Genomic DNA, 54,968 nt, shown 5'->3' on the forward strand with positions numbered 1-54,968 from the left:
ACCGCCGGCAGCGCGGTCATCTTCGCGGGTGTCACGGTCATCATCGCGCTGTGCGGCCTCGTGGTCGCGGGCATCCCGTTCCTGGCGGTGATGGGGTACGCAGCGGCCTCCGCCGTCCTGGTCGCCGTGCTCGTCGCGCTCACCGCCGTGCCGGCGCTCCTCGCGATCGCGGGTGAGCGGCTCCGGCCCAAGCCCGGGTCTCGGGCCCACCGGCGTGAGGCTGTCGCGGAGGGGCGGCCTCACGCCATCACTCTCGGGGCACGCTGGGTTCGTCTGGTGACCAGGGTGCCGGTCCTCACCGTCGTGGTCTCGCTGCTGGTGATCGCCGTCCTGGCGATCCCCGCGCGCGACCTCGCGCTGGGGCTCAACGACAACGGCAGCGCCGAGCCTGGGAGTGCTCCGCGGGAGACGTACGACCTGATCAGCCGGGACTTCGGGCCGGGCTACAACGCGCCGCTGTTCGTGACCGCGGACATCATCGACACCACCGACCCGATCGGGGTGATGGACGATCTCGGCAAGGCGCTCGGCGGCTACGACGGGGTGCAGAAGGTCGCACTGGCCACGCCGAACCGGACCGCCGACCTCGGGCTCGTGGTGATCTACCCAACCACCGAGAAGAGTGACGCCGCGACCGCGGACCTGGTCAAGGAGATCCGCGCGGACTCGGCCGACCTGGAGAAGCGGTTCGGGATCGAGGACGTCATGGTCACCGGTCAGACCGCGGTCGCCATCGATGTGAGCGCCCGCCTGTCCGGTGCGATCCTGCCGTTCGGGGCCGTCGTCGTCGGGCTTTCGCTGATCCTGCTGACGATCGTGTTCCGCTCGATCGCGGTCCCGTTGAAGGCGACGCTGGGCTACGTGCTGTCGGTGGCGGCCTCGTTCGGGGTGGTCGCCGCGGTCTTCGAGTGGGGCTGGGGCGCCGACCTGTTCAACGTCGCCAAGGTCGGCCCGGTGATCGCGTTCTTCCCGATCATCCTGATGGGCGTGCTCTTCGGGCTCGCGATGGACTACGAGGTGTTCCTGGTCTCCCGGATGCGGGAGGACTTCGTCCACACCGGCGACGCGCGGCGCTCCGTGGACACCGGGTTCGCCGCCAGCGCCCGCGTCGTCACCGCCGCGGCGATCATCATGATCGCCGTCTTCGCGGCCTTCGTGCCCAACGGCGACCCGATCGTGAAGCCGATGGCGCTCGGCCTCACCGTCGGTGTGCTCGTGGACGCGTTCCTGGTGCGGATGACGCTGGTGCCGGCGGTGCTCGCCCTGCTCGGGCGGGGTGCCTGGTGGCTGCCGGCCTGGCTGGACCGGCGGATGCCGGTCCTCGACATCGAGGGTGAGGCGCTCATCCACCACCTCGAGCACGCCGACTACGTCGCCTCGAACGGCGAAGTCGCGGTTCGCGCGCGGCAGGTCGAGGTCTCGGGGGCGCTCGCGCCGCTCGATCTTCACCTGCGGCCGGGAGGGTTCGGGATCGTCCACGGGGCCGACCCGGTCGCGCGATCTGCTGCGCTCGCGGCGCTCACCGGGCGGCTGGGCTTCGCCGGGCAGTTGGTGGTGCTCGACCGGCTGCTGCCGGAGGAAGCGGGCGCCGTGCGTGCCCGGGCCGCTCTCGTCCACGACGTCGCGGAGGCGCTCCGGCTCGTGGGCGCCCGGCGCATGCCGGCCCTGGTCGCCATCGACAGCCCGACCTCGCTCGACAGCGGGCAGCTTGCGGCACTGTCCGCGCTGACCTCGCGGGGCACGACGGTCCTGCTCGGGATGCCGTCGTTGCCTGCGGTGCCGCAGGTCGCGGACGCGCTCGCGCATGCCGCGCCCGCACGCACCTCACCCGATCTTGAGCTCACCGACCCTGCGGCTTCGGTCGCCGACCTGGAGACAGTCCGATGAAACGTACGAAATCATGGTGGTCGGGCCGTCGCTTGGTGGCGGCCGCGATCCTGCTGCCGGTCGTCGTGGCGGCGCTCGCGATCGTCGCGCTCAGCGACCGTACCGAGAACCTCGACAAGGTGCCCGCCGCGGTGGTCAACCTCGACGAGCCTGTGACGACGGGGAGCGGGAAGGACAAGCAGACGGTCTACGCCGGCCGGGCGCTTGCCGCGGACCTCGTCTCCTCCTCGGGCTCGTCCGCGAGCCCCACGCTCGGCTGGGAGCTCACCGATGCAGCGGACGCACGGGAGGGCTACGCGGACGGGACGTACGCGGCGGTGATCACTATCCCCAAGGACCTGTCCAAGACGCTGTCGGGGGTGCAGGGGAGCGACCCGAGCGCCGGCCGGGTCAGCGTGGAGGCGTCCGACGCCTCCAGCGAGGTGACCGCCGAGATCGCCCGGCAGGTCGCGCGGCAGTCGGCGTCGACCCTGGGACGTACGGTCACGACGACCTACCTGGACGGGGTCCGGGACCAGACCGGGAAGCTCAAGACCAGCCTGGACTCGGCCGCCGACGGTGCCGACCAGCTCGCCGACGGCACCGCTGCCGCCGACACGGGTGCCGGGAAGGTGGCCGACGGCGCTCGGTCGCTGAGCTCCGGCGCGTCCGGCGCGGCCGACGGTGCCTCGCAGGTCGCGGGCGGGCTCGACCAGCTCGCCGGCGGAACCGCGCGGCTGGAGTCGGGTGCGGGATCGCTGGCAGGGGGAGCGGGCAAGGCGTCCAAGGGCGCGTCCTCGCTGGCCGCCGGAGCCGACGAGCTCAGCGGCGGGCTGAACCAGCTCGAGAGGTCGACCGCGGGGCTCCCGTCGCAGGCCTCGTCGCTCGCGACCGGCGCCTCGCAGGTGTCGGAGGGAGTGGCCGGCTACACCCAGCTCGCCAAGGGCTGGGCGCAGGCGTGCGCGAGCGACCCGTTGCTCGCAGCCTCCAAGCCGCAGCTGTGCGGAGCCACCGCCTCGGCGGTCGGCTCCGGCGGCGGGCAGGCCGACCAGCTCGCAGCAGGGGCGGCGCAGGTCGCCTCGGGAGCCTCGGCTCTGTCGCAGGCGGCTCCCGAGCTGAGCGGAGGGATCTCGTCGGCGGCGGACGGTGCCGGGAAGGTCGCGTCCGGGGCGTCGCAGGTCGCCGACGCCAACGCCCGCCTCGCCAAGGGCGCGCGTGAGCTCGAGTCCGGCCTCGGGAAGACCAACGACGGCGCCACCGAGCTGGCCTCCGGGGCCGATCAGCTCGCCTCCGGGACCAAGCAGCTCGAGAGCGGGTCGGCTTCTCTGGCCTCTGGGGCCGACGACCTCTCCTCCGGTACGTCCTCGCTGACCGAGGGCGCCGACTCGCTGGCCTCGGGTCTCGATGACGGTGCCTCGCAGATCGCGGTTCCTGGTGAAAAGCAGGCCGAGGTCGTCGCCGACCCGGTGCAGGTCTCGGTCGCTTCTGGCTCGTCCACCTCGGGGGCGACCCGGCTGGCGCCGGCGGCGATCGCGCTGGCCCTGTGGCTCGGTGCGCTCGCGATCTACCTGCTCCGCCCGGCCTTCCCCGCCGGGAGGCTTCGGGAGGCGCTCACGGCGCGGCGGCTCACCTTCGCCGGTCTGTGGCCGGCGGCCCTCGTCGGGTTGGCGCAGGCGGTGCTCCTCGTGGTCGCCGCTGCGCTTCTCGGCGCCGATCTCGCGCAGCCGATCGCCACGGTCGGGATCGCGGTGCTCGCCGCGTCGGTGTTCGTCGCCGTTCACCAGGCCGTCGTCGCGCTCGCCGGCCAGCGCCGTGGCTGGCTGATCTCGCTGGCCTTCCTCGCCCTGCAGCTGGTCTCCCTCGGCGGGCTGCTGCCGGTCGCCACGGCCTCCGCGCCGTTCGGTGCGCTCGCGGGCATCCTGCCGGTCCCGCTCGCCGCCGAGGCGCTCCGCGGGGTCGCCGTCGCGCAGAGCGGTGCCGCGGTCGGTGCGCCGGTCGGCGGCTTGGTCCTCTGGCTCCTGCTCGCAGTGGCGGTCAGCCTCTTCGCGGCGGGCCGGGCGCAGCGTACGTCTGTCGCGGAGATCCGCGGAGCGGCTGCTGCCGGCTGGCGTGCCGCCCAAGTAACACGTCGTTCGTAGGACTATCCGGTCGCCGCAATAGGGCGAGAAGTCCTACGAACGACGTGTTACAGCTCGTCGCCGCGGCTCAGAGCGCGGTGTCGTGCAGCACGATGTGCTCGTCGAGCGGGGCGCGGCCGACGTCGAGGCGGTTCACGGCGGCGTCGGGGTCGGCGGTGCCGAACGAGATGCCGTAGAGCAGCTTGCGGTCGGCGGGCAGGCCGAGGTGATCGCGGACGGTGTCGGCGAAGAGGCCGTGCATGCCCTGGGGTACGCCGTGGTAGCCGCGGGCGGTGAGGGAGAGCAGGAAGTTCTGGGCGTACATGCCGACGTCGTTGGCAGCGCGTACGACATCGCCGAGCTCCGGCACGAAGAGCAGGGCCACGTGGGGCGCACCGTAGAAGCGGAGGTTCTCGGCGACGGCCTTGGTGCGGCCGTTGGCATCCTTGCGGGCGATGCCCAGGGCGCCGTAGAGGACGGCCCCGGTCTGCTGCGACCGCTGGACGTGGACGCTGTCGTCGTCACCGTACGTCGTGGTGAAGTCGGGGCTCATCTGGCCGGCCTCGAACGCCTTGAGCATCGCCTCGCTGAGGCGCTCGCGGGCCTCACCGGAGAAGACGTGGACCTCCCACGGCTGGGTGTTGCTGTGCGACGGGGCGCGCTGGGCGTCCTCGAGCACACCGCGGATGTCGTCGGCGGGGATCGGCTCGGGCAGGAAGGCTCGCGCGGAGCGGCGCGAGCGAATCACGCCCGTGAAGGTGTCGACGGCGGTCGTGGTCACAAGAAGGTCCTCTCAGGTCTGCCGAGGCCGGTGGCCTCGATCCACTCCTGACGCAAGACGGAGGGACTCTCCGGTATTCCCGGGAACGGTGCCGAGGTGGCCCATCACACAGTCCCGGTCCTACCTGGTTCGGGTGATACCCGGGGATCGGACAGAGGCCTTTACCGAGGCGCGACGAAGACTCGAGGTCCGACCTATCCGAGGGGGAAACCCATGATCCGAAAGCTCGTCTGTGCGGTCGCGGCGGGGGTCGCCGCGGCGGCGCTCTGGTCGATGCCGGCCTCGTCTGCACCGTTGCTGCAGCTCTCCGGCGCGATCTTCACCACCGACGTAACCGGCGTGCCCGTCAACCTGAACCACTACGCCGCCAAGCAGGACGTCTATCTCAACGGCGGTCCTGGCATCAACGCGCCTGATGACGCTGCCGGCCTGCCTGCCGGGATCTACGCCTTCCAGGTGACCGATCCCTCCGGCAAGACGCTGCTCTCCACCGATCCCGTCTCCTGCCGCCTGGTCGAGGTCGACGCCAGCGGCCGCTTCGTCAGCGTCGCCCCGAGTGGTGCCTGCGCTCACGCGACCGGCACCGACGCGGAGGACGGCGGCATCACCGTGCAGCTGTTCCCCTACCTCGACACCCCGAACAACGGTGGCGAGTACAAGGTCTGGCTGACGCCGTACGACGCGCTCGACTCCACCGCTCCGGGCAACCGGCACGGTTTCGTCCCGGCCGACAGCAAGACCGACAACTTCAAGGTCAAGGCCCGGGCGATCGTCGAGATCGACACCCGGTTCTCACGTCACGGTGGACCGTTCATCGATGGTCTCGCCGCTGAGTGGACCGACACCCTGGGTGCGCACAACGTGAAGTACTCCGAGTACAACCCGGCGGTCCTCGCGTTCCATGAGGCGCACGTCGAGGCCGCTGAGACGGGTCTGCACAAGATCACCGTGACCGACCAGGTCGGCTGCGAGATCGATGACGTGCACTACGCCGGGCAGACCTTCGTCCCCGACGCGAACGGCTCGGTCACCGTCCCGGTGCAGGTCAAGAAGCACATGAGTGGGGAGCACACCTACTGGGTGGACGTGCACTGCGTGTGAGGCGCTGCGTCTGACCCTCTGATCCGGTCACCGCGATCATCAACCTAGCATTTGCTTGGTAGGCGCTCTAGACTACCGCACATGGCAGTCGAGATCGACTTCAGCGGCAAGGTGGTCGCGGTGACCGGTGGCGCGCGCGGCGTGGGTGCCGGGATCGTCGCGCGGTTCCTGGCCGCGGGAGCGGAGGTCGAGATCTGCGGCCGAAGCGGAGCCCGAGGCGATCAGGGCGGCCGGTCAGCGCCTGAGGAGCTGCCCGTCGTGGACGGTCGCAAGCCGGTGTTCTCCCAGGTGGACGTGCGAGATCCGGACCAGGTCGCGGCGTGGATCGCCGCGATCACCTCGCGGCTCGGACGGCTCGACGTGGTCGTCAACAACGCTGGTGGCGCGCCCTACGCCGACTTCGCGACCGCGTCGCCGCGGTTCCACGAGAAGATCTCGGCGCTCAACTTCCTGGCCACCGCCTACGTCAGCCAGGCGGCGTACGAGGCGTTGAAGGCCTCTCGCGGATCCATCGTCAACATCAGCTCGATCTCGGCACGGCGGCCCAGTCCCGGGACCGCGGTCTACGGGGCCGCGAAGGCGGCCGTCGAGAGCTTGACCGGGTCGATCGCGGTCGAGTGGGCCCCGGACGTACGCGTCAATGCCATCTCCTGCGGGCTCGTCGCCACGCCTGGGTCCGAGGACCACTACGGCAGCCCGGAGCAGCGCGCCGCGGTGGCCGCGACCATCCCCCGCGGCGTCTTCGCGACCCCCGAGGAGGTCGGCGACGCCTGCCTCATGCTCGCCTCCCCGCTCGCCGCGCACATCACCGGCGCCGTCCTCGCCGTCGACGGCGGCGGCGAGTGGCCCGCCTTCCTCCAGCACACCCCCAACTCCTGAGGAGAAACCGTGCCCGAAGCAGTCATCGTCTCGGCAGCCCGCTCACCCATCGGCCGCGCCTTCAAGGGATCGCTGAAGGACCTGCGTCCCGACGTGCTGGCCGAGCAGATCGTACGCAGCGCCCTCTCGTCGGTTCCGGAGCTGGACCCGGCGCAGATCGACGACCTGATGATGGGCTGTGCCCAGCCCGCGGGGGAGCAGGGCTACAACATCGGACGGGTCGTCGGCGTACGTCTGGGACTGGACGCCGTGCCCGGCACCACGGTCCACCGCTACTGCGCATCGTCGCTGCAGACCACCCGGATGGCCTTCCACGCGATCCGCGCGGGCGAGGGGGATGCGTTCGTCTCCGCCGGGGTGGAGTGTGTGTCCCGCTACGAGCGCGGCAAGGCCGACGGGATGCCGGACACCAAGGCCGAGGAGTTCCTCAAGGCAGGCGAGCGCGGTGCCGCACGGGTGGCCGCGGGCGAGGCCTGGACCGACCCTCGCGAGTCCGGCGATCTGCCCGACTACCACCTCGCGATGGGCGAGACCGCAGAGAACGTCGCCGAGATGTACGGCATCACGCGCGCGGCGCAGGACGAGTGGGGCGTACGTTCCCAGAACCGCGCCGAGGCCGCCGCCGCCCGCGGCTTCTGGGAGCGGGACATCACGCCGGTGACGCTGCCGTCCGGCGAGGTCGTCTCCACCGACGACGGGCCGCGAGCCGGGGTCACCCTCGAGAAGGTCGCCGGCCTCAAGCCGGTCTTCCGCGAGAACGGCACCATCACCGCCGGCAACTGCTGCCCGCTGAACGACGGCGCGGCCGCGCTGGTGATCATGAGCGACGTACGCGCCGAGGCTCTCGGGATCAGGCCGCTGGCCCGGATCGTGTCGACCGGAGTCTCCGGGCTCTCGCCCGAGATCATGGGCCTCGGGCCCGTCGAGGCCTCCCGCCAGGCGCTTGCTCGCGCCGGGCTCTCCGCCGCCGACATCGACCTGGTGGAGATGAACGAGGCCTTCGCCGCCCAGGTGCTCCCCAGCATCGCCCAGATCGGCCTCGACCCCGAACGGGTCAACGTCAACGGCGGCGCGATCGCCCTCGGCCACCCCTTCGGCTCCACCGGCGCCCGCCTCACGACCACGCTTCTCCACGGCCTGCAGGAGACCGGCGGCCGCTACGGTCTCGAGACCATGTGTGCCGCCGGCGGCCAGGGCATGGCCATGGTGATCGAGCGCCTGAGCTGATCCCGCCGAATCGGTAGAAATGGCGTGCCGAGAATGTAGTTGTGGGCGACGAAACTCAACTTTCGACGCCCACAACTGCGGACTCGGCGGCTAGACGCTGCGGCGACCCAGGTGGATGACGGCGACGGTGATGCGGCGCTCCTCGACCACGTAGACGATTCGGTAGCGGCCGACGCGGAGGCGGTAGCGGTCCTTGCCCCAGGCGTAGGCGCCGACGTCACGCGGGGTCTCGGTCAGGGTGTCGACGGTGTCGAAGACCTGGATCAGGCCGATGGGGTCGTCGTCGACGTACGCCTCGGCCGACTGCAACGCCTCGTCGGCCCAGACGACTTGGTAGGTCACTCGCCGGCGTGGCGGTCGATGCCGAGGGCGCGGCGGGCCTCGGCATGCGGGGTGTAGCTGACCTCGCCGAGCTCGCGGCGCAGGGAGTAGCGCGCGAGGGCGAGATCGTCCTCGAGATCCTCGATGCGGCGCTCGTGGTCGTTGAGGTAGGCGCGGATGGCCTCGCGGGCGATCTCCTGCTTGGACCGGTTCTCCGTCCTGGCACGGTCGGTCAGCAGCCGGTCGTCGGCCTCGCTGAGTCGCAGAGTCATAGCCATGGACCCACTGTAACCCGAAGTGGTATCACGCGGTATCGTACGTGTGTCCGAACCGTCGAGCTTCACCCTGGGGGACGTCCATATGTCGCTGACCGCGCTCTACCTGCTCGTCGCACTCGGAGCGGGGCTGGTCGCGATGTTCTTCAAACTCCCGCCCCTGGTCGGCTTCCTGGCCGCCGGGTTCGGGCTGCACGCCGCCGGCGTCGGTGAGATGGCAGGGCTGCACACGCTGGCCGATCTCGGCGTCACGCTGCTCCTGTTCGGGATCGGCCTCAAGCTCGACGTGAGATCGCTGCTCCGGCCCGACGTCTGGCTGAGCACCTTCGCCCACCTGGGCTTCAGCGTCATCGTCGGGGTCGGGATGCTGGCCGGCATCGCGCCGCTCGGGTTCGCGCTCCTCGCCGATGCCGACCTGGGCGAGATGGCGCTGATCGCGTTCGTGCTCTCCTTCTCCTCCACCGTCTTCGCGATCAAGGTGCTCGAGGAGCGCCACGACAACAACACCCTCTACGGCCGGATCGCGATCGGTGTGCTGGTCATGCAGGACATCGTCGCGGTGGTGTTCCTGACCATCTCCAAGGGCCACTGGCCCTCCCCTTGGGTGTTCGCGCTGGTGCTGCTCCTCCCGGGTGCCTGGCTCGCCCACCGGATCTGGGACCGGATCACCTCCGCCGAGCTGACCGCGCTCTTCGGCCTGGCGATCGCGCTCGTGCCGGGCTACTGGCTCTTCGAGGCGGTGGGGCTCAAGGGCGACCTCGGAGCGCTGGTGGTCGGCGTACTCCTCGGGTCGCATGCCAAGGCCCCGGCGCTGGCCAAGCTGCTGTTCAGCACCAAGGAGCTCCTGCTCATCGCGTTCTTCCTGAGCATCGGGCTGACCGGGGTGCCCTCGCTCGAGGACCTGGCGCTGGCCACCGTGCTGCAGCTCCTGCTGCCGCTCCAGGCTGTTGCGTACGTCGTGATCTTCGCGATCATGGGGCTGCGCTACCGCACCGCGACGCTGGCCTCGTTCACGCTGACCAACTACTCCGAGTTCGGGCTGATCGTGATCGTCATCGCCTCGGCGAGCGGGCTGGCGTCGGCCCAGTGGCAGACCGTGCTCGCGGTCGCGACCTCACTCTCGTTCCTGGTGGCCGCCGTCTTCAACGCGTACGCCGCGAAGCTCATCAACCTGCTCAACCGAGTGTTGCCGGAGCGGAGGCCCGAGCGGCTCCAGGAGGCGGACCGGCCGATCAACCTCGGTGACGCCAAGGCGCTGGTGGTCGGGATGGGCCGGGTGGGGCGTACGACCTACGAGGAACTGCGCGACGCCCAGGGTTACCACGTCCTGGCGGTCGAGCACGACTCGCTGCGGGCCGACTCGCTCAAGGAGGAGGGCTTCGACGTGGTCGAGGCCGACGCCACCGACCAGGACTTCTGGGAGCGGGTCAAGAAGGGCGCCGGCATGGAGCTGGTCGTCCTCACCATGCCCTTCCACGGCGACAACCTGCTCGCCATGGACCTGCTCCAGAAGCTCGGGTTCACCGGCACCGTCGCCGCCATCGCCCTGCGCCCCGAGGAGCGCGACGAGCTCAAGAAGCGCGGCGCCCACGCCGTCCTGAACCTGTATGCCTCCGCCGGCTCCGACCTCGCCGAGAAGGCGCTCCGGGTGAACCAGGAGCGCCGACTCTCGGCGTGAGTCAGCCCAGCAGGTTGTAGCCCGACAGTGCACCCAGATACGTGCGGGTCACGCCGGTGCCGGTGCTGTTGCGCTCCAGCGCATAGATGTAGCTGCCCGACCGCACGATCAGGTCGCCACCGGAGCCGGCCCGCAGATCGCGTACGCCGAGCACCGCGTCATAGCCGGACAGGTTGATCGACAGGGTCTGCGTGGAGACCAGGCCGCCGGGCCCGTTGCTCTCGTGGACGACGGTGCTGGTGCCGTTGACGAAGAGTACGTCGGGGGTGTTGCCGCTGTTCCAGCGCCCGACGCCGACCAGGCGGGTGCCCGAGGCCGAGGACTTCATGGTGATCGAGGCGCCGACCTTGGTCGAGCCCTTGCCCGGCCACAGCTTGATCGTGCCGTCGGAGGTGCGGCCCATCAGGTCCGGGTAGCCGTCGCCGGTGACGTCGCCGACCGCGTCGATGACGCTGACCGTGCCGAGGCCGGTCGCGATCGTGACGGGGCTGGCGAACTTGCCGGTGCCGTAGCCCCGGTAGATGCGTACGGAACCGTCGGACATCTTCGCCAGGAAGTCGCCCTTGCCGTCGCGGTTCCAGTCGCCGGCGTTCATCAGTGCGGTGGCGCTCGTCAGGGTGATGCCGCTGTCGACCGGCGCGGCCAGGCTGACCAGACCGCTGTTCGGCTTGACGTAGAGCGTCGAGCCGGACTTCATCACCAGGTCCGGGAGGCTGTTGCCGACGAGGTTGACCGCGCCGACGAGGGTGCGGTTGATGTCCGCGTACGGCCCCAACGGCTTGCCGAAGCCCGAGCCGGAGGCCGGATAGATCCAGCCGCGGTTGGACGAGTCTCGGCCGATCAGGTCGCCGCGGCCGTCGCCGGTGAAGTCGCCGTAGCCGCTGATCTGGGCCAGCGAGGACCAGGACGGGCTCTGGGTGGCGAACTTGACCGGCGAGCCGAACGCACCGCTGCCGGATCCCTTGAAGTAGTAGAGCGCCCCGGACTTTCGGCCGATCAGGTCGCGCTTGCCGTCCTTGTTGACATCGCCGGTCGCGGCGAGCTTGTCGAAGCCGCTCAGCGAGCGCGTCGTGCCCGCCCGGCTGAACCCGCCGGCGCCGTTGCCGGTGTATCGGACCAGGAAGCCCTTCGCGTTCTTGCCGACCAGGTCGTTGGCGGACGTACCGCCGATGTTGCCGGTCGCGGTGATCTTGGAGACCCCGTAGAACGTGCTCTTGCCGAGGTTCTTGAAGACCGCCGCGAAGGTGCCGTCGCCGCGTCCCTTGCGGATGCCCGCCGAGCCATCGGTGCGGACCTGGATGAGGTCGGCCTTGCCGTCGCCGGTGATGTCTGGGGTGACGACAGCCTCGCGCACGGTGCTGCCGACCGTCGTGGACGTCCTGGTCGAGTTGAACCCGGCGAACCCGCCCGTACGCAGCGTGAAGATCCGGCCGTCGGAGGCCCGTCGTGCCACGAAGTCGGAGTGGCTCGTGCCGGCGATGTGGGACTCCAGGTCGCGGCCGCTCCAGCTCTTCTGGAGGCTGGCGGCGAGCGTACGGATGGCGGGGAGCTTGGCTTGGAGGTTCGCGCCCGGGCAGATGGTGTTGCCCGCGTCGCGGTGGCCGTTGATCGCGTGCGGGAAGACCGTCTTGGTGCCGTCGGTCTTGGTCAGCGACACGTTGGTGGCGTTGGCGGTGACGCCGTGGAGCGAGAGCTTCCAGGCGTAGAGAGAGCCGTACGCCTGGATCATCGCGTCCGTGGGCTGGTTCTGCGTCGAGCCGGCGTCGTCGAGGCAGCCGGCCGCGACCGTGTCGAAGCAGCCGAGCGCCGAAGCGCCGAAGCTGTCGTAGTTGTAGCCGCTGGTGTGGGCGCCCTCGACCGGCAGCGCGACGCCGCCGTGGCGGCCCTCCCAGATGCGGCCGAACTTGTCGACGAAGAAGTTGTAGCCGACGTCGCGGTAGCCGCGGGTGGTCACGTGGAACTCGTAGATGCCCCGGATGATGCTGGGGACGTCGGTCTCGGTGTAGGCGTTGGTGCCCGCGGTGTGGTGGACGAAACCGCCGTGGATCGCGCGGTAGCTCGGGGCCGTCTGCTCGCGGAGCGTCTCGTCGGCGCCCCACTGAGCCCGGCTGTAGATCGTCGGGCTCGAGGTGTAGGTGGACGCGACCAGGTTGAGGTCGGAGTCCTTGCTGCCCTTGTGGACGCTGGTCGCCCGGGGCTTGTCCTCGTCGGTCTCGATCTCGGGGAGCTCCTCGACCGTGTCCGAAGGTTTGCCCGGCTCGATCACCGCGAGCTCGAGGTCGCCGGGGACCTCGGCGGCGTCAGGGATGATGATCCGGGCTTGCACCTGGTCGACGTGCCCGGCCAGGAACTCGTCGGTGCCTGGGCGGACACCCTTCGCCTCGGCCGTGCCAGCGTCGGGACCGTGGTCCTCGAAGTCGACCACCATCGGGCTCCACGACGACCACACGTCGTCCTTCAGGGTGCGGATCTCGGGGCGTACGTCGTCGGCGATCTCACCGGACCAGGTCACGCCGACGACACCGAAGCCGGTGACGTCCTGTGGCTCGCTCTTGATGACGTTGGTCCGGGGCTTGTCGATCTTCGTCGCGTGCTCGGTCGCCTTGCCGGTCGAGGTGGTCAGCGCGATCTCCTCGACGTGAGACTCCACCGAGCCGGCGGGAAGGGTGGACGGCTCCCTGTTCGCGGCCTCGAACGCGGCCAGCGGGCCGGACGTGGTCGGTTCGGCGGTGGCGGAGTTCAGCGTCAGGGGGATCGCCACTGCGGCCGCGCCGAGAATGAGGGTGGTGCCGGAGATGGACGCGATCTTGGCGCGTCGGGGCATCGAAGGCCTCCGTGGGGGAAGTAAAGAACGGGCTGAGGAAACCTATACCCCCGCGGGGTGGGGTGTCTCACCTATATCGAGTTGTCGCGCAGATCCGTCTTCAGGACCTTGCCGCTGGCGTTGCGCGGAAGGCTGTCGACCAGGACGTACGCCCTCGGCTGCTTGTAGTTGGCGAGGCGGTCCTTGAGCCAGGTCGCGATCGAATCGGCGGTCAGGTCGTCGCGTACGACGACGAAGGCCTTGCCCACCTGGCCGAGGCGGGCGTCGGGGACGCCGATGACCGCGGCCTCGACGATGCCGGGGTGGCCGGCGAGGGTGTTCTCGACCTCGGCCGGATAGACGTTGAAGCCACCGACGGTGAACATGTCCTTGATCCGGTCGGTGATCTTCAGGCAGCCGTGCTCGTCGAGGAAGCCGACGTCGCCGGTGTGGAGCCAGCCCTCCTCGTCGATCGCCTCGGCGGTCGCCTCGGGGTTCTCGAAGTAGCCGAGCATGACGTTGTCGCCGCGGATCCAGACCTCGCCGTCCTCGCCCGGCTCCGCGTCGTCGCCGGCCGCGGTGACGGTGCGGATCTCCAGACCCTCGACCGCCGGCCCGACCACCTTGGCCACGTGCGCGGGATCCTCGCCAGGACGGGTGGTGGTGGCGACCAAGCACTCGGTGAGGCCGTACGCGCCCTTGACCTCGTCGATCCCGAGGGTGTCGCGCATGTCGGCGAAGAGGCTCTCCGGGACGCTCGCGGCGCCGGCGATCGCGAAGCGCAGCGAGGAGAGGTCGTACGCCTTCAGGTCGGGGTGGTTGATGAGCGTGGTGAAGATCGTGGGAGCGCCGGGGAGGACCGTGATCCGCTCGTCCTGGATCAGCTGCAGCGCCTGCGTCGGGTCGTAGGTCGCGATCGGGTAGACCGTCGCGCCCGAGGTGAACGCCGCGATGAATCCCGCCTTGTAGCCGAAGCCGTGGAAGAACGGGTTGACGATGGCGTAGCGGTCCCGCGTGGTGAGCTCGGCGCCGCGCGCCCAGACGTCGGCGACCCCGATCGTCTGCCGCTGGGCGCTCATCACGCCCTTCGGCTTGCCGGTGGTGCCGGAGGTGAACAGCAGGTCGGCGAGGGTGTCGGGGGTGACCGACGCCTTCGCGTCCTCGAGACGCTGATCGGTCGTGTCCTCGCCTCTGGCGAGGAAGTCCTCCCAGTCAGTGGCCGAAGCGGAGCCCGAGGCGGTTTGTCCGGCGAGGTCGACGATGGTGAGCAGGTGCTTCGGGAGCGGGCCGGCGTCGTGGAGCATCTGGACGTAGTCGGTGCCGAGGAAGCCGTTGACGGTGACCAGCGCCGTGGCGCGGGAGCGCTCCAGGATCTCGCGCGCCTCGTGGCCCCGGTAGCGGGTGTTGAGCGGCACCACAGCCGCCCCGATCGTCTGCGCACCGAGAACCGCGACCGGGAACTCCCAGCGGTTGGGCGCCCAGATCGCGACCCGGTCGCCGCTGCGTACGCCGCTGGCCAGGAAGGCACGCGCGGTCCTGTCCGCTGCCTCGGCGAGCTCGGCGTAGGTGAGCGTCGTGGGGCCGTCGACGATCGCCGGGTGGTCGGCGTAGGTCTGCTTGGCCTTCTCGATCAGGGCGGGGATCGTGCGCGGGGTCACCCTCGCAAGCGTAGTTGAGCAACTGCTTGTTTGGTAGGCTTCGTCCATGACTGACACGGGGGTTGCGCCGAGAAGGCGGGGGACGGCGTCGGGGTCGTCGCGGCGGGCCGAGCTGCTCACGCTGGCTGCCGAGATGTTCGCGACCAAGGGCTTCGCCCAGACGACCGTACGCGACATCGCAGACGCCGCCGGGATCCTGTCCGGCTCGCTCTACCACCACTTCCGGTCCAAGGAAGCGATGTTGACCGAGCTGCTGTCGGGGTTCCTCGACGGGCTCAACGCGCGGTTCACCGAGATCGTCGAGAGCGGGGTCGACCCGCAGGCCGACCTGGACGGACTGATCACCGAGTCGTTCCGGACGATCCACAACGAGCGGCTCGCCGTCGCGCTCTACCAGAACGAGGCGTCCTTCCTGGCGACCGTCGAGGGCTTCGAGTTCGTCGCCGAGCGCTCGCGCGACAACGAGGCGCTCTGGATCCGGGTCATCGAGGCCGGTCAGGCCTCGGGAGCCTTCCACGCCTCCCTCGACCCTGCGCTGACCTACCGGTTCATCCGTGACGGCGTCTGGTCCACCGTCTCTTGGTATCGCCCCGGCGGTCGCCACACTCCTGAGACCCTCGCGGAGCAGTATCTGAAGCTGCTCCACGCCGGCATCCTCGCCTGACGCCGAGTCGGCTCGCGGGGGCTTTACGGGACCTCTTTGAAGCGGAGGCCCTTGGGGTCTTCTGCCTCGATGATCTTCATCTCGTCCGGGGTGGGCTCGCGGGTGAGGGGCGCGTCGGTGGCGTCGATCGGGAAACCGGTGGCCTCCTGAAGCTCCTCGGGCGTGACGCCGGGGTGGATCGAGTCGACCTTGATCAGGCCATTCTCGTCGTAGCCGAAGACCGCGAGGTTGGTGACGATGACGCCGAGGTCGTGGAAACGCCCGGCGGCGCCGGTGGCGCGGTCGTTGCCGACGCCGCTGGCGACGTCGACGCGGTCGACGAAGATCCGGGCGGAGTGCTTGGCGACCCAGTAGTCGACACGGTGGTTGACGGTGTTGCCGGGGGCGCCGCGTACGCCGATCAGCTGGCGTTTCGGCTGCCGCCAGTCGCCGATCGAGGAGATGTTCTGGTTGCCGTGGCGGTCGATCTGGCTGGCGCCCATCATCGAGTGCCGGCGGCCGCTGGCGACGATGTCGAAGATGCTGCGGAAAGGCACCCAGGCCTCAGGGGTGCCGCCGGCCGCCGCGGTCTTCAGCAGCGGGGGAGCCTCGGCCATCATGAACGCCTCACCGTCGCTGAGCGCGAGCTCGGGGGTGTGGGTGGCCTTGGCCAGGCGTACGCCGATGGCCGGGACGATTCCGACGGCGTGGGCGAGCACCTCGCCGGAGCCCTTGAAGGCGTCCGAGACGGCGGCTACGCAGATGTCTGCTCGGCTGATCGTTTGCAGGGTCACAGGTAACGCTCCTCGAACTCGGCCCAGTCGCTGTCGGAATCCGACTTGGCTGCGGTGACGTACGTCTTCTGGAACTCTTCGTCGCGGCCGTAGTCGGGCTCGCAGCTGGTGAAGTGGGCGCCACCGGGGGCTTCGACGACGTGGTCGACGAAGATCCGGGGGACCAGGAGCGTCTGCGGCGGGGCCTTGGCGGTCAGGTCGTCGGTGGAGACGATCTGCTCGACCGACATGATCGTGGTGTCGGCGGCCATCGCGAAGAGGTCGTCGAAGTAGGGGTCGGGGCCGAGGTACTGCCCGTTGCCGGCCGCGTCGGCGCGGTTGAGATGGATGAGTGAGACGTCGAGGCGGAGCCCGGGGACGGCGACGTACTCCTCGTCGTCGTAGGGCGACTTCACCGTCTTGAGGTCGGGGTTCATCGCCATCACGTCGCTGCCGAGGCCTGCGCGGATGGGCTGGAACGAGAGCCGGTTGGCGCCCGCCTTGAGACCGGCGACGAACATGCCCTCGTCGTACTCGCTCGTCTCCGGGATCTCGCCCCGCTCGCGGGCGCGGGTGAAGTTCGGGTCGAGCGGGATCGAGTCGAGGCTGACGAAGCCGTAGACCAGCTTGCGGATCTTGCCGGCTCGCGCCAGCAGACCCACGTCGGGGCCACCGAACGCGACCACGGTCAGGTCGGTGATGTCGCTGCGGAGGATCTCCTTGACCAGCGCCATCGGCTTGCGCCGCGAGCCCCAGCCGCCGATGCCGATGGTCATCCCGGACTCGAGCTTGCTGCTGACCTCGGTGAGGGGGAGTGTCTTGTTCACGTGTCTCCTCGGAAGAGCTGGGCGGTGGCGTGGGCGCGCTTGAAGTAGAGGTGGGCGTCGTGCTCCCAGGTGATCGCCACCCCGCCGTGGAGCTGGATCATCTCGGCCGCGACCTGCGAGAACGCATCGGAGCACCAGGTCTTGGCGGCGCGGATCAGGTGGACATCGGGAGTCGACTGAGTCAGCTCCCAGGCCGCCGCCCAGCTCATCGTCCGCGCGGTCTCGACCTGGACCAACAGGTCGGCGCACCGGTGCTTGAGCGCCTGGAACGAGCCGAGAGGACGGCCGAACTGGTGGCGCTCCTTGAGATAGGCGACCGTACGTTCCAGCGCTTCGCGCGCCGCTCCGGCCTGAAGGGCGGTCATCATGGTGGCGCCGACGGTGGTGACGTACGCCGGGTCGACCGTGCCGACGAGGACGCCTGAGGCGTCGTCGGAGGTGACCGTCGCGAACCTCCAGGTCGGGTCCAGGGCCGGGGTCGGAGTGACGGTGGCCGCCGAAGGATCCACCGCATGGAGCTGGTCGCCGCGCAGCACGAGAAGGATCTCTGCGCCGGTCGCGTCGATGACGAGATCGGACCCCGGGGCGGCCACCGCGGCCGTGGCGCCGCCGGCGATCCGCTCCAGCAGCTCACCGGCCCGTGGGACGCCGGCGGCAGTCAGCACCTGGGTCGCCAGCAGCGTGCCGACGAACGGCGACGGCGTGAGCGTGGCGCCGAGCTCCTCGAGGACGAGATGCGCCTCGATGTAGGAGCAGCCGACCCCGCCGTACGCCTCGGGGACCGCCAGCGCGGTCACCCCGATCTGCTCGGTGAGCGTCTGCCACAGGGTGGTGTCGTAGCCCTCGCGCGTGCTGATCGCGGCCCGCAGATCCATCGACGCGGCCCGCTTGGCGATCAGCGTGTGCACGGTCGCGACCAGGTCGGACTGCTCCTCGGTGAGCGCGAACCTCATCGGCTTGCCACCAGCGACTCGAGGATCCGCGCACGATGCTCGGCCGGGGTGCCCCAGGCACTGACCAGCGCGCGCACCTTCAGGATCCACAGGCTCAGGTCGAACTCGCGGGTGTAGCCGATCGCGCCGTGGACCTGGAGCGCGGTGCGCGAGGCGAGGTACGCCGCGTCCCCGGCCGCCACCTTCGCGGCCGAGACCGCCCGGGCCGCCGTGGGCGCCTCCGCGTCGAGCTCGACCGCTGCGTTGTGCACCAGCGGGGCCGCGAAGTCCAGAGCGACGCGTACGTCCGCGAGCAGGTGCTTGACCGCCTGGAACTCGCCGATCGGACGCCCGAACTGCGTCCGCTGCTTCACGTAGGCGACCGAGTCGTCGAGCAGGCGCAGCCCGGCGCCGAGGAGCTGGGCCGAGCAGGCGAGGGCGCCGAGGTCGAGCGCCGTCGCCGCGTCGACCATGGCGATCTCCTCGCCCGGGGTCACGTCGAAGAGCCGTCGGGTCGGGTCGACCGACTTCCGCTCGGCGCCGACAACCGCGTGGCAGAGGGTGGCGGACGGGACTGTGTTGGTTTCGACACCGGCTCGCTGGCGCTCGCCGGGCTCAACCAACGCGTCACTGGTCGAGCCGCCGGAGCCGCTAGGCGGAGGCGTGTCGAGGCCAACACAGTTCTTCAGCGCGTACGTCCGCTCGGCGACGTCGGCGTCGAGAGCCCGCGTAGTGGCAGCCACCGACGCGAGCGCCTCGCCGGAGGCCATCCGCGGGAGGAGGTCCGAGTCGGGAGTGCCCGCAAGGACGCGCGGCGCGACGGCGGCGGACTCGATCCATGGCCCCGGGACGCCGTGATAGCCGAGCCGCTCGAAGGCGACGGTCAGGTCGACCGGGGTGGCCCCCACGCCCCCGTGCTCCTCCGGCACCAGCAGCCCGGTGACACCGAGCTCGGCGAGCCGCTGCCACAGCTTCAGGCCGGAGGAGTGGTCTGCCGCCCAGGCACGGGCGACCGACGGCACGCCTGCGGTGCCAAGCAGATCGTCGAGTGCTTCGGAGAAGGCGTGCTGCTCCGGCGTACGTCCGAACCTCATCGGCCACCCCTCGGCAGGCCGAGCACCCGCTCGGCGACGATGTTGCGCTGGATCTGGTTGGTGCCGGCGTAGATCGGGCCGGACAGCGAGAAGAGGTAGTCGTCGAGCCAGCGTCCTTCGAGCTCGGCGTCGGCGCCGAGCAGCGAGAGTGCGGTCTCGTGCAGCGAGAGGTCGAGGTCGGACCACCACAGCTTGTTGATCGAGCCCTCGGCGCCGACGGAGCCGCCGGCCTCGACGTGGGTGACGGTGCCCCAGGTGTAGAGGCGGTAGGCCTCGGCCCCGATCCAGGCGTCGACGACCTGGTCACGCAGATGCGGCTGCGGGTCGGACGCCCACAGGTCCGTCAGCCGCTCCGCCGCGGCACAGAACCGCCCCGGCGAACGCAGCGACAGACCCCGTTCGTTGCCCGCGGTCGACATCGCGACCTTCCAGCCGTCGCCGACCCCGCCGAGGACGTCCTCATCGGGCACGAAGACGTCGTCGAAGAAGATCTCCGCGAAACCGGGAGTGCCGTCGAGCTGGTCGATCGGACGGACCGTGACGCCGTCGGCGTCGAGCGGAAAGAGGAAGTACGTCAGGCCACGGTGCCGCTCGGCGGAAGGATCCGAACGGAAGAGGCCGAAGCCGCGGTCGGCGAAGGGCGCACGGCTGCTCCAGGTCTTCTGGCCGTTGAGCCTCCAGCCGCCCTCGACCCGCGTCGCGGTCGCCCGGAGCGAGGCCAGGTCGGACCCCGCCTCCGGCTCTGACCAGGCCTGGGCCCAGACGAGCGTGCCGTCGGTCATGTCGCGCAGGTAGCGCTCCTTCTGCTCCTCGGTCCCGTGGCCGAAGATGATCGGTGCGAGCAGCGAGATGCCGTTCTGGCTGATCCTCGTCGGGGCGCCGGCGAGGTAGTACTCCTCCTCGAAGACGACCCACTCGGTCAGTGACGCGTCCCGGCCGCCGTAGATCTCCGTCCAGGCGACCACCGACCAACGACCGGAGGCGAGGGTGCGCTCCCACTCCCGGTGCGCCGCGGCGCCCTCAGCGGTGTCCATCGACGGCAGCCGGCCGGGGTTGTTGGCAGCCAGCCACTCGCGTGCCTCGAGCCGGAAGCCCTCCTCGGCCTCGGTGAACTCCAGCAAGCTCATGACTTCATCGACCTCGCGTTCATCCCGGCGAGCGAGTCCTTGCCGACCTCGGCGTTGTGGGCGTGAGCGGCGTGGTGGAGGCCGAAGACCGAGTCCATCCCGGCGCGCATCCCCATCAGGTCCTCGGCCTGGTTGACCGCCTTCTTCGCCAGCGCCAGCCCCAGGCGCGGCATCTCGGCGATCCGCCCCGCGAGGGCGAGCGTCTCGGTCTCGAGGTCGTCGCGGCGTACGACATGGTTGACCATGCCCCAGCGCTCGGCCTGCTCGGCGGAGAAGCGGTCGCCGGTGAAGAGCATCTCCTTGGCAGCGCGCGGGTTGGTGACCCATGGGTGGGCGAAGTACTCGACCCCGGGGATGCCCATCTTGACCACCGGGTCGGAGAAGAAGGCGTCGTCGGAGGCGACGATGAAGTCGCAGGACCAGGCCAGCATCAGGCCGCCGGCGATGCAGGCGCCCTGCACCATCGCGATCATCGGCTTCGGCAGCTCGCGCCAGCGGCGGCACATGCCGAGGTAGACCTCGGACTCGCGCGCGAAGCGAGAGTCGACGCCCTCCTTGCCGACGTGGTCCCACCACATCACGGCCTTGCGCTCGAAGCTCTCGTCGATGTCGCGGCCCGGCGTGCCGATGTCGTGGCCGGCGCAGAAGTGCTTGCCGTTGCCGCCGAGGACGATCACCTTGACCTCGTCATCGTTGGTCGCTCGGGTGAACGCCTCGTCGAGCGCGTAGGTCACCTTCGAGTTCTGGGCGTTGCGGTATTCGGGGCGGTTCAGCCGCACCACCGCGACGGGTCCGTGGGTCTCGTACGTCACGACACTGGTCTCGGTTGGAGTGGCGCTCATGCCGCAGACGCTACCAAACAAGTGCTTGGTTTGGTAGGTTGTCCGGTATGGACCTGACCTACTCCGCCGAGGACGAGGCGTTCCGTGCCGAGGTGCGCGAGTGGCTGGCCGACCATCTGGTCGGCGAGTGGGCCGCGCTGCGCGGCACCGGTGGGAACGGCCGCGACCACGAGTCGTACGAGGGGCGGCTGGCGTGGAACCGCTACCTGGCCGAGCACGGCTGGACCTGCCTGGGCTGGCCCGAGGAGCACGGCGGGCGCGGCCTGCCGCTGTTCCAGCAGGTGATCTTCCACGAGGAGTACGCGCGGGCCGACGCCCCGGTCCGGATCAACCATCTCGGCGAGGAGCTGCTCGGCCCCACCTTGATCGCCCACGGAACCGACGCTCAGAAGGAGCGGTTCCTGCCGAAGATCGTGGCGGTGGAGGAGCTGTGGTGCCAGGGCTACTCCGAGCCCGGCGCCGGGTCCGACCTGGCGGGGGTGCGCACGCGCGCGCGGCTGGACGGCTCCCAATGGGTGGTGGACGGGCAGAAGGTCTGGACGTCGAACGCCCACCTGTCCGACTGGTGCTTCGTGGTGTGCCGGACCGAACCGGGCTCGTCGCGGCATCACGGCCTGTCCTATCTGCTGGTGCCGATGGCGCAGCCCGGTGTCGACGTACGTCCGATCGAGCAGCTCACCGGCACCTCGGAGTTCAACGAGGTCTTCTTCGACGGCGCCGTCACCTCGGCCGACTTGGTCGTGGGCGAGCCCGGCGACGGCTGGAAGGTCGCGATGGCGACCCTCGGGTTCGAGCGCGGGGTCTCCACGATCGGTCAGCAGGTCGGGTTCGCGCGTGAGTTGGAGACGGTCGAGGACGCAGCCCGGGCCAACGGCACCATCGACGACCCCGGCATCGCCTCGCGACTCAGCCAGGCCCACGTCGGGCTGGAGGTGCTCCGGCTGCACGCGCTGCGGACCCTCTCTGCGTACGACTCCGGCTCCTCGGGCCCCGAGGCGAGCGTCTCCAAGCTGCTCTGGGCGCGGTGGCACCGCGAGCTCGGCGAGCTGGCGATGGACGTCGTCGGGCTCGCCGGGTTGACCACCGGGGAGGGCTACGCGCTCGACCGGCTGCAGTCGCTCTACCTCTTCTCCCGCGCCGACACGATCTACGGCGGTTCGGACGAGATCCAACGGAACATCATCGCCGAGCGCGTGCTCGGCCTGCCACGAGAGGCCCGTGCATGAAGGCGGAACAGCAAGCCCCCACGTACGTCCCCGGCCACGCGCTCCTGGAGGGACGGGTCGTCGTCGTGACGGCTGCCGCCGGTGCGGGGATCGGTGCGGCGGTGGTGCGGAAGGTGCTCGAGGAGGGCGCGAAGGCGGTCGTCGTCTCCGACACCCACGAGCGCCGGCTCAAGGAGTCGCGTGACGCTCTCGCCGAGGAGTTCGGGGAGGACCGGATCACGGCCGTGACCTGCGATGTCACGCAGGAGGACCAGGTCCAGGCGTTGCTCGACGCCGCGGAGCCGTACGGCGGTGTCGACGTCATGATCAACAACGCCGGCCTCGGTGGGACCGCCTCGGTGCTGGAGATGACCGACGAGCAGTGGTCTCGCGTTCTCGACATCACCCTGACCGGGACGTTCCGATGCGTCCGAGCGGTCGGGCAGCGGTTCGTGGCCGCCGGGAAGCGCGGCGTCATCGTCAACAACGCCTCCGTGATCGGCTGGCGTGCCCAGGAGGGGCAGGCGCACTACGCCGCGGCCAAGGCCGGGGTGATGGCGCTGACCCGCTCCGCCGCGGCCGACCTCGCGCCGCACGGGATCCGGGTCAACGCGGTCTCGCCGTCCCTGGCGATGCACCCGTTCCTCGAGAAGGTCACCTCGCCCGAGCTCCTGGTGGAGCTCAAGGGCCGCGAGGCGTTCGGCCGAGCCGCCGAGCCGTGGGAGGTCGCCAACGTGATGGTCTTCCTGGCCAGCGACTACTCGTCCTACATGACCGGCGAGGTCGTCTCCGTCTCCAGCCAGCACGCCTGATCGAGAGGGTCACCAGATGTCTGAGGCATTCATCATCGACGCGGTTCGTACGCCTGTCGGCAAGCGCGGGGGCGCACTGGCCGAGGTCCACCCGGCCGACCTCGGCGCCCACTCGCTCGCCGCGCTCGTCGACCGCACCGGGATCGACCCGGGAGCCGTCGACGACGTGATCATGGGCTGCTGCGACACCATCGGCGGGCAGGCCGGCGACGTCGCGCGGACCGCGTGGCTGGTGGCCGGGCTGCCCGACCACGTACCCGGCGTGACCATCGACCGGCAGTGCGGCTCCTCGCAGCAGGCGGTGCACTTCGCGGCTCAGGGCGTGATGTCGGGGACGCAGGACCTGGTCGTCGCGGGTGGGCTCCAGAACATGTCCGCGATCCCGATCTCGGCGGCGATGCTGGTGGGGCAGCAGTACGGGTTCACCACCCCGTTCGCCGAGTCGCCCGGCTGGGTGAAGCGCTACGGCGACCAGGAGGTCTCCCAGTTCCGGTCCGCCGAGATGATCGCGGAGAAGTGGGACATCTCGCGGGAGGACATGGAGGCGTACGCGCTCGCCTCGCACCAGCGCGCCAAGGCCGCGATCGCCGAGGGGCGATTCGACCGGGAGATCGTGCCGGTCGGCGACTTCGCCGTCGACCAGTGCCCGCGGGAGACCTCGCTCGAGAAGATGGCCTCCCTCGAGCCGCTCGCTCCCGGCGGACGGATCACCGCGGCTGTCGCCTCGCAGATCTGCGACGCGTCGTCGGCGCTGCTGGTGGCCTCGGCCGCGGCCGCACGCACATTCGGCCTCACCCCCCGCGCCCGGATCCACCACCTCTCGGTCCGCGGCGACGACCCGGTATGGATGCTCACCGGCCCGATCGAAGCCACCCGTCACGCCCTGGCCAAGACCGGTCTGACGGTCGACGACATCGACCTGTTCGAGTGCAACGAGGCCTTCGCGAGCGTCGTCCTGGCCTGGATGAAGGAGCTCGACGTCCCGCATTCGAAGGTGAACGTCAACGGCGGCGGCATCGCCCTCGGTCACCCCATCGGGGCCACCGGCACCCGGCTGATGACCACTCTCCTCAACGAGCTCGAGCGCACCGGCGGCCGCTACGGCCTCCAGGCCATGTGTGAGGGCGGCGGTCAGGCCAACGTCACCATCATCGAGCGGCTGTGAGCAAAGCGCGCTTCTCGTGTCGTTTCTCGGCGCGTGCGGCGGCGGGGGAGCCAGGGGTGGGGAACCAGCGGTGGATGACGGCGGCCTGGCCTGCGGTCCACAGGCCGCTGATGACCCAGTAGACCAGCAGGGCGAGGGGGACGCTGCTGCCGGCGAGGAGCATGCCGCCGGCTGAGATGACGGGCATGAGCTCCTGCATCCGCACCATCGACTCGGGCAGGTCGGCGCGCACCATGTTGGGCAGGACCCACAGCCGCTGGCTGAGGTAGCTGACCGCCGCGGCGGTCGCGGCGAGGCCGAGGGTGATGACCAGGTGGGTCGTGTCTCCGGAGAGGTAGCCATGGCCGGTGAGCGGGGTGCCCAGGAAGGTCGCCGCTCCGAGTGAGCTGACCAGCGAGTCGTTCATCGCGCCGACCGCGTTGTTCCGGCTGACGTCGGAGAGGAGGTGGTAGAGCGCCAGGAAGATCGGCAGCTGGGCGAAGGCGGCGAGCATGGCGAAGCGGGGTACGCCGTGCTCCTCGTTGATCTTGCGCCGCTCCTCCATCATCGCCATCACATCGGCCTGGCTCGGGCTCTTGGACGAGTTCTTCTTGGCGTACTTCTTGGTCAGCGCCTGCAGCTGCGGGCGGGCTCGGGCGGCGGCGTGGGAGTGGCGTACGCCGCGGATCGTGAGCGGCAGGAGGACGAGCCGGACCAGCACCACGACGGCGGCGATGGCCAGCAGCCAGCTGACGTTGGGGCCGACGAAGGAGAGGACGTGGTGGGCGCCGGCGAGGACGGCGGCGAGGGCGTGCGACAACGGGGCGAGAACGGACATGGGTGTGCTCCTGAGGTGTGTGGGTAGGCCTGACGGGCTCGCCGGTGGGCGAGCGGTCAGACCTGCTCAGGAGCGCGGGGGCGGCGCGGGGAGCACACCGGGTCGGTGACCCGGGCAGCGAGATGGTGAGGTCCGTCGGATACGTCCGGAGGGACCGTCGAACGTGCCCTGACCAGGGCGAACGCGCTGACGTTGTGGAGCGCTCCGACGGCCACGGCCGCGAGCGCGGTCGAGACGGCGATGGTGAGCAGCGCCTGCTCGGGATCGACGCTCATCAGCGCCGGGAGCATCAGCGTGAAAAGTGCGACGAGCGCGATGCGTACGCGGCTCGTCTCGTTCTTCACGACTCACACTCTACCGATCGTGGTCAACCGGGCCCTCATCTCAGGTCGCGCCGCATCAGCACGCGCGGGTGGCCGGCGAGGACCGAGGTGGTGTCGGCGGCCCAGGTGAAGCCAGCGGCCTCGAAGTTCTTGCGGATCCCGGCGTACGCCATCGTCAGGTCGACCTTGGCGCCCTGGTTGTCGAGCGGGTAGGCCTCGACGGCGGGAGCGCCGTGGTCGCGCGCGTAGTCGACGGCCCCCTCGATGAGCGTGTGCGAGATGCCCTTGCCGCGGTGGCCGGGCCGGACCCGGATGCACCACAGCGACCAGACCGGGAGGTCGTCGACGTGCGGGATCTTGCGGTTGCGGGCGAAGGAGGTGTCGGCGCGGGGTGCGATCGCGGCCCACCCGACGGGCTCGTCGCCGTCGTAGGCGAGCACGCCCAGCGGCCCCTCCTCGAGCAGAGTGCGGACATATTCGCCGCGCTCCGGGCCGTGCAGCTCGTTGTTGAGCTTCGACGGGATCCGGTAGCTCAGGCACCAGCACACGCTGGCGTCGGGCCGTTTGGGACCGACAAGAGCGCGTACGTCCTCGAAAACCGTCGCCGGGCGAACCTCGATGGCCATGCGTCCACCCTGAGGCTCAGGCGCGGGTCGCGTCCAGGTGTTTGAGGCGGTCGGCGGCCTGGGCGACGATGCGGTCGACCAGCTCCTCGCAGGTGGGGAGGTCGTCGAGGAGGCCGACGACCTGGCCGCTGGAGAGCATCCCGGCGTTCGTGTCGCCCTCGACGAGGCCGGCGCGGAGCAGCATCGGGGTGTTGGCGGCGAGTACGACCTCGGCCCAGGTGCGGTCGCCGCCGTGGACCATGCTTCGGCCGTCCTTGATGAGCGTCCGCCAGGGGAGGCCGGACATGTCCTTGAACTGCCGGGTGCGCTTGAGCGTGCGCAGCAGCTTCGCGGTCAGGCCCTCCTTCTCGAGGGTGTCGATGAACTCTGTGCGGAGCAGGCGATGCGGCATGCCGTCGGCTTTGGTGGTCACGACGGTGCCGTCGAGGCCGAAGCTCAGATAGCGGCGCCGGACGTCCTCCGGGACGGCCGAGTCGGCGGTGAGCAGGAAGCGCGTGCCCATGCCGATGCCCGCGGCGCCGTAGGCCATGGCCGCGGCGAGTCCGCGGCCGTCGAAGAAGCCGCCCGCGGCGACGACGGGGATGTCGACGGCGTCCAGGACGCTGGGAAGGAGCAGGGTGGTCGGGACCGCGCCGGTGTGGCCGCCGCCCTCGCCGCCCTGGATCATCACCATGTCGGCGCCCCAGCCCGCCACCTTCTTCGCGTGCTTGGCCGCACCGATCGAGGGCATCACGACGATGTCGTGCTCCTTGAGCTTGCTGATGAGCTCGGGTTTGGGTGCCAACGCGAAGCTGGCGACCTTGACGCCGTGGTCGATCAGGAGCCGGCAGCGGTCGGGGGCGTCCGAGGCGTCGGCGCGCAGGTTCACACCGAACGGCTTGTCGGTGCGGCCCTTGACCTCGGCGATCGCCTTCTCGAGCTCCTCGAGAGTCATCGTGGCCGAGGCCAGGATGCCGAGCGCGCCCGCGTTGGCGGTCGCGGAGACGAGGCGCGGCCCAGCCACCCAGCCCATGCCGGTCTGCACGATCGGGTGGTCGACCCCGGTGAGATCGGTCAGCGGCGTACGGAATGTCTGTGCGGTGCTCATCGTCCGTCCTTCACGAAGGCGTCGCGGCGCTCGTCGGCCACGCCGGCGAGGTTGAGCTCGTAGGTGAAGCCCTGCTCGAAGCGGTAGGAGGCGTTGACGTCGACCGGGTCGATGCCGTTGAGCGCGGCCTTGGCCGCGCGGATGACCTGCGGGTCCTTGGCGGCGATCTGTCGCGCGACCTCCAGGGCGGCGTCGTCGAGGTCCTCGCGGGGAACGACCTGGTGGACCGATCCGAGCTCATGGAGGCGCTGGGCGGTGATGGTCTGGGCGGTGAAATAGAGCGTACGCAGCATGTGCTGGGGCACGAGCCGGCTCAGATGGGTGGCGGCGCCGAGGGCTCCGCGGTCGACCTCGGGTACGCCGAAGAAGGCGTCGTCGCTGGCCACGATCGTGTCCGCGTTGCCGACCAGGCCGACGCCTCCGCCGAGGCAGAAGCCGTTGACCGCGGCGACGACCGGGACCGGGCACTCGTAGATCGCCTTGAACGCCGCGTAGCAGCCGCGGTTGGCGCCGAGGATGCCCTCGAACCCTTCGATCTGCTGCATCTCCTTGATGTCGACGCCGGCGTTGAAGCCCTTGCCCTCGGCGCGCAGGATCACGACTCGTGCGCCCTCGTCGGCGGCGGTCGTGACGGCGTCGGCGACCTCGAACCAGCCCTTCACCGGGAGCGCGTTGACCGGAGGGTGGTTCATCGTCACGACGGCGATCTGCTCGTCGGTGATCTCGGTGGAGATGCCCATGGTCCGTTCCTAACCTAGCGATTGCTTGGTACCCTAGCACTTGCTTGGTTTCTGAACGCAAGACTTGAAAGGGACGCCACCATGGCTCGACTGCTCGAAGGCCGGATCGCGATCGTCACCGGAGCGGGGCGAGGCATCGGCCGGGCGCACGCGCTCGAGCTCGCCCGTCACGGGGCGAAGGTGGTCGTCAACGACTTCGGCGTCTCGCTGGCGGGCGAGGGCACCGGTGAGTCGCCCGCTTCCCAGGTCGTCGACGAGATCGTCTCCGCAGGTGGGGAAGCGGTCGCCAACGCCGCCGATGTCGCCGACTTCGCGGATGCCGAGGCGATGGTGCGACAGGCCATCGAGACGTACGGCGGTCTGGACATCCTCGTCAACAACGCCGGTTTCGTACGCGACCGGATGCTCGTCAACACCTCCGAGGAGGAGTGGGACGCGGTCATCCGGGTACATCTGAAGGGTCACTTCGCGACGCTGCGGCACGCGGGGGCCTACTGGCGGGCGGAGTCCAAGGCCGGGCGGCAGCGGGATGCACGGGTCATCAACACCTCCTCCGGCGCGGGCCTGCAGGGCTCGATCGGGCAGGGCACCTACTCGGCCGCCAAGGCCGGGATCGCCGGGCTCACCCTGGTCGCCGCCGCCGAGATGTCCCGCTACGGCGTGACCGTCAACGCCATCGCTCCGGTCGCCAAGACCCGGATGACCGAGGGCGCCTTCGACACCTCCGCCATGGCACTGCCCGAGGACAACAGCCCCATCGTCGCCTGGCTCGCCTCCGGGGACGCCCGCGACATCACCGGCCGGGTCGTCGAGATCGACGGTCCCACGATCACCGTCGAGAACGGCTGGGCCCACGGCCCCTCGGCCGACGCCGGCGCCCGCTGGGACGCCGCCGACGTCGGCCCGGCGCTGCGCAAGCTCCTCGCGCAGGCGCCTGTGCCTGAGGCGGTGTACGGGGCCTAGTTGCCTGCAGGGATACCCGGTTAACAGGGTATTCCTGCACTTCTCTGGCGTTGCAACGCCAGAGAAGTGCAGGTTTCACCGGTTAACCGGGTATCCCAACGGCTCAGCCGAGCTCCCCACACACCGTCGCCGCGATGTCCGCGAGCGGGACGTCGAGGGGTGCGGCGGTGGGGTCGTCGGAGCGGGTGAGGGCGGCGATGACGATCGGGGCGCCGTCAGGGGTCCAGGTGACGCCGACGTCGTTCCGCGACGCGTAGTCACCGCCGCCGGTCTTGTCGGCGAGCCGCCAGCCGGCCGGAACCCCGGCGCCGAACCTCGTGACGGTCGACTGGTTGGCCAGCATCCAGGTGAGCAGCTGGTCACGGTCGGCGCGGTCGAGGGCGTCGCCGAGCACCAGCTTGGTGTAGGTCTGCGCGATCGCGCGGGGCGAGGTGGTGTCGCGCGGGTCGCCCGGGATCGCGCTGTTGAGGTCGGGCTCCCAGCGGTCCAGCCGGGTCACGGTGTCGCCGAGGGACCGGGCGAAGCGCGTGATGCCGGAGGGGCCACCGATGAGGTGGAGCAGCTCGTTGGCGGCGGTGTTGTCGGAGCGCGTCATCGTCGCCTCGGCGAGCTGCGCGACGGTCAGGCCGTTGCGCGTCGTGAGCGAGGTGACCGGTGAGTTGACGACGACGTCGGCCGCCTCCCAGGTCAGACGCTGTTTGAGCGTACGCGCGGGATGATCGCGCAGGATCGAAGCGGCGAGCAGGGTCTTGAAGGTCGAGAGCATCGGGAAGCGCTCGTCGGCACGGTGCTCGATGACGCGGCCGGTCCGCATGTTCTTGGCCCAGACGCCGAGGTGACGCTGGTGCTTCTGCTCGAGCACGGCGATCGAGGGGCTGTCGGTGGCGTACGCCACGGAGCTGCTGACTCCGGTCGCGGCGACGGCGACCGCCGTGGCGGCTCCGCCCAGGATGGCGCGGCGGCTGAGGATCGGTGTGGTCATGGCCAGCATCGTGAGCCCGCCGTGGCGACGGCGTCCAAGGACGATCCGGCATGGACGTATGCATCGCCGACATGGGACGAGGTGGGGCCGATGAGCCATCCTGTACGCGTGGACCTACTGCTTCACCTGCGCGGCTTCGCCGCCGTCGCGGACGAGATGAGCGTCTCCGAGGCCGCTCTCGAGCTGGGCGTCGACCAGCCGCTCCTCAGCCGTCGCCTGCGTGCTCTCGAGCGGGAGCTCGGGGTGGAGCTGCTCGACCGCACCCGGCGCCAGATCGCGCTCACCCCGGCCGGCACGGCGCTCCTGCCACGCGCCAGGCACCTGCTCGACCAGGCCGACCATCTGCTGCGGAGCATCCGACGCCACGACCGGGAGAGCTTCGTGATCGCGGTGCTGCCCGGCTGCGACCCCGCGCCGCTCGCGCGGTTGGTCGCGCTGCTGGAGGCCGAAGGCGTCGACGTACGCCTCGCGAGCGAAAGCGACCACGACGGGACGCCGGAGTCGGCCGCCTGGATGGTCGAGTCGTGCGACCCGGACGCGGCCACGTGGCTCACCCCGCTGGGCGCGGCCACCGCTCCCGGGACCGCCGAAGGGCCGGTGTCGCTGAGCTCGCTGCGACCACGCCGAGGCGGGGAACGTACGCAGGTGCTGGCCCTCCCACGAGACCTGGACGATCCCGCCGGCCGGCTGCGACGGCTCGCGGACCGGGCCGGCATCGGACCGGCCACCCTGCGCCGCGCCCCGCACGAGCTCGCGGTGGCCGAGACCATGGCGGGGCGCGCGAGCCTGGTCTGCGCGCGGCATGAGGCGGTGACGTACGGACTGAGCTGGTCGCCCTTCGTCGACCAGGTGGCGCGCGGTCATCGGCTGGTCGAGCGGCCACCACCGCCCGGACCGCTGGCGGTCGGCCCCGTGCGGGAGCAGGCGCTCGCCCTGCTCGGCGCCTGCGTCGGTGCACCCGAGGAAGGACGCGGATGAGTCCGCTCGTCGGCAGCGACCGGGGCCTGATCGACCTCGCCGAGGCCACCGCCGAGCGCTTCCAGGAGCTCCAGGTCCGGGTCGCGTTCCTCGCCCGCGACATCGACACCGGCCACGAGGTCGGGGTCGGCGTCGACCGGCCGATGCCGCTGGCGTCGGTGGCGAAGGTGCCGCTGGCGCTGGTGGTGGCGGACCGGATCGCCCGCGGCGAGATCGACGGGGGCGAGATGGTGACGTTGACCGCCGCGGAGCGGAGCTACGGACCGTACGGCATCTCGGCGTTCACCCACGACGCGACCTGCTCGGTCACCGACCTGATGCTGATGATGCTCGGCCTCAGCGACAACGCCGCCGCCGACGCGCTCTTCGACAGGGTCTCGCCGCGCGAGGTCGACGAGCAGCTCGCCGAGTGGGGCGTGGAGGGGCTGCGGGTGCGGCACCGGATGCAGCCGATGTACGACTACGCCACCCGCGTCGCCGGCCACGACTTCGCCCTCGCCACCCGGCTCGCGGTCGAGGGCCGCCGGCCGGGTGGTCGGCACGTCATCGACTCGCTCGACGTCGGACGCGCCACGATCGGCTCGCCGCGCGCCTGCGTCGACCTGCTCGAGCGCGTCTGGCGCGACGAGGTCGCCAAGCCCGAGGCGACCGAGCTGGTGCGTCAGCTGATGGGCAAGCAGGTCTTCACCCATCGGATCGCCGCCGACCTGCTCGCCGACGACATCCAGCTCGCCGGTAAGACCGGTGGCTTCCTCACCCTGCGGCACGAGATCGCCGTGGTCACCCACCCCGCCGGCCGCGTCGCCATCGCCGTACTCACCGACTCCGACCGCACCGCCCGGATCCAGAACGACGTCGATCTCACCATCGCCGGCACCGCCCGCGACGCCGTCGAAGCCCTCGCCTCCCGCCGCCTCACCTGAGCCCAGAAAACCAGTCGGCAAGCACCCGGTCGCGGTGGTGGAATTGGCCGGTGCCCCTGCCCGGTTTCATCAGCAACCTCATCCCGCCGACACCGTTGTCGCGGCGGTTGGCGACGCAGTCGCTGCTCTTCGCGGCGGGGGACGGGACGTTCAACACCGCAGCGGCGTTCTACCTCGTCGCCTTCGTCGGCCTGAGCCCGGCGCAGATCGGTGTCGGTCTGACGGTGGCCGGGATCGCGTCGTTCCTCACCGCCTACCCGATGGGCCGGCTGGCCGACTTCATCGGCCCGAAGCGGATCTGGGCGATCAGCGCGCTGATCAGCGCGCTGATGTTCGCGACGATGCCGTTCATCCACGGCTTCTGGGCCTACCTGGCGGTCATCGTCGTCTTCGAGGTGGTCAACAACGCGGGCGGCGCCGGCCGGAATGCGTACGTCCTCGATGTGCTGCCCGACAAGGAGCGGGTCCAGACCCAGGCGTTCATGTACTCCAGCCTCAACCTCGGTTTCACCATCGGCGCCCTGATCGCCGGCATCGCGCTCGCGCTGGACACCGACACGGTCCTCAAGTGGGGCGTGCCGTTCTTCGCGCTGGCCATCGGGATCGCCAACTCCGTCTGGATCACCCGGCTGCCGAGGGCGCCCCACGACGAGCGCCGCGCGGCCGGCGAGGTCACCGAGAAGCTGCCCGGCCCGGGCGCGCTCCGCAACGTCGGCTGGCTCCTGGTGACCACCTTCACCGGCACGCTGTGGAGCAACCAGGTGCTGCTGCACACCGTGATCCCGCTGTGGCTGGTCGAATACACCGACTCGCCGCGCTGGCTGCTGGCCTGGCTCTTCGCGACCAACACGGTGCTGTGCATCATCCTCCCGGCCTACACGTCCAAGGGCGTGCGCAACGTCCGCGACGCGTTGCGCCGGGTGTGGTGGAGCAGCGCGTTCTTCGTCGCCGCCTGCGCGATCACACTGGTCACCCACGACACCCGCGGGTTCCTCACCATCTTCCTGGTCTGGCTCGGCCACGTCGCCGTGACCGGCGCGGAGCTGGCCATCGGCTCCGCCTCGTGGGCCTTTCAGGCCGAGCTCATGGACCCCGAACGACGGGGCGAGTACGAAGGCGTCGCCGGCATCGGCCGCCAGCTCGGCGGCGCCTGGGCCCCGGCCCTGTTCACCTTCCTCGCCATGGGCTGGCACCCCGACTTCTACAGCGGCGCCGGCTGGCTCGTCATCGGCGCCATCGTCGTCGCCGCTGCCGCCGCCATGGGGCCGTCGACCAAGCTGGCCGTACGTTTCAAGCAGACCCACTTCCCGCACGAGGACGAGCCGGAGCCGGAGCCGGCGGCCGCCTAGCCGGCATGGCTCAGCACGATCAGCGCAGGATCGTCGCGATCCGGTCGCCGAGGTAGGGCGCGAGGGTCGCGGCGTAGAGCGGCGAGATGTGGAAGCCGTCCTGGTAGACCTGCAGGTTGCCGACGACGGGGGAGCAGGTGTCGGCCTCGCAGAAGTAGTCGGTGAGGTCGACACGATGGGCGTTCGGGGTCAGGCGAACCGCGCCGGCGCTGCCGTCGTCGCGTAGGACCCGGTCCCGGTCGCGAGCGCAGGTCGACCCCGCCGCGAGGCCGGCGTCGTCGATGCACGGCTGGACGACGCGGGCGAACCGGGTGGTGCTGCCTTCGAAGATCGGGCTGTCCCGGATCGCGATGACCGGCACGGACGGGTTCGGCCGGCTCGCCCATGCCTCCGCGAGACCCTGGCTGAGCGCCTCGCCGGGGGCCTCGTCACTAACGGCCTCGACCGAGACCTGGCTGGAGTGGATGACGACGTACGCATCGATCCCTCGCTCCGCGGAGAGATAGGTCGCGAGCTGCGACTTCCACTGCCGGCACAGCTCGACGGTGGTTCGGGGAGTGCCGACGCGATCGCGCGCGTTCCAGTGGCAGCCGGCGCGGCTGGCGACGTCGATGCGCCACCCGCGCCGCTCGGCGATCTCGCGGTAGGCGGGCACGAGCTGGTGGTTGTGCGAGTCGCCGATCGCGAGCAGTCGCCGCGTGTAGCCGCGAGCCGGACCGAGCGTGCACACCTTGAACCGCACCGGCCGCTCCTTGTTGGACCAGCATTCCGACCCGTCGGGCGCCTGGTAGCCGAGCCTGGCGTCGAGCAGCCGGTCCGGACCCTCGCAGCCGGCGGTCGCGGGATCCATGGCCGCGGCGCCGATGCAGCCGGTGTACTTCTTCGCGGCGGCGACGGCGGCCGCCCTCGCTGCGGCGTCCTGGCGCTCGACCGCGGTGGTGCCGGCCATCGTCGTGCCCGCGACCAGCGCGAGCACGACCGGGATGGTCACGAGCCGTCCGACCCCGGCGAATCGTGGCCCGACGCGGGTGACCGGCACCTCGACGAACCGGTGGGTGAGCCAGGCCAAGACCACCGACGCCGAGAGCACGACCACCGCGGCGAGGAGCGTGGTCCGGGTGGCGTACGTCCAGCTCAGCCACGCCACCAGCAGCGGCCAGTGCCACAGATAGAGCGGGAAGGAGATGTCCGCGACGAACCGCAGCGGCCTCACCGAGAGGAGCCGCTGCGGCCCCCAGGAGTAGGCAGACCCCGACCCGATCACGACCAGCAGCGCCCCGCCGACCGGCCACAGCGCCCACGGTCCGGGGAAGAGCGCGGCACCGTCGAGCACGAACCCCGAGCTCGCGACGAGCAGCAGCCCGGTCCAGGCGAGCATCGGGCGCGCGGCCCCCGGAGGGCGGAGACGGTCGAGCCCGAGCGCGAGCAGCGCGCCGACGCCGAGCTCCCAGAAGCGGGCGCCGGTGTGGAAGTAGGCCACCTGCTGGTCGGCGATCCCGAGCCGCCACGCGAAGACGAACGAGGCCACCGTCGCCACCGCCACGACCAGCGCCAGCACGAGCCGGAGCCGCGCCCGCGCCACCCGCCATACCACCAGCACGACCACCGGCCAGACCAGTAGGAACTGTCCCTGAACCGCCAGCGACCAGAAGTGCTGCAGCGGGCTCGCGCTCGGCCCGGCCGCCCCGTAGGCGAGCTGCGACCGGATCATCTCCCAGTTCAGGACGTACGCCGCCGAAGCAGCGATCTCCCGCAACGTCGAGCTCCACATCGATCGCGGCATGACCGTCACCATCAGCACTGCCGTCCCGGTGAGCACGACCAGCGTGGGAGCCGAGAGCCGCAGGAACGTGCGTCCGTAGTGGTCGGCCAGCCGCAGCTCGGAAGACGCGACCCGGCGGACGAGCGACCGGGTGACCAGGAATCCGGTCAGCGCGAGGAAGACATCGACGCCGCCCGAGACCCGGCCGTTGCCGAAGAGGTGGAAGACCACCACGAGCGCCAGCGCCAGCCCCCGTAGCCCGTGGATCTCAGCGATGCGCGGCGGTCGGGGAGGCTGCGGCATCGGGTCACGCTAAGGGCCGCCGGTGACCCCCGGGAGAAGTGCAGGTTAAGAGCCGAGGATCTGCTCGAGGTGGGGGTTGCCGAAGGTGCGCGACGGGTCGAGCTTGTCGCGCAGCGCGACGAAGTCGCCGAATCGCGGATAGCGTTCGCCCAGGTCAGCGGCGGTGAGCGTGTGCATCTTCCCCCAGTGCGGGCGGCCGCCGGCCTCGCCGGCGATGCGCTCGAAGGTCGCGAAGTACTCCTCGCGCCAGGGCGAGGAGGGCGCCGTGTGGATGGCGATGTAGACGTTCTCGCGCTCGAACCCGGTGGACAGCGGGATGTCGTCGGCGCCTGCCACCCGGACCTCGACCGGGAACGAGATGTTCCACGACGAGGCCTCGACCGCACGCTCCAGCTCGGCGAGGACCTCCATGCCGACAGCACGCGGGACGGCGTACTCGCTCTCCACGAACCGCACCTTCCGCTGCGAGGTGAAGACGCGGTAGGAGATGTCGGTGAACTCGCGCGGCGAGAGGGCGGAGGCGGCGAAGCGCGCCAGCGGCTTCACCAGGCCAGGGACCCGAAGACCGAGACCGACGGTCGCGCCGAAGGCCTGGTTGGAGAGGAGCTCGTCGTCGAACCAGCCCCGGAGCCGGCCCACCGGCGCCAGCGGAGTCTCCGGCAGCGGCAGCCGGGTGTTGTGCTTGGTCAGGACCCGGGTCGTGTGCGGGAACCAGTAGAACTCGAAGTGGTCGGTGCCGGAGGCGTGCTCGTCGAACGATGCCATCACCTCGGCGAGCTCGCCGTTGCCCTCGCGGGCGTTCAGCGCGAACAGAGGCTCCGTCTGGAGGGTGACCTCGACGATGATTCCGAGCGCGCCGAGTCCCACCCGGGCGAGGTCGAAGACCTCGGGATTCTCCTCGGCCGAGCAGGCGATCGCGGAGCCGTCGGCGAGGAGCAGCCGCAGGCCGCGTACCTGGGTCGCCAGGCCGCCGAAACGCGCTCCCGTGCCATGGGTGCCGGTCGAGATCGCCCCGGAGATCGACTGCTCCTCGATGTCACCGAGGTTGGTCATCGACAGACCGAGCGCCTCGAGCGCGCGGTTGAGGACCTTGAGGCGGGTGCCGCCGCGTACCGTCACCAGACCGGTCGTCGAGTCCGCTCGAACGATCCCTGAGAGACGATCCAGGCTGACCTGGACATCGACCGGCGACCCGATCGCGGTGAACGAGTGCCCCGCGCCGATCGGCCTGACCCTCCGCCCGGACTCCGCTGCGGCCACGACCACCGCCGCGAGCTCTGCCTCGTCGCGAGGCGCCACGACCTCGACCGCGCCCGCGTGCTGGTTGCCTGCCCAGTTCTGCCACTCGCTCACGCCGCAAAGGTTGTCGCCTCGGAGCCGCCCGGTCAACGCCTTCGCCCACATCGATCGGCCCGCGCGGTGGCACAGATGGTTACCTCCCGTTGACGGGAGCGCCGCGTGGGGCATAGACACTTGCGTCGTGGTCACGACTTCCCACCATCTCTCCGCCCAGCAGCACGAACGCCTCGACCGCGCGACCGCCCGTCTCGACGGTCCCGTCGGCGCCGTGGACCTGCAGGCGTTCGACGCCAACGCCGACGATCTCGTGCGCCGTGCGGCCGGCACCCCGATCCGAGTGGCCAGCAAGTCCGTACGCTGCCGGGCGCTGATCGACCGGGTGCTCGCCCGCGAGGGATACGAGGGGATCCTGGCCTTCACGCTGTTCGAGGCGCTGTGGCTGGCCGAGTCGCACTACGACGTCGTGGTCGGCTACCCGACCGCCGACCGGGCCGCGCTCGCCACCCTCGCGAAGGACGAGGAGAAGCTCGCCCGGGTCACCCTGATGGTCGACAGCGCCGAGGGGTTGTCGCTGGTCAAGGCCGCGATCGGCACCCCTGCCGCCCCCGTACGCGTGGCCATCGACCTCGACGCCGCGCTGGTCATCGCGCGCCGCATCTGGCTCGGCGCCCGCCGCTCCCCGGTCCGCACCCCCGAGGACGCCGTCGCCCTGGCCCGCATCGTCGCCGACGACCCCGACTTCCAGCTGGTCGGGCTGATGGCCTACGAGGGCCAGGTCGCCGGCACCGTCGACCGGCCGCTCAGCGGCAACCCGCCCGCGGCCGTCATCAGGAGGATGAAGAAGGCCTCCATCGCCGAGATCACCGAGCGCCGCGGGAAGATCGTCGCCGCCGTACGCTCGCTGGCCGACCTCGAGTTCGTCAACGGCGGCGGCACGGGCTCGATCGAGTCCACCCATGCCGACCCTTCGGTGACCGAGATCGCGGCCGGGTCCGGGCTTTACGGGCCGACCCTCTTCGACCGCTACGACGGCTTCACGCCCCACCCCGCGGCCTACTTCGGGCTGAGCGTGGTCCGCCGCCCCGCGCCCGGCATCGTCACCGTCGCCGGTGGTGGCTGGATCGCCTCGGGCCCGCCCGGACTCGACCGCGTCCCCAGCCCGACCTACCCCTTCGGCCTCGAGTACGTCGGCACCGAAGGCGCCGGGGAGGTCCAGACGCCGCTGCGCGGGCATGCCGCCGACCAGCTCGCGATCGGTGACAAGGTCTGGTTCCGGCACGCGAAGGCGGGCGAGGTCTGCGAGCGGCTCGACACGCTCCAGCTGATCGAGGGCGACTCGATCATCACCGTCGCGCCGACCTACCGGGGCGAGGGCCAGACCTTCCTCTGACCTGCCGGGTCACTCGCCCAGCAGCTGGAACCAGCTCTCGGTGACCAGTTCGCACATGCGGTCGTGCTCGACGCCCCAGAACCCGTCCGCCCAGCGCTGAAACAGATAGTCGAGCTGGCCGACCGCCAGTGCGCCGCGCAGCCGCCGGCTGTCGGCGTCGAACCGGTCCGCCTTGTCCAGACCCGCGCTGACGTCCTCGATCGTCTCGTCCGTCCAGGAGTCGACGATGCGGGTGAGATCGGGATCGACGGCCTGGGCGGCCCGGGCGATCGTGACGATCGGACGCACCGCCGGCCACCGGGCGATGGCCTGCCGGATCCAGGCACCGAGCTGCTCGCGGGTGCCGGCCGCCACCGCGTCGGCGAGGCCGCCGAGTGAGCTGCCCTGTGGGGAGCGGAGCTGGATCAGCTCGTCCTCGAGGCGCTCGGCGATCAAGGCCTTGATGACCTCGGACTTCGAGGGGAAGTAGGCATAGAACGTCACCCGGGTGGTGCCCGCCGCCGAGGCGATCTCATCGATCGTCGTGGCCGCGTAGCCGCTCGCGACGAACCGGTCCATCGCCGCGTCCAGCAGGAGCTGGCGAGTCATCGCCCGCTGAGCTGCACGGTTGGCCATGGCGTCACGATAAGCGACGCCGGTACCTCCCTGGGGATTTCCAAGTTTTCTAGAAACCCGATGCCCGGCAGATCGGCCGTCGGTAGGTTCTGTCCCGATGGATGATCAAGTGACCTGGGCGGACAAGGGCTTCTGGGAGCCGGGAGAAGCCGTCGATCTCACCACGTACGCAGCCTCCGGCCGCAACCTCTTCGACGGCTCGTTCACCTGGCCGGTGATGGTGCTCAAGAAGAGCGCGCTGGAGCACAACATCGCGACCCTCGCGGGCTTCGCGGAGGAGCACGGCCTGCTGCTCGCCCCGCACGGCAAGACCACGATGGCGCCCTCGCTCTACCAGCGACAGCTCGACGCCGGCGCGTGGGCGATCACCGTCGCCTCGCCCAACCAGGCCCTGGTCGCCCGCCATGCCGGCGTACGCAGGGTCCTGGTCGCCAACGAGATCCTCGACCACAGCGCGCTGAGCTGGGTGGCCTCCGAGCGTGCGGCCGACCCGGAGTTCCTCCACCTGCACTGGGTCGACTCGGTCGAGGGCGTCGAGGCGGCGGCCGAGGCGTCGGCCCTGGTCGGCGTCGAGGACCGTCCGATGGCGGTGCTGATCGACCTGGGCTTCCCGGGCGGACGGACCGGCTGTCGCTCCGTCAAGGAGGCTGTCGAGCTCGCGCGGGTGGTCGACTCCACGCCGGGCGTACTCCTGGCGGGGGTGGCCGGCTACGAGGGCGGGCTGCGGACGGCGGAGGCGGTCGGCGACTACTTCGACCGCCTCAAGGAGCTCGCCTCGAGCCTCTATACCAAGGGCCTGATCGCCGCCGACGCCATCGTCTCCGCAGGCGGCAGCGCCTTCTTCGACGTCCTCGCCGAGCGCTGGTCCGCGGGCTGGCCGGACGGGATGACGCCTCGCAAGGTGCTGCGCAGCGGGACGTACGTCACCCACGACCATGGCCTCTACGCCGACGAGACGCCCTACAACCGCATCGCGGGCACCCTGGACCCGGCCATCGAGGTGTGGGCCCAGGTGATCTCGGCCCCGGAGGAGGGGCTGGTCATCGTCGGTATGGGCAGGCGGGACGCGCCCTTCGACCACGGCCTGCCCGTCCCGCTCGCGGTGCGGCGCAACGGCTTCGGTGGCGCGGAGGCGCTCGGGGGCACCGTCGAGAAGCTGGCCGACCAGCACGCCTTCCTGCGCACCGACGCCGGGCTGCGGCCGGGCGACCTGGTCAGCTTCGGGATCTCACACCCGTGCACGGCGTTCGACAAGTGGCGACTGATCCCGGTCGTCGATCTCGACTACACCGTGACCGACCTGGTCCGGACGTACTTCTGAGGGCTCAGGCGATGTCGGAGAGTCGCAACCTGACCTGGTAGAACGCGCCGTGGTCGGTGGCGCGACGGGCCGACGGGCCGGAGTAGACCTGGTAGCGGTCGGGCCGCAGCGACGGGCTGAGGAAGGCTTGGTCGATCGGCGCCCGACGGCCGGTGGCGCACTTCTCGTGCGTCGCGAGCGGACTCACCAGACCGGTCCCGGACGAGGTCAGGTCGCAGAGGATGTCGTTGCGCTGGTTGAAGTCGCCGGCCACGACCATCGGCACCTCGGCGCTGGCGACCGCCTCCTTGACGATCCGGGCGTTCAGGTCGCGCCACTGCTTCTGCCTGGGGGCGGACGGGAGGCTCGCCGGGAAGTGCACGGGCAGGACCCCGACGCGCTGTCCCGAGGAACGCTCCTCCAGCACGACCACCGGCGCGCTGACCCGGGCACCGTGGCGGTAGTACATGGTGACCGTGTCCTTGCTGACCAGCCGGAAGACCGAGCGCCGGTAGAAGACCGCGTCGTCGGTGGCATCGGGCGTGGAGACGAGGGCGTACTCCCGTCCGAACGACTCGAAGGCCTCCCGCTGCGGCGCCTCCACCTCGGCGAGCACACCGAAGTCGATGACCGTACGCCGCAGGTGACCCACCACGATCCGCATCCGCGGCACGCCGTCGAGCCGTCCGGCAGCAGCACCTCCGGGCGCGGTGTGGTGGTCGGCCCAGGCGTTGAGCCAGGCGAAGCGCTGGAAGCCGGGTTGAACCGGTCCGGCCTGGGCGACCTTGACGGTCGGGCCGGCGGAGGCGGTCGTCGGGACCAGGAAGCTCAAGGCGGCGGCGATGACGCCGCACAGCGCGACCGCGGGCACGACGGCCCGCCATCGGTGGTCGAGCTTGGCGAGACCGTCCGAGGCAGTGGGGGACACGCCTACCGACGGTATGGGTCCGCCGTGTGCGCTGAACCAAACGCTTTCGAATACTCGGAAACCTCGGGTGAACTCCGGCGCCTACAGGTCCATGAAGATCAGGGCGCCCGCGATGTCGGCGGTGCCGTAGTGGAGGTAGTCGTCGACCGTCGACTCCGGGACGCCCTTCTGCGCGGTCACGAAGCCGACGACGACCGCCTTGGAGGAGTCCTTGGCGACCCACTTCCCGATCACATCGTCAGCGATGAGGCTGCCGGTGGGCAGGTCGAAGTCGGTCTCCTTGACCGACTCCGCGGCCGCCGTAGCCTCCGCCTCGCTGTCGAAGACGTAGATCACCCGGAGCATCCGCAGCTTGCCGCCCTCGGCGTCGTGGATCCCCATCGCGGCGTAGCCGCAGCCCTTCTTCTCCAGGGCGGCCGACGCGATCGGCCCGCAGTCCGGATAGTCCTGGGAGGCCACGTACGTCGCGTTCATGCTCACGTCGCCGAGCTTGAACCTCCAGTCACCCTCGAACAGATCGGCGGCCAGCCCGCCCGGGGCAGGGGCGGTCGCCGACGTGCTCGGTGTTGCCGTCACCGTCAGGGGTCCCGGCTTCGCCGTCGGGTCCTCCTCGCCGCGGAGAAGCACGATGGCGGCAGTGATGATCACGCCGATGATCAGCACCCCCGCGATCGCCCCGAGCCCGATGACGATGGGCCACGGGTTGTGCGGCTTCTCCGCCGGCGGTGGCCCTCCCGCGGCGAACGAATTTTCGTTCGGCGGCCGGCCAGGCTGGAGGTCCGGCGCAGGAGGCATCGCGCCGTACCCGTGCGGCGGCGGTGGTGGTGGTGTCGGCGTAGTCATCGGACCCCCTGGCCGAGTAAAGATTCACGTAGGAGAAACGTTCCCACGCGGTTCCACGATTCTCTCGTACGCCCCCAGCCCCACTGCTACTTTCTGCGATGCGCCGACGGGTGGGCGCCGCCTCGGCCATCACGTTCCACAAAGGATCCCCATGCGTCCTCGCCTGACCACGTACGCCGTCTCCGGCCTTCTCCTCGTTCCGATCGTCGCCCTGGCCCCGGTGTCCGCCTCGGCGGCGACGACGTGCCAGGGCGTCGCCGTCACGGTGAACCTGGGCAAAGGGGAGGCGGCCACCGGAGGGCGCGACGTCATCCTGGGTACGAACGGCGACGACGTGATCTACGCGATGAGCGGGGACGACCTGGTCTGTGCACTGGCTGGAGATGACACCATCGTCGGGGCCGACGGCTCTGACCGGATGTACGGCGGGAGCGGTGCCGACAACATCTCGGCGAGCCTGGGGGCGGACCTGCTCGATGGCGGTCCCGGCAACGACATCTTGAAGGCGTCTGTCGGTAAAGACGTCATCCGCCCCGGCATGGGCAATGACCGGATCGACGGCGGTTCGGGCACGCAGGATCGGGTGAGCTATGCCGGCCACACCCGCGGCGTACGTGTGTCTCTTGCCACCAGGGCTGCTCAAGCAACGGGCGCAGGTAAGGACTCGTTCATCGGGGTGGAAGCGGTCACGGGAACCTCGTACGCCGATGTCCTCATCGGTGATCTCGAGGAGAACTACTTCTACGGTGGCCGCGGGACTGACAGGCTCTACGGCCGCGGTGACAACGACCGGCTGCGCGGCGACAGCGGCAACGACTACCTCTACGGCGGCGACTACGCCGACCACCTGTGGGGTGGATCCGGTTCGGACCACCTCTATGGCGGGACCGGGAGCGACTCGTTCTACGGCGGCAGCGGCACCGACTACGTGAGTCAGTAGATGGCGACGAAGTGGAAGGTCCTCATCGTCGCCGGCACGGTCCTGGCGATCTGGATGATCCTGGAACTGCTCGGCTTGATGGCCGACGTGGTCTTCGGCGCATTCCTGCAGAGCTATCCGGTCGCGCTGGCGGTCGTCGCGCTGGCGGTCGGCTACCTGCTCGGGCGCGACAGCAACCGGTAGCGACCGAAAGGTAGTCCGGGACGTTTCCGCCCGTCTACCCGCAGGTAATAGGCAGAAACGTCCCGGACTACCTCGTTCACGCCCTCGGGATCACGGAGCGACCGGGTAGTGGCTGGAGATCGCGATCCGGTTCCAGGCGTTGATGGAGATCGCGACCCAGGTGAGGGCAGCGATCTGCTTGGCGTCGAGGATGCTCTCGACATCCACCTTGGGGGCGGCGGCGGTGTGCAGGTCGCCGATGCGGGTGATCTGCTCGGCGATGGTGAGGGCGGCCTGCTCCTCGGGGGTGAAGTACTGCGACTCCCACCAGGCGGCGACGAGGGCGAGACGGTCGGCCGTCTCGCCGTTCTTGATGGCGTCCTGGGTGTGCATCCGCAGGCAGAAGGCGCAACCGTTGATCTGGGAGGCGCGGAGCTTGACCAGGTCGACGGTGAGCCGGTCGAGGCCGGCGACGGTGATGGCCTCCTCGACCGCCTCCTCGACGGCCATCTGGGCCTTGTACGCAGCGGGGAAGAGCTTGGTGACGTTGACGTTGGCGAGCATCTGGGTCCTTCGGGTATGGCCCGCACTGCGCGGGCACTCACCAGGTTGACGAGGCGGCCGATGCGAATGTGAGGTCGCCACCTCACAATCGCGATGTCTGGCTCGTCACACTGGGTGAACCCCGGAGGAGATGCCACGATGCCTGACATGGACGACCTGGGCGAGGTGATGATCGAGCGCCGCCGCCTGATCGCGCTCGCCTACCGGCTGCTCGGCACGGTCGAGGAGGCCGAGGACGCGGTCCAGGAGACCTACCTGCGGTGGTATCGCCTCTCCGACGACGAGCGGGCGGCGATCGACAACCCCTCCGGCTGGCTGAGCCGCGTGACCAGTCGGGTCTGCCTCGACGTACTCAAGTCGGCGCGCAGCCGCCGGGAGAGGTACGTCGGGCCCTGGCTGCCCGAGCCGGTCAGGCCGGGTTTCCTGGCGGCCCCTGAGGATCCGGCCGACCGGGCGACCCTGGACGACACGGTGAGCACCGCGCTGCTCGTCGTGCTCGACGCGATGACCCCGGCCGAGCGGGTCGCGTTCGTGCTCCACGACATCTTCGCCGTCCCGTTCGGCGACATCGCCGGAGTGGTCGGCCGCTCGCCGGCCGCGGTGCGGCAGCTCGCCGCCTCGGCGCGCCGCCGGGTCGCCGAGCAGCGTGACGACGTCGCACCGCTGCCGGAGCACGACGACGTCGTACGCGCCTTCGTCTCGGCCACGGCCGGCGGCGACCTCGGCCGGCTGGTGACGCTGCTGGACCCGTCGGTCACGCTCCGTTCCGACGGCGGCGGCCGGGTCAGCGCGGCCCTCAACCCGATCCTCGGGCCGGAGAAGGTGGCGCGGTTCCTGCTGGGCGTACTCACGAAGCGGCCGAGCTGGGAGATCCGGACGGAGGCCACCGCCGACGGCCTCGGGTTCACGTTCGTCGAGGACGGCGCTCACCGCGGCGTCGCCAACCTGCGGGTCGCCGGCGGTCGGGTCACCGACGTCTGGATCGTCCTGAACCCGGACAAGCTCGCCCGCTGGAGCTGATCCCAGGAACGGTCAGAGCCACGGTCCGAGGGTCGGCGCGTCCACGAGGTCGTGCGGTCGCCCGGCGAGCCAGGCAGCCACCTCGGGAAGCGGGCCCTCGACACCGAGCAGGTCGTCGTCGGAGAGTCCCCGCTTGGTACGGATCTCGCCGGCGAGGGCGAGCAGGAAGTCGTCGGGCAGATCGGCGAAGGTGATCCCGACGCCTAGGTCGACGGCGTGGACGAAGACCTCACGGGCCCGCATCCACGGGACGTCGCTCGCCTTCCGGGTGACGAGCTGGGCGGTGATCACCTCGTGCTCCCACTGGTCGGGGGTCAGCCGGTCCATGGCCGCGTCGAGCTCAGCGGCGCCGCGGAGATACCAGGAGCGGAGCTCCTCGGCCGGTCGCGTCGCGGCCGCCTCGATGTCGGCGTTGCGCTGCTCCGTGGAGGCGTACATCCGCTTCTCCACGCCCGTCTCGGCCCAGGAGATCAGGTTGCCGAGGGCATCGGCGTTGGCGGCGACGTGGCCGACCAGGTGCTTGCGGGTCCAGCCGGGCAGCTGCGAGTCGCCGTCGAAAGCGGAGCTGTCCAGATCGTCGATGGCGGAGGTCAGCAGGGCGGTGCCCTCCCCGACCCAGCGACGGGCGTCGTCGAACGTACGTGTCGGGGTGTTGCCGATCAGGACGGACATCGCGTTCAGCCTTTCACGATCATGTTGGTGAGTCGGGACGGGAGTGCCTCGAAGACGTGGTCATTGTCACAGCCCCCTCCTCAGCTCGGTCAATCTCCTGCGGAGGCGAGCGATAGATGCTTGGTTTGGTGTGATCAGGAAGAGGTGGGATGGACAAGCCGCTCAAGACCCGGCCCCCGTATGCGATCACCAGCGTCGACCACGCACTCAAGCTGGCGGCGATCCTTCAGCTCGAAGGCCGCTTGACCGTTTCGGAGGCAGCGGCTCGGCTCGACGTCGCTCGTTCCACCGCCCACCGGCTGCTGGCGATGCTGGTCTACCGCGACTTCGCGGTCCAGGACGAGGACAAGGTCTACCGCGCCGGACCGGTGCTGGAGCTGGCCGCCCACTCCCGCTCGACCGCATCCCGGCTCCGCCAGGTCGCGCTGCCACATCTGCAGCGCCTGGTCGACCTGCTGGGCGAGTCCGCCAACGTGGCCGTACGCACCGGTGACACCTGCCGCTTCATCGCCTCGGTCGAGTCGCCGCAGTCGCTCAAGGTCGGCTCCCGCGAGGGCATGGTCTTCCCCGCCCACCGCACCACCGCCGGCCTGCTTCTCCTGGCCCAGATCTCCGACGACGAGGTCGCCTCGATCTACTCCCGGGAGAGGTACGCCGACCACCTGGCCGATCGCCCGGACATCGACGTGCTGCGTACCGAGCTCGAGCGCGTACGCCGCAACGGCTTCGCCTTCAACGACGGCCGCTCCGAGCGTGGCGTGGTCGCCGTCGGCGTCCCTGTCCGTCGCGCCGGGGGCGACGTCGTCGCGGGGATGTCGATCTCCATGCCCAGCGTCCGCTACGACAAGGATTCCCTGCCGAGCGTCGTCGCCACCCTGATGTCCGGCGCAGCGGCTCTGGAGCGTGACCTGAATCAAGGGTGATCTGCGTCAAGTTGATGCCGGTAGCGTCGGGTCGCGAGTTACCCTCGGATCAATGAGCAACACCCCGCCCTCCAGCGATACCCGAGAAACGAAACCATCACGCATCGACTGGATCGCGACCGCCGCAGGCGCCCTCGCTGCCGTCACCTCCGCCGTCCTGCTCTCCACGCTCGGTGCCGTCGGCACCCTCGTCGGGGCGGCGATGGGCAGCGTCGCGGCCACGATCGGCACCAACCTCTACTCGCAGTGGCTCGCGAAGAGCCACCAGAAGGTGACCAGCGTCCAGGCCCTGGCCCGGTGGCGGGCGGCCGGGCTCGCCGGCGTACGCACCAGCCCGGAGCCTGCGACAGAGCCGGCTTCGGACTCCGTGGCCGAGGCGGCAGAGATGGCCGAGGGAGACGGCGACGCCGAGCCGATGCCCTCATGGCAGGAGCGCCTCAAGACTCTGCCCTGGAAGCGGATCGCGCTGCTCTCGCTGGCGATGTTCTTGGTCGTGGTCGCCGCGATCACGGTCTTCGAGCTGCTGGCCGGGCGCAGCGTCAGCTCGATCACGAGCGGCGGAGACGGCGGTACGACGATCTCCCGGGTGACCGGAGGCGACTCGGAGAAGGGCGACGACAAGCAGCGCGAGGACCCGTCGCCGGGCGCCACCGCGACTCCCGAGGAGTCCGCGAGCGCGAGCACCGAGCCCTCGGAGTCGGCAGAGCCCTCGGAGTCGGCCACGACGGAGGAGCCGAGCGCTGAGCCGTCGACCTCGACCGGGCCGAGCACCTCGCCGTCGGCGCAGCCGAACGAGAGCGGCAGCGCCTCGACCGAGCCTTCGCCCACTGTTGGAGCCTCACCCGAAGCAGGGGACCAGACGACCCCCTGAGACCGGCTCACATCCGGAAGAGGATCTCCGCACCGAGGTCGGTGTTGCCGTACGAGGTGTACTCCTTGCCCTGGGCCTCGGTGATACCGTCGCTGGCCGTGACCATGGTGTAGACGACGTACTTGCCGTAGTCCTTCACCTTGAACCAGCCCTGGGTGTAGCCGGGCAGGGAGGCTTCCGCGGGCGGGATCACGTGCCGCGGCTCGATCTTCGTGGCGGCCTTGCCGGCGGCCTCGACGGTGCTGAAGTCGTAGATGAAGTGGGTCATCCGCAGGTTGCCCCGCTGAGCCTTGTAGGAGACCCGCACGGCGTAGTCGCAGCCGAGGTTGCGGATCGCGGGCTTGAGCGTCGCCTTGCAGCCGGAGTAGTCCTTGCCGCTCAGGTAGCGGGCCTTCAGGGTGACGTCGCCGTAGGTGAACTCCCAGGGGCGGGGGACGTCGGCCTTGGAGAGGTGTTCGGGTCCGATGGTCGAACGCGAGGTGGTGGCGCCGTCGCTGGGGTCGGCAGGGGAGCTGGTGCCGGGCCAGTCGGGCTTGCCGCTGGACTCACCGCCGACGTCGGAGCTTCCGCCGCCCTGGCTCGCCGACTCGCTCGGTGTCCTGCCGGCTGAGGCCGTGTCGCTCGCGGTCGGTGCTCCGGCGGTCGTGGCTGCGTCGTCGCCGCGGGTGAAGAGGGCGTAGACGACCACCCCGCACACGACCACGAGCCCGAGGGAGACGGCGATGGTCAGGACCTGGCGCAGCGGCCCGCCCTGGCCGGCGCGCTCCTTGCGGGCGTTGAACGCCGGCCGGTTGCCGCCCTCGTCGGAGAGCCCGATCAGGCGCTCGTTGTAGTCGAAAGGGGCAGGCTGCTTCTGCGGCTCCTCGTCAGGCGCGCCCGAACCGGGGGAGCCTGGGGGCGGCGGATACGGCATGGGGTTTGTCTACCATCTATCAACAGTCGCCACGCCGAAGGTTTGGAAGACGGACGAAATCCCGCCCGAATCCTCGCTCGAGCAGCGAGATGAACACGGATACCCACCGTACGCGGCCCGGGACCCGGGCACCTACAACTTGGCAATGCTTACCCAATCCTCTTCTTTCGGCGCGGAGCCGCAAACCCTGCGGAATCGCGTGTTGCTGCATTGCAGGAATTCGATGAACGAGTCTTTGCAATGCAGATTCTTGGGGAATCGAATGTGGTGCGGGGCAAGGGAAAGAACACGAAACTCAGTTACCCGCCCCCGGTAAGCCGCGAAACCCGTGGTTCCGGGTGCGGAAGCCCACAACACGTGGGCCTTTCCCCCAGGAGGAGACGTATGAGGTTCCAACGCACCACCTTCCGTCCCCGCACGATCGCCGCGCTCGCCGCGGGTGTGGGTCTCGCGGCCTCCGCCGCCGTCGCCGTCCCGGCAGCCGCCGCGGATGCCGAGTTCAGCAAGGCCGAGGTCGCGTCGGTCAAGTCGGCCGTCGCCGAGTCCGCTCCGGTCGGCTCGTCGTGGTACACCGACCCGGCCACCAACAAGGTCGTCATCACCGTCGACGAGACCGTCTCCGCGGCCGAGATCGCCGAGGTCAAGGAGGCTGCCGCCGAGAAGACGAGCCAGGGCGACGAGGCCGTGACCGTCAAGCACACCAAGGGCGAGTTCAGCCCGCTCATCGGCCCCGGCGACGCCATCTACGGCGGCGGTTCCCGCTGCTCGCTGGGCTTCAACGTCAAGGTCGGCGGCGCCGACTACTTCCTGACCGCGGGCCACTGCACCAACGCCGTCTCGACCTGGTACGCCAACTCGTCGAACACCACGCTGCTCGGCTCGACCGCGGGCTCGAGCTTCCCGGGCAACGACTACGGCATCGTCCGCTACAACTCGACCATCTCGAAGACCGGTGGCTTCACCGCGGGCACCGCTCGGGTCGGCCAGAGCGTCACCCGCGACGGCTCGACCACCGGTGTCCACACCGGCACCGTGACGGCGGTCAACGCCAGCGTCCGCTACGCCGAGGGGACCGTCAGCGGCCTGATCCAGACCAACGTGTGCGCGGAGCCCGGTGACTCCGGCGGCGCGCTCTACTCCGGTTCGACCGCGCTGGGTCTGACCTCCGGCGGCAGCGGCAACTGCTCCACCGGCGGAACCACCTTCTTCCAGCCGGTGACCGAGGCGCTCAGCGTGTACGGCGCCACGATCTACTGATCAATCACAGGTACGCCGCGGGGTGAGGTGGTTTGAGCCGCTTTGCCCCGCGGCGTACGAAATTTGATCGAACTGCGAAAGTTTTTTGCCGACGACTGGCCGTTGGGGTGTCTACAGCGACATACTCACAGTGATCGTGTTCGGGCACATCGCGGTGGTCGTGCACGTGGCGCGCGCTACCGGGGCGGGCGCCTGGTCGTCCCAGGAGGAACGCATGAGGTTCACCAGGTCACGCAGCCGTCTGCTCGCGGCAGCGGTCGGTCTAGGGCTGGCGGCTACCGCCATGGCCACGCCGGCGGTAGCTGCGCCCGCGGAGACGGGGGTCAGCGCCAAGGCGCTGGCGGCCGCCTACGCCGCCGTCGACTCCGCGGTCAGCAGGTCCGCGCTGTCCGGCATCGCCTGGTACACCGACGAGGCCACCGGCAAGGTGGTCGTGACCGCGGACTCCACCGTCCCCGCGTCCGCGCTGAGCAGATTGACCGAGACCGTCGGGGCCGATGCCGACGCGATCACGATCAAGCGCGCCAAGGGCGAGTTCAAGCCGTTCCTAGGCGCCGGCGACGCCATCTACGGCTCCGGCTTTCGGTGCTCGGTCGGCTTCAACGTACGCAGCCACGGCACCCACTACTTCCTGACCGCCGGCCACTGCGCCGAAGAGGTGGGGACGTGGTACACCAACTCCGGCCGGACCACCCGGATCGGGCCGACGGTGAAGTCGAGCTTCCCGGGCAACGACTACGCGCTGGTGCGTTACGACAACACCTCGCTGACCCACCAGGGCGGCTACTCCGTCGGTGACGCCCGCGTCGGCCAGAGGGTCACCCGCGACGGCTCGTCGACCGGCGTGCACTCCGGCCGGGTCGAGGCGCTCGACGTCTCGGTCCGCTACCGCGGCTCCGGCACCGTCCGCGGCATGATCCAGACCGACATCTGTGCCGAGTCGGGCGACTCCGGGGGCCCGCTCTACGCCGGCTCGACCGCTCTCGGGATCACCTCGGGCGGCTCCGGTGACTGCGAATCGGGCGGCACCACCTTCTTCCAGCCCGTCCGTGAGGCCGTCAACGCCTACGACGTCAACATCTACTGATACGCAGCTGAAATGGGGCGAGGTGGTTCAGACCACTTCGCCCTATTTGGTAATGATTTCCGCCTGGCGGTGAAATTTTCTTCCTTCGCATAGCCGAGCGATCGACCCGTCGACATACTCCCCAGAAGGCGTGCTCGGGCACATCGCGGTGGTCGGGCATTCCTGGCGCCTGCAACCACGCGGGTGCCTGGTCGTTCGTAGGAGGAACACATGAGGTTCACCACGTCCCGCACCCGTCTGGCCGCAGTCGTCGCCGGTCTTGGTCTGGCAGCTACCGCTGCCACCACGCCGGCTGTCGCCGCACCGGATCACAAGGAGTTCAGTCCGAAGGCGTTGGCCGCGGTCAACTCCGCTGTCGACAAGTCGGCCGTGTCCGGCATCGCCTGGTACACCGACGCCGCGACCGGCAAGGTCGTCGTCACCGCCGACTCCACCGTCTCCAAGGCGGAGCTGGCCAAGGTCGCCAAGGCCGCCGGCGCCGACGCCGAGGCACTCACGATCAAGCGCACCGCCGGCAAGTTCACCACGCTGCTCGGCGCCGGCGATGCGATCTACGGCTCCGGCTACCGCTGCTCGTTGGGGTTCAACGTCCAGAGCGGCAGCAGCTACTACTTCATCACCGCCGGTCACTGCGGTGACGAGGTTCCGACCTGGTACGCCAACTCGGGCCAGTCCACCCTGATCGGCCCGACGGTCTCCTCGAGCTTCCCGGGCAACGACTACGCCCTGGTTCGCTACGACAACCCCTCGCTCTCGCACCCCGGCGGCTTCTCGGTCGCCGACGCGTACGTCGGTGAGCGGGTCACCCGAGACGGCTCCACCACCGGCGTCCACACCGGCACCGTCCAGGCGCTCAACGTCACCGTCCGCTACCAGGGCTCCGGCCGGGTCAGCGGCCTGATCCAGACCAACGTGTGCGCCGAGCCGGGTGACTCCGGCGGCGCGCTCTACGACGGCACCAAGGCCCTCGGCATCACCTCGGGTGGTTCCGGCAACTGCACCACGGGCGGAACGACCTTCTTCCAGCCCGTTCGGGAGGCGGTCAACGCCTACGGCGTGACCATCTACTGATCGGCCCCACCGCTGGTCGAGCTCCGCTCACGGGGCTCGACCAGCGGTCGTCTCAAACCGCGACCGGGATCAGTGCCGCGTCGGCGGAGTCCTTGATGAGCCGGGCGTACGCATCGAAGAGCCGCTGCTCGGAGAGGCGCTGCCGGTTGCGGAAGATCCGCTCGAAGTGCTCCTCGCGCTGGGCGAAGGCGGCCTTCCAGGACTCGGCCATCTCGGCCGGGTCGAAGCTCGAGACCAGACGGAGGTCGCCGACCATCGCCGGAGCGTCGCCGACCGGCGTGGTCACCGGGACCGCACCGCAGGCCATCCCCTCGAGCAGGCACAGCGGGGCGGCCTCGCCGAATGCCGAGGTGAGCGTGATCAGATCGGCGGCGTTGTAGAGCGGCGCCATCTGGCTCTGGATCCCGAGGGCGTGCAGATTGGTCTCCAGCGCCGGCCAGGCGCCGAGCTCATCGGTGATGAGCTGGGCGAGGGCCGGGTTGTCCGCGGTCATCCCGGCGCCGCACATGACGAGGTGGGCGTCGGGGTGCTCCTGTACGAACCGGCGCGCGGCCCGGACGAAGAGCGGGATGTTCTTCATCTCGTCGAAGCGCGCCGCGATCATCACCACGGGTGCGTCGCCGTCCACGCCGAGCTCGGCCCGCTTGCCGGCCCGCAGCTCGGCATCGGTGCGGAACTTGTAGAGGTCGACCCCGTTGGGGAAGACCGGCAGCCGCTCCAGCGGGATCCCGGTCGCCTCGTGGTAGGCCCGTTGGGTCGACTCCGCGCAGCACACGGCCGCGGTCAGCAGCCCGGCCCGGTCGAGGTCGATGAGCTCCTGCACCCCTGCCCCCTGGTGCTCCGGATCGGAGCGGTGCAGACAGGTGATCAGCGGAGTCCCGGACGTACCGACCCTGCCCAGCACCGTGAGCGGCTGCTCCTTGAGGGAGAGCACCACGTCGGCCTTGGCCACCGACTGCGCCACGCGCTTGAGCTGGCTGGTGGTGATGGGGCCCGTCGGCGTACGTCTCAATGCCCGCACCGGCACGCCGGCCGAGGTCAGGCGGCGGTAGGAGTTGTCGGAGGAGATCCGCTGCGCGGTGAACTCGCGCTGTACGCGGTCGCTGAGGCTCAGCACGCTGTGCTGCTGAGGCGTGGTGGCGTCGAGCGCGCGGACGACTGCGGTGTGCAGGATCCGGGCGCCACCGGCGAAGAAACCTTCGTACAGGGAGAGGACGGAAGGGCCGTCCTCGAGGTATGTCACGGTGGACATGTCGACCTCACTTTTTCCGCAGGAGGCATCGCCCGAGCGGTGATGGTGGTGGGGCTACGGCAGAGATATGCGGCTTCGTCCGGACGCTAACGCGTCCGTGGGCGCATCCCAAGACATCATCGGCTCGGGGCGAAGGATTTCACTTGATCGTCATCTTCACGCGCGCATCGTAGGAGCGACGGAGGATTTATCGAAACCGGCGGGGATCCGGGCTCGATTTACGGTATCTGATGTGGTGTTCGTCACGCTATGCGTTCTTCGACATTGCTGGGTGAACGATTGGCGCGGGTCTCGGACGCGCTGCCGAATAGGGCCCCGAGGGTGGCCGGATCCCGCTACGTTCGGGCGTATGACGACCGAGGTGACGACGTACCGCTATGTCCGTTTCGCTCTGTGCTGTCTGCTCGCGGGGCTCGCGATCTCGGTGGGCGCCGAGACGATCACGAGCGGGGAGTGGCAGACCTCCATCTCGTCCTACTACTACACCCCGGCGGGCCCGGTCTTCACCGCGGTGCTGTGTGCGCTGGGCGTGTGTCTGGTGGTGCTGCGGGGCTATACCGACGCGGAGGACACGGCGCTCAACCTCGCTGGGCTCTCGGCGCCGATGGTCGGCTTCGTGCCGACCCCGGAGATCGGGCAGCAGATCGACAAGGCCGCCATCGTCAACAACGCCTGGAGCTATCTGGCGGTGATGGCGATCGGCTGGGTGGTCGTGCTGATCTTCGGGCTCCGCAAGCGCGCCGCCGCCGGTGGCTGGCCGTCGCGCTGGGGTGCCATCGGCCTGGTCTCCGTCGCCGGGGCGTGGGTCGTCGGAGTGGGCTGGCTGCTGATCGACCAGGAGAGCTTCGCGACCAAGGCGCACGGGCTCGCGGCCCTGTTCACCTTCACGCCGTTCGCGCTGGCGGTCGTGCTCAACACCGACTGGGGCGTGCGGAAGATCGCGCAGGAGGCTGACAAGGCGCGTACGCGGCTGGACAAGACCTACTGGGCGCTGGTCGTGGCGATGGTGGTGCTGCTGGCGGCCGGCATCGTGCTGGGCCTGACCGGCTGGACGTACTGGCTGCTGGCGACCGAGGTGTCGCTGCTGGTCTGCTTCGCGATCTTCTGGATCATCCAGAGCTTCGACCTGATGGACCCGGAGCGCGACGCGCTCACGACGCGTCCGAGAGACCCGCTCACCGGAAGTCGATGAGCAGGTCGTCGTCGCCGTTCTCGGGGTCGGTGATGACGCGGGGGAGGCGTACGGCGGTGTCGGTGCGCTTGGCCAGCGGCACCTTCGGCTCCGGCTCTTCCATCTCGACGACCTCGACGGTGTGCTTGACCTGCGCGTGCGGGAGCACCTGCGCACGCCAGGCGCGGCAGTTGTAGGGCAGCTGCATGCCGTCCATGCCGCGTCCGTAGTCGTCGTAGAAGGCCAGCACCTCGCGCCGCTTCTGCTCCTGAGCCTCCGGCTCGAGGGTGGCGATGTTGGAGCGCGACTGGACCAGGTCCTGGATCGAGTGGCGGTCGACGACCTGCCAGTGCCGGAACGTCTGCGCCTCGACCGCGGAGAAGAACCCGGAGTCGTCGAGGATCGAGGTCGGGTCGAAGCCGCCCTCTTCTGTCAGTCCAGTCTGCTTGCCGATCAGTCTGCCGAGCTTGCGCACCCAGGGGATCCGCTCGTCGCGCTCGTTCTGGACCACGGCGAGTCGTCCGTCCGTACGCAGCACCCGCCCGATCTCCGCCAGTGCCTTGGCGTGGTCGAACCAGTGGAACGCCTGGCCGACGACGACCACGTCGTAGAGGCTGTCGCCGATCGGGATCTGCTCGGCGGTGCCGCTGGTGGCGCGTACGTCCGGGAGCTTCCCGGAGAGGATGTCGAGCATCGCGTCGTCCGGGTCGGTCGCGAAGACGTCGTGGCCAAGGCCGACCAGCACCTCGGTGAGCTTGCCGGTGCCGGCCCCGAGCTCGAGGACCGAGCACGGCTCCTCGCCGACCAGCCACTTCACCGCGTCCACCGGGTAGGACGGGCGCCCGCGGTCATAGCTGTCCGCCACGCCTCCGAAGGAGCGTGCCGGATCGGGGTTGGCTGGGTCCGTCATCTCGGTCAGGGTAACGCGCGCTTAAGGTTGACGCGTGAAGGACGATCCGCTTGCCCGGTTGGTGTCGCTCGAAGGTGTGGCCTCGGGCTTCGCCGCAGCTCGTGACGGTATCGACGTGATGCTGCGTGACCGGGGACTGCGGCGTACGTCTCCGGAGACCACCGCCGAGTCGCTGCTGCGCGGCGCGCACGCCTCTGCCGTGCTGGAAGGGTCCTCGTCGTCCTTGGGTGAGGTTCGCGCCTCCGGCGGGGACGCGATCGCGCAGGATGCGGTACGGCTCTCGACCGAGCTTCTCTCGCTGGTGCCGGTGGTGAAGCACGCGCCGTTGCAGGCTTTCGCGCGGCTGCACGCGCTGGCGGCGGCGGGGTCGCTGGACGCTGAGGAGTTGGGCCGTCCGCGCTCTGCCGAGTCGGCCGAGCGGTTGCGGCGTCTCTCCGACCTGCTGCTCGCCCCGACGTCCGCGCCGGCGCTGGCCGTGGCGGCGTTCGTGCACGCCGATCTGGCGACCGCTGCTCCGTTCGCATCCCACAACGGTCTGGTCGCGCGTGCCGCAGAGCGGCTCATCCTGGTCGCGCGCGGCGTGGACGAGAAGTCGCTGGTCGTGCCCGAGGCCGGCCATCTGGCGCTGCGGGCCGCCTACGAGTCGAACCTGCGCGGCTTCCGCGAGGGTGGCCAGGCGGGCGCGCACTCGTGGCTGCTCTACGCGGCCGAGGCGTACGCCGCCGGGGCCGAAGCCTCGCCGCTTCGTCTGGACGCGGCCGAGTAGAAGGTGCAAAAGCAGGTGGCACCCGGTGGGTTGTG

Annotated in this window: 53 protein-coding genes (1 of these 53 cut by a window edge); 26 read left to right on the forward strand and 27 right to left on the reverse strand. The window is 70.1% G+C overall.

Annotated elements, in window-relative coordinates; all coding sequences use genetic code 11:
- Positions 1-1,887: the 3' portion of an MMPL family transporter gene (locus OH802_RS05240; protein ID WP_406025752.1), read on the forward strand. The gene continues 813 nt to the left of window position 1, outside the view; 1,887 of the gene's 2,700 nt are visible here — the last part of the coding sequence; the start codon falls outside the window, past its left edge; the stop codon is at positions 1,885-1,887.
- Positions 1,884-4,004, forward strand: a complete 2,121-nt coding sequence (locus tag OH802_RS05245; RefSeq protein ID WP_406025754.1) for a YhgE/Pip family protein — start codon at positions 1,884-1,886, stop codon at positions 4,002-4,004. Before OH802_RS05240 ends, OH802_RS05245 begins: the two co-directional genes overlap by 4 nt.
- A gap of 67 nt (positions 4,005-4,071) precedes the next feature.
- Here OH802_RS05245 and OH802_RS05250 read toward each other — a convergent pair whose 3' ends face one another.
- Positions 4,072-4,764 carry a nitroreductase gene (locus tag OH802_RS05250; protein ID WP_406025756.1) on the reverse strand — a complete coding sequence of 231 codons (693 nt, stop codon included), beginning with the start codon at positions 4,762-4,764 and terminating at the stop codon, positions 4,072-4,074.
- A 213-nt stretch (positions 4,765-4,977) separates the two neighbouring features.
- Here OH802_RS05250 and OH802_RS05255 point away from each other — a divergent pair, with 213 nt between their 5' ends.
- From OH802_RS05255 to OH802_RS05265, 3 genes are all read left to right on the forward strand, one after another.
- A complete protein-coding gene (locus OH802_RS05255) occupies positions 4,978-5,865 on the forward strand; it encodes a hypothetical protein (RefSeq protein WP_406025758.1) in 888 nt (295 codons plus the stop codon).
- 81 nt (positions 5,866-5,946) lie between these two features.
- A complete protein-coding gene (locus tag OH802_RS05260) occupies positions 5,947-6,744 on the forward strand; it encodes an SDR family oxidoreductase (protein ID WP_406025760.1) in 798 nt (265 codons plus the stop codon).
- Between the two features lie 9 nt (positions 6,745-6,753).
- A complete protein-coding gene (locus tag OH802_RS05265; RefSeq protein WP_406025762.1) occupies positions 6,754-7,971 on the forward strand; it encodes an acetyl-CoA C-acetyltransferase in 1,218 nt (405 codons plus the stop codon).
- A 90-nt stretch (positions 7,972-8,061) separates the two neighbouring features.
- Here OH802_RS05265 and OH802_RS05270 read toward each other — a convergent pair whose 3' ends face one another.
- Both OH802_RS05270 and OH802_RS05275 read right to left on the reverse strand, forming a co-directional pair.
- Positions 8,062-8,313, reverse strand: coding sequence for a type II toxin-antitoxin system RelE/ParE family toxin (locus tag OH802_RS05270; protein ID WP_160026251.1), 252 nt, complete (start codon positions 8,311-8,313; stop codon positions 8,062-8,064).
- A complete protein-coding gene (locus OH802_RS05275) occupies positions 8,310-8,570 on the reverse strand; it encodes a ribbon-helix-helix protein, CopG family (protein ID WP_406025765.1) in 261 nt (86 codons plus the stop codon). The genes OH802_RS05270 and OH802_RS05275 overlap by 4 nt, the downstream gene beginning before the upstream one ends.
- A 43-nt stretch (positions 8,571-8,613) precedes the next feature.
- Here OH802_RS05275 and OH802_RS05280 point away from each other — a divergent pair, with 43 nt between their 5' ends.
- On the forward strand, positions 8,614-10,245 hold the full coding sequence (locus OH802_RS05280) for a cation:proton antiporter (RefSeq protein WP_406025767.1): 1,632 nt from the start codon (positions 8,614-8,616) through the stop codon (positions 10,243-10,245).
- Position 10,246: 1 nt separating this feature from the next.
- Here OH802_RS05280 and OH802_RS05285 read toward each other — a convergent pair whose 3' ends face one another.
- Complete coding sequence (locus OH802_RS05285) at positions 10,247-13,069, reverse strand: FG-GAP-like repeat-containing protein (protein ID WP_406025769.1); 2,823 nt, start codon at positions 13,067-13,069, stop codon at positions 10,247-10,249.
- A gap of 71 nt (positions 13,070-13,140) precedes the next feature.
- Positions 13,141-14,706, reverse strand: coding sequence for a FadD3 family acyl-CoA ligase (locus OH802_RS05290; protein ID WP_406025771.1), 1,566 nt, complete (start codon positions 14,704-14,706; stop codon positions 13,141-13,143).
- Positions 14,707-14,752: 46 nt separating this feature from the next.
- On the opposite strand from OH802_RS05290, the gene OH802_RS05295 reads away from it, so the two are divergent.
- On the forward strand, positions 14,753-15,370 hold the full coding sequence (locus OH802_RS05295; protein ID WP_350660357.1) for a TetR/AcrR family transcriptional regulator: 618 nt from the start codon (positions 14,753-14,755) through the stop codon (positions 15,368-15,370).
- Positions 15,371-15,393: 23 nt separating this feature from the next.
- On the opposite strand, the gene OH802_RS05300 is transcribed toward OH802_RS05295, so the two are convergent.
- The 6 genes from OH802_RS05300 to OH802_RS05325 are packed head-to-tail and all read right to left on the reverse strand — an operon-like array spanning position 15,394 to position 20,944.
- Positions 15,394-16,143: a CoA-transferase subunit beta gene (locus OH802_RS05300; RefSeq protein WP_406025774.1), complete on the reverse strand. Its 750-nt coding sequence runs from the start codon at positions 16,141-16,143 to the stop codon at positions 15,394-15,396.
- Positions 16,140-16,949 (reverse strand): CoA transferase subunit A, encoded by an 810-nt coding sequence (locus tag OH802_RS05305; protein WP_406025776.1) that lies wholly within the window; start codon positions 16,947-16,949, stop codon positions 16,140-16,142. The genes OH802_RS05300 and OH802_RS05305 overlap by 4 nt, the downstream gene beginning before the upstream one ends.
- A complete protein-coding gene (locus OH802_RS05310) occupies positions 16,946-17,902 on the reverse strand; it encodes an acyl-CoA dehydrogenase family protein (protein ID WP_406025778.1) in 957 nt (318 codons plus the stop codon). Before OH802_RS05310 ends, OH802_RS05305 begins: the two co-directional genes overlap by 4 nt.
- Positions 17,899-18,975: an acyl-CoA dehydrogenase family protein gene (locus OH802_RS05315; RefSeq protein WP_406025780.1), complete on the reverse strand. Its 1,077-nt coding sequence runs from the start codon at positions 18,973-18,975 to the stop codon at positions 17,899-17,901. The genes OH802_RS05310 and OH802_RS05315 overlap by 4 nt, the downstream gene beginning before the upstream one ends.
- Complete coding sequence (locus tag OH802_RS05320) at positions 18,972-20,102, reverse strand: acyl-CoA dehydrogenase family protein (RefSeq protein WP_406025782.1); 1,131 nt, start codon at positions 20,100-20,102, stop codon at positions 18,972-18,974. The genes OH802_RS05315 and OH802_RS05320 overlap by 4 nt, the downstream gene beginning before the upstream one ends.
- The gene (locus tag OH802_RS05325; protein ID WP_406025784.1) at positions 20,099-20,944 is read right to left on the reverse strand and encodes an enoyl-CoA hydratase; all 846 of its coding nucleotides are present in this window, start codon (positions 20,942-20,944) and stop codon (positions 20,099-20,101) included. Before OH802_RS05325 ends, OH802_RS05320 begins: the two co-directional genes overlap by 4 nt.
- A 47-nt stretch (positions 20,945-20,991) precedes the next feature.
- Between OH802_RS05325 and OH802_RS05330 the strand changes: the two genes are divergently transcribed.
- Genes OH802_RS05330 through OH802_RS05340 form a run of 3 tightly spaced genes read left to right on the forward strand, consistent with a single transcriptional unit; the run spans position 20,992 to position 24,126 of the window.
- On the forward strand, positions 20,992-22,170 hold the full coding sequence (locus tag OH802_RS05330) for an acyl-CoA dehydrogenase family protein (RefSeq protein ID WP_406025786.1): 1,179 nt from the start codon (positions 20,992-20,994) through the stop codon (positions 22,168-22,170).
- Positions 22,167-22,961, forward strand: coding sequence for an SDR family oxidoreductase (locus tag OH802_RS05335; protein ID WP_406025789.1), 795 nt, complete (start codon positions 22,167-22,169; stop codon positions 22,959-22,961). The genes OH802_RS05330 and OH802_RS05335 overlap by 4 nt, the downstream gene beginning before the upstream one ends.
- A 16-nt stretch (positions 22,962-22,977) precedes the next feature.
- Positions 22,978-24,126: an acetyl-CoA C-acetyltransferase gene (locus OH802_RS05340; protein ID WP_406025791.1), complete on the forward strand. Its 1,149-nt coding sequence runs from the start codon at positions 22,978-22,980 to the stop codon at positions 24,124-24,126.
- Here OH802_RS05340 and yidC read toward each other — a convergent pair.
- Genes yidC through OH802_RS05365 form a run of 5 tightly spaced genes read right to left on the reverse strand, consistent with a single transcriptional unit; the run spans position 24,110 to position 27,719 of the window.
- Positions 24,110-24,943, reverse strand: coding sequence for a membrane protein insertase YidC (yidC, locus tag OH802_RS05345; RefSeq protein ID WP_406025793.1), 834 nt, complete (start codon positions 24,941-24,943; stop codon positions 24,110-24,112). The genes OH802_RS05340 and yidC overlap by 17 nt on opposite strands.
- Positions 24,944-24,999: 56 nt before the next feature.
- Positions 25,000-25,287 carry a hypothetical protein gene (locus OH802_RS05350; RefSeq protein ID WP_406025795.1) on the reverse strand — a complete coding sequence of 96 codons (288 nt, stop codon included), beginning with the start codon at positions 25,285-25,287 and terminating at the stop codon, positions 25,000-25,002.
- A gap of 35 nt (positions 25,288-25,322) precedes the next feature.
- On the reverse strand, positions 25,323-25,892 hold the full coding sequence (locus tag OH802_RS05355; RefSeq protein WP_406025797.1) for a GNAT family N-acetyltransferase: 570 nt from the start codon (positions 25,890-25,892) through the stop codon (positions 25,323-25,325).
- A gap of 16 nt (positions 25,893-25,908) precedes the next feature.
- Complete coding sequence (locus OH802_RS05360) at positions 25,909-26,979, reverse strand: NAD(P)H-dependent flavin oxidoreductase (protein WP_406025799.1); 1,071 nt, start codon at positions 26,977-26,979, stop codon at positions 25,909-25,911.
- Positions 26,976-27,719: an enoyl-CoA hydratase family protein gene (locus OH802_RS05365; RefSeq protein WP_406025801.1), complete on the reverse strand. Its 744-nt coding sequence runs from the start codon at positions 27,717-27,719 to the stop codon at positions 26,976-26,978. The genes OH802_RS05360 and OH802_RS05365 overlap by 4 nt, the downstream gene beginning before the upstream one ends.
- A gap of 81 nt (positions 27,720-27,800) precedes the next feature.
- Here OH802_RS05365 and OH802_RS05370 point away from each other — a divergent pair, with 81 nt between their 5' ends.
- Positions 27,801-28,682: an SDR family oxidoreductase gene (locus OH802_RS05370; RefSeq protein WP_406025803.1), complete on the forward strand. Its 882-nt coding sequence runs from the start codon at positions 27,801-27,803 to the stop codon at positions 28,680-28,682.
- 103 nt (positions 28,683-28,785) lie between these two features.
- Here OH802_RS05370 and bla read toward each other — a convergent pair whose 3' ends face one another.
- A complete protein-coding gene (bla, locus tag OH802_RS05375; protein ID WP_406025805.1) occupies positions 28,786-29,664 on the reverse strand; it encodes a class A beta-lactamase in 879 nt (292 codons plus the stop codon).
- Between the two features lie 90 nt (positions 29,665-29,754).
- Here bla and OH802_RS05380 point away from each other — a divergent pair, with 90 nt between their 5' ends.
- Genes OH802_RS05380 through OH802_RS05390 form a run of 3 tightly spaced genes read left to right on the forward strand, consistent with a single transcriptional unit; the run spans position 29,755 to position 32,914 of the window.
- A complete protein-coding gene (locus tag OH802_RS05380; protein WP_406025807.1) occupies positions 29,755-30,642 on the forward strand; it encodes a LysR family transcriptional regulator in 888 nt (295 codons plus the stop codon).
- Complete coding sequence (locus tag OH802_RS05385) at positions 30,639-31,565, forward strand: serine hydrolase (RefSeq protein WP_406025809.1); 927 nt, start codon at positions 30,639-30,641, stop codon at positions 31,563-31,565. Before OH802_RS05380 ends, OH802_RS05385 begins: the two co-directional genes overlap by 4 nt.
- A gap of 50 nt (positions 31,566-31,615) precedes the next feature.
- Positions 31,616-32,914, forward strand: a complete 1,299-nt coding sequence (locus OH802_RS05390; protein ID WP_406025811.1) for an MFS transporter — start codon at positions 31,616-31,618, stop codon at positions 32,912-32,914.
- A 19-nt stretch (positions 32,915-32,933) separates the two neighbouring features.
- Here the strand turns inward: OH802_RS05390 and OH802_RS05395 are convergent, their stop codons facing one another.
- Both OH802_RS05395 and OH802_RS05400 read right to left on the reverse strand, forming a co-directional pair.
- The gene (locus OH802_RS05395; protein WP_406025813.1) at positions 32,934-34,979 is read right to left on the reverse strand and encodes an acyltransferase family protein; all 2,046 of its coding nucleotides are present in this window, start codon (positions 34,977-34,979) and stop codon (positions 32,934-32,936) included.
- A 45-nt stretch (positions 34,980-35,024) separates the two neighbouring features.
- Positions 35,025-36,332 (reverse strand): D-arabinono-1,4-lactone oxidase, encoded by a 1,308-nt coding sequence (locus OH802_RS05400; RefSeq protein ID WP_406025815.1) that lies wholly within the window; start codon positions 36,330-36,332, stop codon positions 35,025-35,027.
- Positions 36,333-36,459: 127 nt separating this feature from the next.
- Between OH802_RS05400 and OH802_RS05405 the strand changes: the two genes are divergently transcribed.
- Positions 36,460-37,668: an amino acid deaminase/aldolase gene (locus OH802_RS05405; RefSeq protein ID WP_406025817.1), complete on the forward strand. Its 1,209-nt coding sequence runs from the start codon at positions 36,460-36,462 to the stop codon at positions 37,666-37,668.
- Positions 37,669-37,677: 9 nt separating this feature from the next.
- On the opposite strand, the gene OH802_RS05410 is transcribed toward OH802_RS05405, so the two are convergent.
- Positions 37,678-38,283: a TetR/AcrR family transcriptional regulator gene (locus OH802_RS05410; RefSeq protein WP_406025819.1), complete on the reverse strand. Its 606-nt coding sequence runs from the start codon at positions 38,281-38,283 to the stop codon at positions 37,678-37,680.
- 97 nt (positions 38,284-38,380) lie between these two features.
- Between OH802_RS05410 and OH802_RS05415 the strand changes: the two genes are divergently transcribed.
- Entirely contained in the window at positions 38,381-39,604 is a 1,224-nt protein-coding gene (locus OH802_RS05415) for an alanine racemase (RefSeq protein WP_406025821.1), read from the forward strand.
- Between the two features lie 4 nt (positions 39,605-39,608).
- Here OH802_RS05415 and OH802_RS05420 read toward each other — a convergent pair whose 3' ends face one another.
- Together OH802_RS05420 and OH802_RS05425 are read right to left on the reverse strand one after the other, a co-directional pair.
- Positions 39,609-40,511 (reverse strand): endonuclease/exonuclease/phosphatase family protein, encoded by a 903-nt coding sequence (locus tag OH802_RS05420; RefSeq protein WP_406025823.1) that lies wholly within the window; start codon positions 40,509-40,511, stop codon positions 39,609-39,611.
- A gap of 81 nt (positions 40,512-40,592) precedes the next feature.
- Entirely contained in the window at positions 40,593-41,354 is a 762-nt protein-coding gene (locus tag OH802_RS05425) for a hypothetical protein (protein ID WP_406025825.1), read from the reverse strand.
- Between the two features lie 151 nt (positions 41,355-41,505).
- Here OH802_RS05425 and OH802_RS05430 point away from each other — a divergent pair, with 151 nt between their 5' ends.
- Both OH802_RS05430 and OH802_RS05435 read left to right on the forward strand, forming a co-directional pair.
- Positions 41,506-42,294, forward strand: a complete 789-nt coding sequence (locus OH802_RS05430) for a calcium-binding protein (RefSeq protein ID WP_406025827.1) — start codon at positions 41,506-41,508, stop codon at positions 42,292-42,294.
- Entirely contained in the window at positions 42,295-42,477 is a 183-nt protein-coding gene (locus OH802_RS05435) for a hypothetical protein (protein WP_406025830.1), read from the forward strand.
- 90 nt (positions 42,478-42,567) lie between these two features.
- Here the strand turns inward: OH802_RS05435 and OH802_RS05440 are convergent, their stop codons facing one another.
- Positions 42,568-43,020 carry a carboxymuconolactone decarboxylase family protein gene (locus tag OH802_RS05440; RefSeq protein ID WP_406025832.1) on the reverse strand — a complete coding sequence of 151 codons (453 nt, stop codon included), beginning with the start codon at positions 43,018-43,020 and terminating at the stop codon, positions 42,568-42,570.
- Between the two features lie 138 nt (positions 43,021-43,158).
- Between OH802_RS05440 and sigJ the strand changes: the two genes are divergently transcribed.
- Positions 43,159-44,040 carry an RNA polymerase sigma factor SigJ gene (gene sigJ / locus OH802_RS05445; RefSeq protein ID WP_406025834.1) on the forward strand — a complete coding sequence of 294 codons (882 nt, stop codon included), beginning with the start codon at positions 43,159-43,161 and terminating at the stop codon, positions 44,038-44,040.
- Positions 44,041-44,052: 12 nt separating this feature from the next.
- Here sigJ and OH802_RS05450 read toward each other — a convergent pair whose 3' ends face one another.
- Positions 44,053-44,712: a maleylpyruvate isomerase family mycothiol-dependent enzyme gene (locus OH802_RS05450; protein ID WP_406025836.1), complete on the reverse strand. Its 660-nt coding sequence runs from the start codon at positions 44,710-44,712 to the stop codon at positions 44,053-44,055.
- A gap of 149 nt (positions 44,713-44,861) precedes the next feature.
- Here OH802_RS05450 and OH802_RS05455 point away from each other — a divergent pair, with 149 nt between their 5' ends.
- Both OH802_RS05455 and OH802_RS05460 read left to right on the forward strand, forming a co-directional pair.
- Positions 44,862-45,635 carry an IclR family transcriptional regulator gene (locus OH802_RS05455; protein WP_406025838.1) on the forward strand — a complete coding sequence of 258 codons (774 nt, stop codon included), beginning with the start codon at positions 44,862-44,864 and terminating at the stop codon, positions 45,633-45,635.
- 52 nt (positions 45,636-45,687) lie between these two features.
- Entirely contained in the window at positions 45,688-46,506 is an 819-nt protein-coding gene (locus OH802_RS05460) for a hypothetical protein (protein WP_406025840.1), read from the forward strand.
- A 7-nt stretch (positions 46,507-46,513) separates the two neighbouring features.
- Here OH802_RS05460 and OH802_RS05465 read toward each other — a convergent pair whose 3' ends face one another.
- Positions 46,514-47,419: a hypothetical protein gene (locus tag OH802_RS05465; protein WP_406025842.1), complete on the reverse strand. Its 906-nt coding sequence runs from the start codon at positions 47,417-47,419 to the stop codon at positions 46,514-46,516.
- 384 nt (positions 47,420-47,803) lie between these two features.
- Between OH802_RS05465 and OH802_RS05470 the strand changes: the two genes are divergently transcribed.
- The 3 genes from OH802_RS05470 (at position 47,804) to OH802_RS05480 (ending at position 50,834) form a co-directional block, all read left to right on the forward strand.
- The gene (locus OH802_RS05470) at positions 47,804-48,676 is read left to right on the forward strand and encodes a S1 family peptidase (protein WP_406025844.1); all 873 of its coding nucleotides are present in this window, start codon (positions 47,804-47,806) and stop codon (positions 48,674-48,676) included.
- A 214-nt stretch (positions 48,677-48,890) separates the two neighbouring features.
- Positions 48,891-49,763 carry a S1 family peptidase gene (locus OH802_RS05475; protein WP_406025846.1) on the forward strand — a complete coding sequence of 291 codons (873 nt, stop codon included), beginning with the start codon at positions 48,891-48,893 and terminating at the stop codon, positions 49,761-49,763.
- 210 nt (positions 49,764-49,973) lie between these two features.
- Positions 49,974-50,834, forward strand: coding sequence for a S1 family peptidase (locus OH802_RS05480; protein ID WP_406025848.1), 861 nt, complete (start codon positions 49,974-49,976; stop codon positions 50,832-50,834).
- Between the two features lie 52 nt (positions 50,835-50,886).
- Here the strand turns inward: OH802_RS05480 and OH802_RS05485 are convergent, their stop codons facing one another.
- Entirely contained in the window at positions 50,887-52,086 is a 1,200-nt protein-coding gene (locus OH802_RS05485) for a glycosyltransferase (protein WP_406025850.1), read from the reverse strand.
- A gap of 349 nt (positions 52,087-52,435) precedes the next feature.
- Between OH802_RS05485 and OH802_RS05490 the strand changes: the two genes are divergently transcribed.
- Positions 52,436-53,278, forward strand: a complete 843-nt coding sequence (locus tag OH802_RS05490) for a hypothetical protein (RefSeq protein WP_406025852.1) — start codon at positions 52,436-52,438, stop codon at positions 53,276-53,278.
- Here OH802_RS05490 and OH802_RS05495 read toward each other — a convergent pair.
- Complete coding sequence (locus OH802_RS05495; protein ID WP_406025854.1) at positions 53,262-54,167, reverse strand: class I SAM-dependent methyltransferase; 906 nt, start codon at positions 54,165-54,167, stop codon at positions 53,262-53,264. The two genes, OH802_RS05490 and OH802_RS05495, sit on opposite strands and share 17 nt — an antisense overlap.
- 34 nt (positions 54,168-54,201) lie before the next feature.
- Between OH802_RS05495 and OH802_RS05500 the strand changes: the two genes are divergently transcribed.
- The gene (locus tag OH802_RS05500) at positions 54,202-54,933 is read left to right on the forward strand and encodes an oxidoreductase (RefSeq protein WP_406025856.1); all 732 of its coding nucleotides are present in this window, start codon (positions 54,202-54,204) and stop codon (positions 54,931-54,933) included.
- Positions 54,934-54,968 lie beyond the last annotated feature (35 nt).

It is taken from the genome of Nocardioides sp. NBC_00850, from assembly GCF_045207335.1.
In the GTDB taxonomy this organism is placed as follows: Bacteria; Actinomycetota; Actinomycetes; order Propionibacteriales; family Nocardioidaceae; genus Nocardioides.

Excerpts from the sequence above, each read along its gene's own strand:
- OH802_RS05245 (WP_406025754.1), top strand. The coding sequence starts at position 1,884 with ATGAAACGTACGAAATCATGGTGGTCGGGCCGTCGCTTGGTGGCGGCC.
- OH802_RS05255 (WP_406025758.1), top strand. The coding sequence starts at position 4,978 with ATGATCCGAAAGCTCGTCTGTGCGGTCGCGGCGGGGGTCGCCGCGGCG.
- OH802_RS05260 (WP_406025760.1), top strand. The coding sequence starts at position 5,947 with ATGGCAGTCGAGATCGACTTCAGCGGCAAGGTGGTCGCGGTGACCGGT.
- OH802_RS05275 (WP_406025765.1), bottom strand. The coding sequence starts at position 8,570 with ATGGCTATGACTCTGCGACTCAGCGAGGCCGACGACCGGCTGCTGACC.
- OH802_RS05285 (WP_406025769.1), bottom strand. The coding sequence starts at position 13,069 with ATGCCCCGACGCGCCAAGATCGCGTCCATCTCCGGCACCACCCTCATT.
- OH802_RS05295 (WP_350660357.1), top strand. The coding sequence starts at position 14,753 with ATGACTGACACGGGGGTTGCGCCGAGAAGGCGGGGGACGGCGTCGGGG.
- OH802_RS05310 (WP_406025778.1), bottom strand. The coding sequence starts at position 17,902 with ATGAGGTTCGCGCTCACCGAGGAGCAGTCCGACCTGGTCGCGACCGTG.
- OH802_RS05315 (WP_406025780.1), bottom strand. The coding sequence starts at position 18,975 with ATGAGGTTCGGACGTACGCCGGAGCAGCACGCCTTCTCCGAAGCACTC.
- OH802_RS05320 (WP_406025782.1), bottom strand. The coding sequence starts at position 20,102 with ATGAGCTTGCTGGAGTTCACCGAGGCCGAGGAGGGCTTCCGGCTCGAG.
- OH802_RS05325 (WP_406025784.1), bottom strand. The coding sequence starts at position 20,944 with ATGAGCGCCACTCCAACCGAGACCAGTGTCGTGACGTACGAGACCCAC.
- OH802_RS05330 (WP_406025786.1), top strand. The coding sequence starts at position 20,992 with ATGGACCTGACCTACTCCGCCGAGGACGAGGCGTTCCGTGCCGAGGTG.
- OH802_RS05335 (WP_406025789.1), top strand. The coding sequence starts at position 22,167 with ATGAAGGCGGAACAGCAAGCCCCCACGTACGTCCCCGGCCACGCGCTC.
- OH802_RS05340 (WP_406025791.1), top strand. The coding sequence starts at position 22,978 with ATGTCTGAGGCATTCATCATCGACGCGGTTCGTACGCCTGTCGGCAAG.
- yidC (WP_406025793.1), bottom strand. The coding sequence starts at position 24,943 with ATGTCCGTTCTCGCCCCGTTGTCGCACGCCCTCGCCGCCGTCCTCGCC.
- OH802_RS05355 (WP_406025797.1), bottom strand. The coding sequence starts at position 25,892 with ATGGCCATCGAGGTTCGCCCGGCGACGGTTTTCGAGGACGTACGCGCT.
- OH802_RS05360 (WP_406025799.1), bottom strand. The coding sequence starts at position 26,979 with ATGAGCACCGCACAGACATTCCGTACGCCGCTGACCGATCTCACCGGG.
- OH802_RS05365 (WP_406025801.1), bottom strand. The coding sequence starts at position 27,719 with ATGGGCATCTCCACCGAGATCACCGACGAGCAGATCGCCGTCGTGACG.
- OH802_RS05370 (WP_406025803.1), top strand. The coding sequence starts at position 27,801 with ATGGCTCGACTGCTCGAAGGCCGGATCGCGATCGTCACCGGAGCGGGG.
- bla (WP_406025805.1), bottom strand. The coding sequence starts at position 29,664 with ATGACCACACCGATCCTCAGCCGCCGCGCCATCCTGGGCGGAGCCGCC.
- OH802_RS05380 (WP_406025807.1), top strand. The coding sequence starts at position 29,755 with ATGAGCCATCCTGTACGCGTGGACCTACTGCTTCACCTGCGCGGCTTC.
- OH802_RS05385 (WP_406025809.1), top strand. The coding sequence starts at position 30,639 with ATGAGTCCGCTCGTCGGCAGCGACCGGGGCCTGATCGACCTCGCCGAG.
- OH802_RS05395 (WP_406025813.1), bottom strand. The coding sequence starts at position 34,979 with ATGCCGCAGCCTCCCCGACCGCCGCGCATCGCTGAGATCCACGGGCTA.
- OH802_RS05410 (WP_406025819.1), bottom strand. The coding sequence starts at position 38,283 with ATGGCCAACCGTGCAGCTCAGCGGGCGATGACTCGCCAGCTCCTGCTG.
- OH802_RS05415 (WP_406025821.1), top strand. The coding sequence starts at position 38,381 with ATGGATGATCAAGTGACCTGGGCGGACAAGGGCTTCTGGGAGCCGGGA.
- OH802_RS05425 (WP_406025825.1), bottom strand. The coding sequence starts at position 41,354 with ATGACTACGCCGACACCACCACCACCGCCGCCGCACGGGTACGGCGCG.
- OH802_RS05430 (WP_406025827.1), top strand. The coding sequence starts at position 41,506 with ATGCGTCCTCGCCTGACCACGTACGCCGTCTCCGGCCTTCTCCTCGTT.
- OH802_RS05435 (WP_406025830.1), top strand. The coding sequence starts at position 42,295 with ATGGCGACGAAGTGGAAGGTCCTCATCGTCGCCGGCACGGTCCTGGCG.
- OH802_RS05440 (WP_406025832.1), bottom strand. The coding sequence starts at position 43,020 with ATGCTCGCCAACGTCAACGTCACCAAGCTCTTCCCCGCTGCGTACAAG.
- sigJ (WP_406025834.1), top strand. The coding sequence starts at position 43,159 with ATGCCTGACATGGACGACCTGGGCGAGGTGATGATCGAGCGCCGCCGC.
- OH802_RS05450 (WP_406025836.1), bottom strand. The coding sequence starts at position 44,712 with ATGTCCGTCCTGATCGGCAACACCCCGACACGTACGTTCGACGACGCC.
- OH802_RS05455 (WP_406025838.1), top strand. The coding sequence starts at position 44,862 with ATGGACAAGCCGCTCAAGACCCGGCCCCCGTATGCGATCACCAGCGTC.
- OH802_RS05460 (WP_406025840.1), top strand. The coding sequence starts at position 45,688 with ATGAGCAACACCCCGCCCTCCAGCGATACCCGAGAAACGAAACCATCA.
- OH802_RS05465 (WP_406025842.1), bottom strand. The coding sequence starts at position 47,419 with ATGCCGTATCCGCCGCCCCCAGGCTCCCCCGGTTCGGGCGCGCCTGAC.
- OH802_RS05470 (WP_406025844.1), top strand. The coding sequence starts at position 47,804 with ATGAGGTTCCAACGCACCACCTTCCGTCCCCGCACGATCGCCGCGCTC.
- OH802_RS05475 (WP_406025846.1), top strand. The coding sequence starts at position 48,891 with ATGAGGTTCACCAGGTCACGCAGCCGTCTGCTCGCGGCAGCGGTCGGT.
- OH802_RS05480 (WP_406025848.1), top strand. The coding sequence starts at position 49,974 with ATGAGGTTCACCACGTCCCGCACCCGTCTGGCCGCAGTCGTCGCCGGT.
- OH802_RS05485 (WP_406025850.1), bottom strand. The coding sequence starts at position 52,086 with ATGTCCACCGTGACATACCTCGAGGACGGCCCTTCCGTCCTCTCCCTG.
- OH802_RS05490 (WP_406025852.1), top strand. The coding sequence starts at position 52,436 with ATGACGACCGAGGTGACGACGTACCGCTATGTCCGTTTCGCTCTGTGC.
- OH802_RS05495 (WP_406025854.1), bottom strand. The coding sequence starts at position 54,167 with ATGACGGACCCAGCCAACCCCGATCCGGCACGCTCCTTCGGAGGCGTG.